Source organism: Bradyrhizobium genosp. A (assembly GCF_049949275.1).
Taxonomy (GTDB): domain Bacteria; phylum Pseudomonadota; class Alphaproteobacteria; order Rhizobiales; family Xanthobacteraceae; genus Bradyrhizobium.
The window spans coordinates 5,643,642-5,697,940 of the sequence record NZ_CP188196.1 but is presented as its reverse complement, the minus strand read 5'-3'; the positions used below and the strand labels follow the sequence as shown (position 1 = coordinate 5,697,940).

Below are 54,299 nucleotides of genomic sequence, written 5' to 3'. Positions count from 1 at the left end.
GATCGATGACTACAATTCTGCCTTGCGAGCCGCCCCGGAACTGGCGAGCGCGCTTTTTGGCCGCGGGCTTGCCAAGCTGAAGCAAGGCGATGCGATTGGCGGAAATTCTGACATTTCGACTGCAAAGACAATTCAGAGGAACATCGGCGACGAGTTCGCGCGTTATGGCGTCGGTGACGATTGAGTTCACGACTGGGTTCGGGCTCGTCCGGCCGGCGTTTTGCGCTCACCGCCGATGACGATGCCTACGACGGCGGGGTGTTAACACCTCTTTAACCACTTGTTCTCCAGATTCGGACCACGAACGCCTCAGCCCACAAGGCGTCGCGACGCCCTGCGCCGGATCAAGTCGTCAATACAGCATTAACAAGTCCTTAATTGGCAAAACCTACAGTCGACGGCATGAGCCGGCACAAGTGCCGGCAAGGACCGTCGAACCGGAAGAAGTGCCGCCAATGGCGCGAGAGGCTGCCGCTGGATTTGTATCGCGAGCCCGCGCCCTGGCGCGGGGGGTGTCGCGTCACGTCCGCAAGGCGCCTGCGCTGGCGGCTTGCCTGCTGATCGGGCTCAGCGCCGCCCGCGCGGCCGATCCTATCAGGGGCGAGGCGAGCTTCTCGGCCGGCGGCGGCTTTGCCCGTCTCGTGATCAAGCTCGGGGAGGATGTTCCCTCCGAGGTGACGACCGCCGGCTCCATCCTTATCATCCGCTTCGACCGTCCCGTCGACGTTCCCGTCGATCGCGTGCCGGAAGGCGCGCCCGATTACGTCAACTCCGCCCGCCGCGATCCCGACGGCAGCGCGATCCGGCTGTCGCTGGCGCGGCGCGTCACGGTCAACACTATGAATGCTGGCGAGCGCACCTTCGTCGACCTGTTGCCGGAGGGCTGGAAGGGACCGCCGCCGAGCCTGCCGATGGATGTGGTGAAGGAACTCGCCGAGCGCGCACGTGCCGCCGAGCGTGCGCTACGCGCCCAGCGCGCCGCGGCCGAGAGCAAGAAGCGTCCGCCGATCCGCGTGCGTGCCTCGGTGCAGCCGACCTTCGTGCGCTTCGTGTTCGAGATGCCCGACGGCGTCGGCGTCTCCTCCGTGCTCAACGAGCAGAAGCTGACGCTCGCCTTCAACGCTAATCTCAACTTCGACCTCGCGGATGCGGTCGTCGCCGCACCGCCGAACGTCGCCTCGATCAAGCAGAAGGCCGATATCGACCAGACCAGCGTCGAGATCGCGCTGATCGGCGATTCCGACGTGCACTCCTTCCGCGACGACAAGAACTACGTCGTCGACATCGCTTTCCAGCCCGACAAGGGCAAGGTGGCCGCGACGCCTGAAGCTGCGATCGCGAAGGCCGAAGCCGGCGGTCACGGACCGGCGCGGGCTGCGGAAAAGCCGGCGGCGGCGAAGCCGAAGGACGCCCATAGCGAGATGACGTCACCAACCTCGGAGACGATCGCGCGCGAAGCCAAGATCGAGGTCAAGCCCGAGGTGAAGTCGGAGGCGAAGCCGGAAGCGCCCGCCGCGATGCCAGTTGCCGAAGCGCCAAAACCGGCGCCGGCGATAGCCTCGACCGAAGCTCCGCACGTCACGGAAGCGCCCAAAGAGGTCGTGAAGGATGCCGCGAAGGAGCCGATCAAGGAAGAGCCTAAGGAAACGCTCAAGCCTCCGCCTGCCGAAGCGCAAGCAGCGCCGACGCCTGTTGCCAGCGTCGATGCACGCCGCGACAGCGATGGCCTGCGCGTGACATTCCCGATTCCCGTCGCAACGCCGGCCGCCGCGTTCCGCCGTGGCGACACGGTGTGGCTGGTGTTCGACACGCCAAAGCCGATTGACGTCGAGGCGATCCGCGCCAGGGGCGGCGCGATGATCGGCGAGGTCAGCCGCATGCCGCTCGAGAAGGGGCAGGCGGTGCGCATCCGTCTCACCCGTCCGCTGGTCTACTCGCTGACCAGCGAGGAGGTCGGCAAGGAGACCAACTGGCTGCTTACGCTCGCCGACAAGATCCAGGCAACGCCATTGCCGCTGCTGATGTCGCGCAACATCACCGACCCCGCGCTCGCCAACATCGCGATCCCCTTTGCCAATCCGGGTCTGCTGCACAAGCTCACCGACCCCGATGCCGGCGACATGCTCTATGTCGTCACCGCGCAGCGGCCGGTCCGCGGCTTCATCAAGCGGCAGGATCTCGTCGATCTCTCGCTGCTGGAATCCGCCCATGGCGTCGCGATCCGGCCGAACTCCGACGAGGTCGGCGTCGAGGTCGGATTAGACAAGGTCATCCTCGGCAAGAAGGGCGGCCTGACGCTGTCGCCGGTCGACGTTTCGGCCGAGCGGGCACCGACGGCGGTGCGGCCGGTCTTCAATCCCGAGGGCTGGCGCAAGGGCCAGGCGGAAGATTTCTGGACCCGCCAGAGCGACCTGATCACGGCGATCTCGGCCGTCGAGCCGGCGCAGCGTTCGCTGCCGCGGCTCGATCTCGCCCAGTTCTACATGTCGCGCGCGATGTATCACGAAGCCAAATCCGTGACCGAATTGATGCTGAGCGATCCTCTCAACAAGGAGGAGAGCAGCGCGCTGATCATCCACGCGATCGCGAGCATCCTGATCGGACGGCCGGCGCAGGGCCTGAAGGATCTCGCCAATCCCGTGATCGGCAACAGCCACGATTCCCAGCTGTGGAAGGCGCTCGCCTACGCCCGCCAGGGCAAATGGGCGGACGCCCGCGAAAAATTCAAGAATGTCGAATTCGCCATCGCCTCGCTGCCGCTCGACATCCAGCGCATCGTGACGATGGACGCGATGCGCGCCTCGCTCGAGGTGAAGGACTATGCCGGCGCCTCCAAGCGCCGCGGCGAGATCGAGGTGGTCGGCGTGTCGCCGGAGGCCGGGCCCGGCTTTGCCGTGCTGCGCGGCCGGCTCGCCGAGGCGCTCGGTCACGACAGGGACGCGCTCGACGACTACAAATTCGCAGTCGCCTCGAACGACCGGCCGGCCGCCGCCGAAGCCAAGCAGCTCGAGGTCGCGCTGCGGCAGAAGCGCGACGAGATCGGCAAGGAAGAGGCGCTGAATGAGCTCGAGACGCTGTCGATGACCTGGCGCGGCGACACGATCGAGGTCAAGACGCTGCAGATGCTGTCGCAGCTCTATTCCGAGAACGGGCGCTACCGCGACGCGCTCACCGCCGCGCGCACCGCGACCAGGCTGCAGCCGAACGCGGAAGCCTCGCGCCAGGCGCAGGATCTGGCGTCGGACCTGTTCACGCAGATTTTTCTTGGGCCGAAGGGCGACGAGCTGCCGCCGGTCGAGGCGCTCGGGATGTTCTACGAGTTCCGCGAGTTGACGCCGATCGGCCGACGCGGTGACGAGCTGATCCGTCGCCTGGCCGATCGTCTCGCCTCGATCGATCTGCTCGACCAGGCCGCGGAGCTCCTGCAATACCAGGTCGACCACCGCCTCGAAGGCGCGGCGCGCGCTCAGGTCGCCGCGCGCCTTGCCATGGTTTACCTCGCCAATCGCAAGCCCGACATGGCGATTACGGCGCTGCGCGCGAGCCGCATCAGCGACCTCTCCGGCGAGTTGCGGCAGCAGCGCCTGCTGCTCGAGGCGCGCGCGCAGAGCGACGTCGGCCGCCATGACCTCGCGCTCGACATCGTCTCCAACGTCAGCGGGCGTGAGGTGCTGCGGCTGCGGTCCGACATCTTCTGGGCAGGACGTCGCTGGCGCGAATCCGCCGAGCAGATCGAGCTCTATTACGGCGACCGCTTCCGCGACTTCAAACCGCTCAATGCGGTGGAGAAGAGCGACATCATCCGTGCCGCCGTCGGCTATGCGCTCGCCGACGACTCGATCGGGCTGTCGCGCTTCCGCGAGAAATATGCCCCGCTGATGAGCGAGAGCGCCGACCGGCTCGCCTTCGACATCGCCAGCAAGCCGGCCGCGGCATCGAGCGCCGAATTCGCCGAGATTGCGAAACTTGCCGCAAGCGTCGACACGCTCGACGGCTTCCTCCGCGAGATGAAGCAGCGCTTCCCAGACGCCACCGCGCGCGCACCCGCCGCCCCGCAGGCCAAGGACGAGACCGATCATACCGGCTCGCTGCCGACGATCCCGGTCGTGCGGCAGATCAAGATGACGCGATAGGAGCCCGCTGCTTCTGGCCTCTCGACCGGTGCTGGGTGATGACAGCGGAAGTCGCGGCCACTACCCCCCGTAACTCTGCACCAGACTTCCCGCCACCAGCGACCAGCCGTCGACCAGCACGAAGAAGATCAGCTTGAACGGTAGCGAGATCGTCGCGGGCGGCAGCATCATCATGCCCATCGACATCAGCACCGAGGCGACGACGAGGTCGATGATCAGGAAGGGGAGGAACAGCAGGAAGCCGATCTCGAAGGCGCGCTTCAGCTCGGAGATCATGAAGGCGGGGACGAGGATCCGTAGCGCGAGTTCGTCGGGTGTTGCCGGCGGCGGCTCGCCAGAGAGATCGAGAAACAGCTTCAGGTCCTTCTCGCGCACGTTCTTCTGCATGAAGCCGCGCAAGGGGACAGAGGCGCGCTGGAGCGCGTCCTCGACGCCGATCTGGTTGGCGACGAGCGGGCGGATGCCGTCGTCGTAGGATTTCTGCAGCACCGGTCCCATCACGAAGAAGGTGAGGAACATCGCCAGCGCCAGGATCACCGAGTTGGGCGGCGCGGTCGCCGTGCCCATGGCGGTGCGCAGCAGCGACAGCACGACCACGATGCGCGTGAACGACGTCATCATGATCAGGATCGACGGCGCGATCGACAGCACCGTGAGCAGCGCGATCAACTGGATCGCGCGCTCGGTGACGCCACCGCCGCCCTGGCCGCCGAGATTGATGCTGATGTCCTGCGCATGCGCAGGGGTGGCGAGCAAGGCCGCGGCGATCAGAACAGAAGGGACAAGAACTCTACGCGGGAAGGACGGCAGCCTCACGAAGACGGCTTCGGACGGCCGAGCAGCGAGGCCATCTCGTCTTCGAGATTTTCAAAGCTGGTCTTTTCCGGAGCCGGCTTGGGCGGCGGCGCGGGTGGGGCCTGCGGCTCGACGCGCGCGGCGCGCGGCGGAGCGGCGGGCGGCTCCGGCGCAACCGGCGGGGCGATGGTCTCGCCGGCCGGACGACGGAGCGCCGCCTCGAGGCGCTGGGCCATCTCGGCGAGATTTTGCTCGGCACTCGACGGCGCGACAGCAGCGGCCGGCGGCGGAACGGGCGGCGCCTGCGGCACGGGTGGAGGCGGAGGCGGCGGCGCGGCTGCGCGCTCGGCACGCACCGGCGGCACCTTCACCGGCTCGCGCGGCGGACGCGGCATCAGCGGCGGCTCGCTGCGCGCCACGCGCGGCGGCATCGGCTCGGGGCGGGGCTCACGCTCGGGACGCGGCGGCATCGGCTCAGGCGAAAAGCCGCCGAGCGCCGGTTCGCTGCGGCGCTCAGTCAGAGCGGGCGCGGGCCGGCGGACTTCGTCGGCGAAGGACGGACGTGCGGGCCGCGGCGGCGGCTCGGGCATCTGCGGCTCGGGATGATCGAGCACTTCGGGGCGCGGCGCTTCGTCGGCCCAGCTGCTGGCATCGGGCATCGGGGCGAGGCGCGGCGGCTCGGCTGCGCTGGGACGCTGCGGAATCTGGTCGCGGCCGGCTGCGGCGCGCACGATATTCGGTTCGACGACGATGTCGGTCGGGCCGCCGATCATCAGGAGATGTTCGACATTGTCACGCCGCACCAGCACCAGGCGCCGGCGGCCATCGACTGCGGCCGCGTCGATCACGGCGAGCCGGGGCATCCTGCCGCGCTGGGTGTTGGCGCCGAGCCGGGTGGTCGCGAATCGGCGGACCAGCCACGCCGCGACGCCGATCAACGCCAGCACGACGATGAACGCGACGATGAAAGTGATAGGGCTACCGTTCATACCTGTCCCCGGTAAATGGCGCTTCTCTCGTGCCTATGGTCGGACGCGCCGACCACCGGCGTGCGATGCCCCAAAACTGCGATCTCTTAACGTCCCGCGGCAAGTTTTGCCGTCCCCAACTCTTAATAACCTATGAATCGCCCGATCCAAAACGACTTCTTGGCCTCTGCAGGGGGCCGCCAAGCGGTTGGGTTAATGCGGCTTTTGGAATGGGTAGAATCACGGGGGCAGCATTGCGTGTCTCAATCAGAAACATGCATTCGCCGCGCCTTAACCACCTGTTAACCATACACACGGCAAATTCTGCCTAGCTTCGGACCTCCGGGTCCGCAAGAGGCGCAAGGAGCCGCAACGATGTCCATCAACGATCTTCCGGTGCTGTCGGCGCTTCGCACCAAGATGCAGTGGCACCAGGAACGTCAGCGCGTCCTGTCCGAGAACGTCTCCAATTCCGACACCCCCAATTTCCGGCCGCGCGAGCTGGTCGAACCGAAATTCGACAAGACCGGCGCCCCCGCGGGCTCGATGGGGCCGCTGGCCATGGCCGTCACCAGTGCCTCGCACATGACGCCATCAGGCGCGGCCTCGAGTTTCGACCAGAACAAGAATGCGGGCTTCGAGACCCGTCCTGCGGGCAACGCCGTCAATCTCGAAGAGGAGATGATGAAGTCCGCCAACAACCAGATGGATTATGCGGCGGTCACTTCGCTCTATTCGAAGAGCCTGCATCTTTTGAAGACCGCGATCGGCAAGGGCTAGAGCTGGAGGTAAACCATGGCGAATGACAGCAGCGACTTTGCCCGCTCGATGGCGATCGCGACCTCCGGGTTGCGGGCGCAGGCCGGGCGCATGCGGGTGATCTCGGAAAACATCGCGAATGCCGACTCGACCGCACCGACTTCAGGCGGCGATCCCTACCGGCGCAAGGTGCCGACGTTCGCCTCGGCGCTCGATCGTACGCTCGACGCGCAGGTCGTGACGCTCGGCAAGATCAAGCCCGACCAGTCCAACTTCCGCGTCAAATACGAGCCAAGCAATCCGGCGGCGGATGCCACCGGCAACGTCAAATATCCCAACGTGAATTCGATGGTCGAGATGACCGACATGCGCGATGCGCAGCGGTCCTACGAGGCCAATGTCAACATCATCAGTGCAACGCGCCGGATGATCCAGCGCACGCTCGACATCCTCAAGAGCTGAACAGGACAACTAAGCCATGGCAACACCGACAATCGCGGCCAATGCTTATGCCAATCTTGCCCGCGTGCTGGAAAACACCGGCGCCGGCAAGGGCAGCGAGGCGAGCGGGCAGTCCTTTGCCTCGCTGCTGAAAGACGCCGTCGGCAGCGTGATGGAATCCGGCCGCAAATCGGACGCGCAGACCGTGGCGATGGCCTCCGGCAAAGCCAACGTCATGGACGTAGTGACGGCGGTCGCCGACACCGACGTCGCGGTGTCCACGCTGGTCTCGGTCCGCGACCGCGTGATCGCGGCGTACGAAGACATCATGAAGATGCCGATCTGATTTTTGGCGCTCGCCCCATTGACGAGGGGATAGGTCTTCGTATCGCCGGGAATGGCGGTGGGGAGGCGAGGAAATGAATAAAGGAAGTTTTGCAATGACCGGACCCGAGACCCTCGACGTCGCCCGCGATGCGATCTGGACCATCGTGATCGTCTCCTCACCGCTGATGGTGGTCGGCCTCGTGGTCGGCGTCATCGTGTCGCTGTTCCAGGCGCTGACCCAGATCCAGGAGCAGACGCTAGTCTACGTGCCAAAGATTCTGGCCATCTTTGCCACAATGCTGCTGGCGTTGCCGTTCATGGCCGACGCCCTCCATTCCCACATGATGCGGATCTCGTCGCGAATCATCGGCGGCTGAGGCACAATGCGCCTACCATGCGCATCGACGTCTCGTTGCTGCCGGCGCTTGCCGCAGCCTTCATGCTCGCCTTCGCCCGGGTCGGCGCGATGGTGATGCTGCTGCCGGGGCTCGGCGAGACCAACATCCCGACGCGGGTGAAGCTGTCGATCGCGCTTCTTCTGACGCTGATCATCCTGCCGCTGCATCGCAACGCCTATCACGTCGACATGGGCTCGCTCGCGCCGATGCTGGTGCTGATGCTGCATGAGATCGTGATCGGCATCGTGCTGGGCGCAACCGCGCGCGTGACGCTGGCGGCGCTCCAGGTCGCAGGCGCCGTGATCGCGCAGCAGATGGGACTAGGCTTCGTCACCTCGGTCGATCCGACGCAGGGGCAGCAGGGCGTTCTGGTCGGCAATTTCCTCACCATGCTGGGTGTCACGCTGCTGTTTGCCACCGACAGCCATCATCTGGTGATCGCGGCGTTGAACGACAGCTACGCGATCTTCGCGCCGGGCGAGACCGTATCGAGCGGCGATGTCGCTTCGCTCGCCACGCGGGCCTTTTCCGCCGCGTTCCTGCTCGGCTTGCAGCTGTCGGGGCCGTTCCTGGTGTTCGGCCTCGTCTTCAATATCGGGCTCGGCGTGCTGGCGCGGCTGATGCCGCAGATGCAGGTCTATTTCGTCGGCGTGCCACTATCGATCTTCGCGGGCTTCATGGTGCTGGCGGTGGTGCTCACGGCGATGATGGGCACCTATCTCGACTACTTCATCGGTGTCATGCACCAGATGATGCCGCTCAGATAGGTGAGCTAGTGCCGCCGATTTGAAGTTCCTACAGTGCAAGCCTCACCTCCGACTAGGAACTTCAAATCGATCAGCGGCACTAGCCAAATTTAGAGTCTTGTAGCGCCCCTGTGCTTTCCGAAGTTCGTACACAGGGGCCGCAAGAGTGACGAACTTCGGAAATCGGGCGCTACATGGCGGAAGACAACGATCCAGAGAGTCAAACAGAAGACCCGACGCAAAAACGTCTCGAAGAGGCGCTTGAACGCGGCGACGTCGCCAAAAGCCAGGAGATCAACACCTGGTTCATGATCGCGGGTGGAACGCTCGTGGTCTCGACCTTCTCCGGCTCGGTCGGCAGCGGGCTGCTGACGCCGATGCGCAATCTGCTTGCCAATTCCTGGATGATCAAAACCGACCCCGGGAACCTGCTCGCGCTGGTGCAGCAGGTCGAAGTCGCGGTGCTCGCGGCGGTCGGCGTGCCCTTGCTGATGCTGGTGATCGCGGCCATTGCCGGCAACATGCTCCAGCACCGCCTGGTATGGTCGGCCGAATCCCTCACGCCCAAATTCAGCAAGCTCTCGCCGGCTGCCGGCTTCAAGCGCATTTTCGGCAAGCAGGCGGGAGCGAATTTTCTCAAGGGCATCGGCAAGCTGGTCGTGCTCGGGGTGGTCATGACCACGATCCTGTGGCCGGAGCGGCATCGCATGGAGGCGATGGTCAAGCTCGATCCGATGGCCATGCTGGGCGCCGCCACCAGCCTGACCGTCCATCTGCTCGGCGCAGTGGTCGCCGCGCTCGCGATCATCGCCATTGGCGACTATTTCTTCCAGTATCGCAGCTGGTTCCAGCGGCAGAAGATGTCGCTCCAGGAGATCAAGGAAGAGTTCAAGCAGTCCGAAGGCGACCCGCACATCAAGGGCAAGCTCAGGCAATTGCGCCAGCAACGTTCCAAGAAGCGGATGATGGCCGCGGTTCCCAAGGCCTCCGTGATCATCACCAACCCGACCCACTATTCGGTGGCGCTATCCTACGAGCGCGGCATGTCGGCGCCGATCTGCGTCGCCAAGGGCGTCGACAACCTCGCTTTCAAGATCCGGGAGATCGCGCGCGAGCACGACATTCCGATCGTCGAGAACGTGCCGCTGGCACGCGCGCTGTACGCCACCGCCGAAATCGACAAGGAAATTCCTGTCGAGCACTACCATGCGGTTGCCGAAGTCATCGGCTACGTGATCCGCCTGAAGCGCGGTTTTAGCGCCGCGCGGCAATAAAACCCCGAAAAGTACCGGAAATGGCTGTAAACTGGGAATCAGCGTACGTTTCGCCCCTGCCGCCCTTGCGTCCGCGGGTCCGATTCAGGCAGGGAGGACCCCACGTGCCCCGTGGCGCATTGATTCTCTGCCGACAGGCGATGCCAGCGTGAAATGACCGCCGAGACCGACCACGACCTGTCACGCGAGCCCGTTGCGGCGCATGAGCCGTCGCCGCGCTCGGGCAGCATTGCGCTGGTGCTCCTGGTGGCCACCGGCCTCGTCGCGGTCGCCGTCGGGCTGATGACGCTGGGGCGCGCGCAGGCGCAGCCCTATATCCTCGGCATCCTCGCCGTACTGGCGATGATCGGCCTGTTCAATCTGTTCGCCTTTGCCGCCGGCATCATCCGCTTCGTCGACCGCAATCTCGACGATCCCGTGATGGGGCGTATCGCCGATCACGCCTTCGACGGCCTCGCGGTGACCGATCCGCGCGGCCATGTGGTCTATTCCAACGCGGCCTATCTGACGCTGACCGGTGCCTCCGGCCCGCAGGATGTGCGCCCCGTGGAGCGCGTCTTCATCGGCAACCCGGACGTTTCCGAAGCCGTGTTCCGCCTGCTGAAAGCCGCGCGCGAAGGAAAGCGGCAGCAGGAAGAGGTGCGCATCTCCGGCCAGGACGGTAGCCACGGGCGCTGGCTGCGCATGCGCGTGCGCCCGCTCGGCACCGGAAAGCGCGAAGCCAAATATGCGGTCTGGTCGATCGCCGACATCACCCGCGACCGCGAGCGCCAGGAGGACGTGTTCCAGGAGCTCCAGCACGCGATCGAATATCTCGATCATGCGCCGTGTGGCTTCTTCTCGGTCAATCCCGCCGGCGAGCTCGCTTACGTCAACGCGACGCTGGCGAACTGGCTCGACTATGATCTTGCCGAGATCGGCTCCGGCGGGCTGAAGCTTGCCGACATCGTTTCCGGCGACGGCGCTTCGCTGCTGAGCTCGATCGTGGCGGTGCCGGGCGAGGTGAAGACCGAAGTCTTCGACATCGATTTGCGCATGCGCACCGGCAAGACCATGCCAGTCCGGCTCTATCACAAGCTCGCGTTCGGCGCCGATGGCGCGCCGGGGCCGTCGCGCACGCTCGTCATCAGCCGGGCCCGCGACGAGCGCAGCGATCCCGACCGCGCCGCCGAAGTGCGCTTCATGCGCTTCTTCGACCACACGCCGATGGCGATCGCCACGGTCGATCGCGCCGGCAACGTGGTGCGGGCGAACGCGCGCTACGCCAAGCTCGCGCAGGGCCTCGGGCTCGACAGCGCCAGCAAGTCGATCTTCCGCGCGGTCAATGCGCGCGATCGTCATCTGCTGATCGCGGCCATCAACCAGGCCGCCGAAAACCAGGCCGACATCGCACCGGTCGAGGTTGCGCTGGAGGGCACCAAGGACCGCTGGGGTCAGTTCTTCGTCACGCCGGTCGATGCGGCCGAGAACGACGCCGAAGCTGCGATCGTGCACATGCTCGAGACCACCGAGCGGCGCGCGCTGGAAAACCAGATCAACCAGTCGCAGAAGATGGAGACGGTTGGCCAGCTCGCCGGCGGCATCGCTCACGACTTCAACAACGTGCTCTCCGCCATCATGATGGCGAACGACTTCCTGCTGAACGCGCACAAGCCGACCGATCCGTCGTTCCAGGACATCATGCAGATCAAGCAGAACGCCACGCGTGCTGCGACGCTGGTGCGGCAGCTGCTCGCTTTCTCGCGGCGGCAGACGCTGCGGCCGCAGGTGCTCGATCTCGGCGACGCGTTGTCCGATCTCACCATGCTGTTGCGCCGGCTGATCGGCGAGAAGGTCAAGCTTGACCTGATCCACGGCCGCGATCTCTGGCCGGTCAAGGTCGACGTCTCGCAGTTCGAGCAGGTCATCGTCAATCTCGCGGTGAACGCGCGCGATGCCATGCCCGACGGCGGCAAGCTGATCATCCGCACCGCCAATGTCGCGACCGACCAGGCGGGCAAGCTCGCTTACAAGGGCATGCCGGCGGCGGACTACGTGCGGATCGAGGTCGCCGACACCGGCACCGGCATCCCTGCCGACATCCGCGACAAGATTTTTGAGCCATTCTTCTCGACCAAGGAAGTTGGCAAGGGCACCGGCCTCGGGCTGTCCACCGTCTACGGTATCGTCAAGCAGACCGGCGGCTTCATCTACGTCGATTCCGAACCGGGGCAGGGCACTTCCTTCCACATCTTCCTGCCGCGCCATCACGCCGAGCCCGAGGTGCAGGTCGAGCAGCCGGCCACAGCAAGCGCGACGAATGGGGCTGTAAAGGACGCTACGCCCGCAGCGGTGGAGGCGAAGCCCCGCACCGATCTCACGGGGCAGGGCACCATCCTGCTGGTCGAGGACGAAGAGGGGCTGCGCGCCCTGAATGCCCGCGGCCTGCGCTCGCGCGGCTATACCGTGGTCGAGGCCGAGAACGGCGTCGAGGCGATGGAGGTGCTGGAAGAGCAGAGCGGCGGAATCGATCTCGTCGTCTCCGACGTCGTGATGCCGGAGATGGACGGCCCGACGCTGCTCAAGGCGATGCGGCAGAAGAACCCCGACATCCGCTTCATCTTCGTCTCCGGCTATGCCGAGGATGCTTTCGAGAAGAGCCTGCCCGAGGGCCAGCAGTTCGACTTCCTGCCAAAGCCGTTCACGCTCAGCCAGCTCGTGGCGGCGGTGAAGGAGACGATGGCGAAGCAGGGGTGAGGGCGCGCGCTCCCGTCATTGCGAGGAGCGAAGCGACGAAGCAATCCAGAGTCTTTCCGCGGAAACAGTCTGGATTGCTTCGCTTCGCTCGCAATGACGGAGAAAAAGGGCGGAATCTACGTCGTTAAACCACCGGTAACCGGCGACCACAGTCCCGGCCGCACCCGGCCAAACCCCCGGCAAATATGGGCTTTTGCCGCATCCCCGCGACTGAGAGCCGCAGGCGGGGGTTCCGAAACCGGCTTCCCTTTTGGTGAAGGCTGCCCATCTTACTGGCACGTCCCCATGCCGGGGATTTGGGAAACGAACATGAATTTCTCGCAATGGTCCCGCACTCTCGTGAAGACGATTGCCGTCGTCCTGGCGCTCGCGCTGCCGACGGCGCTTGCGATCTCGTCGGCTGACGCCCGCGTCGGCGGCGGCATCTCGTCGGGGTCGCGCGGTTCGCGGACCTTCTCGGCCCCGCCGTCGACCACGACCGCGCCGGGCTCGACTTCGCAGTTCAACCGCACCTATAGCCAGCCGGGCGCCGGCATGAACACCGCTGCGCCCGCGCGCGGCGGCCTGTTCGGCCGCGGCGGCGGCTTCCTAGGTGGTCTTGCGGCCGGCTTCCTCGGTGCTGGCCTTCTGGGCATGCTGTTCGGCGGTGGCCTGTTCGGCGGCCTCGGTGGGCTCTCGTCGATCCTGGGTCTGATCATCCAGATCGTGCTCGTCGTGTTCGTGGTGCGGCTGGCGATGTCCTGGTGGCAGCGCCGCAACGCGCCGCAGGCGGCCTATGCCGGTGCTGACGCCGGTCCGGGCCCGCAGACCAGCTATCGCAGTGGTCTCGGCAGTGGTCTTGGCGGCGGCTTCGGCTTCGGCGCCAACAATGCGCCGCTCGAGATCAAGCCTGATGACTACGAAGCATTCGAGCGTCTGCTCGGCGACATCCAGGCCGCCTGGACGAATGAGGATGTTGCAAAACTGCACACGCTCGCGACGCCGGAAATGGTCTCTTATTTCGAGAAGGATCTCGCGGGGAACCGCGCGCGCAATGCCGTCAACAAGGTGACCAACGTCAAGCTGTTGCAGGGCGACCTCGCCGAAGCCTGGCGCGAAGGCGAGACCGACTACGCGACGGTGGCGATGCGTTTCGCGCTCACCGACAAGACGGTCGACCGCAACACCGGCGCGCTCGTCGCCGGCAGCGAACAGCCGGGCGAAGTCACCGAAGTCTGGACGTTTGCCCGCCGCCCGGGCAGCCCCTGGGAATTGTCGGCGATTCAGCAGACCAACTGATCGCGCGCTGAGCAAAAAACGAGGGCGTCGTGCTTCGGCACGGCGCCTTTTTTCTTTTGGGACCCGGCTCTCTCCACCCCTGGCGCGGCCGCTCCGTCCCGAGCTGACGGAACCTTCGGCTGCATGTTACATTGGTTCCGTCGCTTCCCCGTCCACGGACCTCTCCCATGAAATACGAGCTCTACTACTGGCCCGAGATCCAGGGCCGCGGCGAATATGTGCGGCTGGCGTTGGAGGAGGCGGGGGCAGCTTACGACGATGTCGCACGCGGCCCGCGTGGCTCGGGCGCGATGATGAAGATGATGGAGGCCCACAAGGGCACGCCGCCCTTTGCGCCGCCATTCCTGAAGGCCGGCAAGCTCGTCATCGGCCAGACCGCCAACATCCTGCTTTACCTCGGCGCCCGTCACGCCCTTGCGCCGAAGACGGAAGCCGGAAAACGCTGGGTGCACGAGCTTCAGCTGACCATCACCGACCTCGTGGTCGAGATCCATGATACCCATCATCCGCTCGGGCCTTCGATGTACTACGAAGACCAGAAGGCGCCGGCGAAGAAGCGGACCGCCGATTTCTGGGACGAGCGCGTGCCGAAATATCTCGGCTATTTCGAGCAGCTGCTCGACGACAATGGTGGCGCCTATGTCACCGGCCGTCGCCTGACCTACGTCGATCTCTCGCTGTTCCAGATCGTCGACGGGCTGCGCTACGCCTTCCCCAAGCGCATGAAGGCGTTCGAGAAAAACATCCCCGGTCTCATCGACCTGCACGACCGCATCGCGGCGCGGCCGAACATCAAGGCCTATCTCGCAAGCGAGCGCCGCATTCCCTTCAACGAGCAGGGCATCTTCCGGCGATACAGGGAGCTCGACGTGTGAATCACCACAGCCCGGGCAGCAGGCGGTAGCGCACCCGCGCCGCATAGTCGGCATAGCCGGGCAGGCCCGCAATCAGCGTGCGCTCCTCGATGCGGATGCGGACCGCAAGCAGCGCCAGGAAGAGCGGCGCAATCGCTAATCCCCACCACGAGCCGAGGATCAGCGGCACGCTGGCGAAGAACAGGATCATGCCACTGTACATGGGATGGCGGACATGGGCGTAGGGCCCGGTCGAGATCACGCGCTGCGCGCGCTCGGTCTGTAACTTCACCACGGGCGCGGCGAACGAATTCTCGCGAAAGACCCAGAGGATGAACAGCGTCGACAGCACGAAAAGGGCGAGGCCGAGCACCTGTAACGACGCCGGCATGTCGGAGAATAGATGACGCCGGTCGAGCCCCATCGCGACGAGCCAGCCCAGCATCGCCACGACGAACACCACCATGAAGACCTTGTCCGCGGCCGGCTGATCTCTCTGCAGAATGGGACGCAGTCGTTCGGCGAGAAGCGCCGGGTCGATCCGGTAGAGCCACCAGCCGCAGAGCGGGCCAAGCAGGACGAAGGTGACGAGAAACACCCACGCGCCGGGCCAATGCAGCGTGCCGGCGGCGGCAAACAGCAGCGCGCCCATCCCGACGGTGGTGATCGTGTTCTGCAACAGCAGTTTTGCGATCATGCACAGCTCCCTGAGCAGCCGCGCACGATACTGGTCCCGCTATCCGGCGAAGATGCGGCCGGAGGCGCGAAAGGCCCGGTCAACCGGACCGGGCGATCCATCGCAGCAAAGCCGGATCAGGCGAGCTGATCGATCCGCGTGCCTTGGCCTGGCGGCAGCGGCGCAGGCGGCGTCGGCTGATAGGTCGGGTCGGTGTCCTTGGTCTTGGTCTGGTCGTCCGGCTGCTTGGTCGTGTCGTAGCTCGGGACCACGACCGTCACTGGCGGCGGCGCAACGCTGGAAACGCTCATCCACAAATCCTCACAGATGGAAACAATTGATCCTGCCCCGGAGCGGACGAAAGCTCTGTCAAGCCAATCGTTAAATTGCGAGCGATCTGACCTCTTCCTCGTGGGTGGCCTACTCGTCCTTCGGGCGCGTGATTGCGATCGACGCGTCGGTCTTAGTGCGCGTGCATTCCATGTTGAGGCGCTTGTAGCGCATCGTCACCTTGTCGCCGCGCAGCAAGCCCATGCGCTTGAGGCAGCGTGTCGCGCCGGTCGTGGTGTCGTCCTTGGTCACCGTGAAAGTGATCGCGGCCGCGGAGGCGACCAGATCATAGAACTGCGGCGTCGGCTTGCGGTCGCCCTTGGCATAGAGCTCGTTGGAATAGTTTTGCCCCTGCGCGCGGCAGCCGAGCGACAGCTCCTTCGCCGCCGGGTGGGTCAGGTAGATGATGTTGGCGGCCTTGAAGTTGACCTTCAGCCCGTCGATGCCGCCGGCGAGCTGTTTTGCGATGTCGTCGCACTGGTCCGCGCGCGCAGGCACAGCGACGGTCACAAGGCCGATGATTGCGGCGGCGACAGCACTCGCGCCGCGGACGTGCAGTTTGAAAATCATGATGAAAAGCCCCTTGAGCGCGCGCATTCAACCGTCGCCGCGCGCGAAGCGCAAGGGGTGCAACCCGGCTTGATAGGGTACAACCACGACCATCCGCTGGTCGAAGGAGGGGACTAAAAAATGGCCGCCATGGCACCGAATCGGGATGCCCCGGCCGCGCCAGAACGCCTTCCCTTTGCGGCAAAAAAGCTTAGAACGCTTCTATGCTTAGAGGCCCGCGAGGGCTCCAACACCCGAGATCCCCCATGAACGCTCCCACCGCCTTCCCCGACGCCTCAAAACCCGTTCCACCCTATAAGCACACCCCGCTGTTCCCGCTGGGCAAGGACGAGACGCCCTACAAGAAGATCACGGCCGAGGGCGTCCGGGTCGAGAAGGTCCTGGGGAAGGACATGCTGGTGGTGTCGCGCGAGGCGCTGCGGGCGCTGTCGGAGGCGGCTTTCGGCGACATCAACCATTATCTGCGCCCCGGACATCTGAAGCAGCTTCGCGCGATCCTGGAGGACGGCGAGGCGAGCCCGAACGACAAGTTCGTCGCGCTCGACTTCCTCAAGAACGCCAACATCGCGGCCGGCGGCGTGCTGCCGATGTGCCAGGACACCGGCACCGCCATCATCATGGGCAAGAAGGGCTGCAACGTCATCACCGACGGTGACGACGAGGCGGCGCTGTCGGAAGGCGCGCGCGACGCGTATCTGCGCCGCAATCTGCGCTACTCGCAGGTCGCGCCACTGTCGATGTACGAGGAGAAGAACACCGCCAACAACATGCCGGCGCAGTGCGAGATCTACGCCGAAGGCGATGACGCCTACAAGTTCATGTTCATGGCGAAGGGCGGCGGCTCCGCCAACAAGAGTTTTCTGTTTCAAGCCACACCTTCAGTGCTCACCAAGGACCGGCTGCTCGCCTTCCTGAAGGAGAAGATCCTGACGCTGGGCACCGCGGCGTGCCCGCCCTATCACCTTGCAATCGTGATCGGCGGCACCTCGGCCGAGCTCTGCATGAAGACGGTGAAGCTGGCATCGGCGCGCTATCTCGATGCGCTGCCGACCCATGGCTCGCCCGACGGCAACGCCTTCCGCGACGTCGAGATGGAGAAGGAAATCCACAAGATGACGCAGTCGCTCGGTGTCGGCGCGCAGTTCGGCGGCAAATATTTCTGCCACGACGTGCGCGTGATCCGCATGCCGCGCCATGGTGCCTCGCTGCCGATCGGGCTTGGCGTGTCCTGCTCGGCCGACCGCCAGGTGCTCGGCAAGATCACCAAGGACGGCGTCTATCTCGAGGAGCTCGAGCACAATCCGGCGCAATATCTACCGCAGGTGGAGGAGTCGCTCGGCGGCGAGGTCGTCAAGATCGATCTCAACCAGCCGATGAAGGATATCCTTGCGACGTTCTCGAAGAACCCGATCAAGACGCGGGTCTCGATGACCGGCACTATGATCGTCGCGCGCGATAGTGCGCATGCCAAGCTGCGCGAGCGGCTGGAGAAGGGCGAGCCGCTGCCGGATTATTTCAAGGACCATCCGGTCTATTACGCCGGCCCGGCCAAGACACCCGAGGGCTACGCCTCCGGTGCGTTCGGCCCGACCACGGCGGGCCGCATGGACTCCTTCGTCGACCAGTTCCAGGCCGCCGGCGGCTCGATGGTGATGGTGGCGAAGGGCAACCGCGCGCCTGCGGTGCGCGAGGCCTGCAAGAAATATGGCGGCTTCTATCTCGGCTCGATCGGCGGTGCTGCGGCAAACCTCGCCGAGCACTGCATCAAAAAGGTCGAGGTGCTCGAATATCCCGAGCTCGGCATGGAAGCGATCTGGCGCATCGAAGTCGTCGACTTCCCGGCCTTCATCATCATCGATGACAAGGGGAATGACTTCTTCAAGGAGTTGAATCTGGGCTGAGGCTACTTTCCCCGGACGCTGCGCAGCATGAAATGCTGCGCTGCTGATCCGGGGTCCATTGTGGCGGCATGGGTCCCGGCTCTGCGGAGCAGCGTTACACGCTGCACCGCGTCCGGGACACGAGAGACGCGCCTCTACGCCCTTGCCCCAGTGAACGGGAAGCTGCCCATCGGGCCGATACCCATCTCGCCGCTCATGCTGTCGCCGGAAACCGTTCCGATGAACTCGAGCGTCAACGGCATCGGATTGGTGATGGAAACCTTCCAGTTGACGGCGTCGCCGCTGACGGTGCCGTCGAAAATTTCGGCGGTATTGCCTTCCGCACCCTGCGTGCCCGTCAGCGTGCCGCCCGCTTCCTTCAGGCTCAGCGTCGCCTGGCGCTCGCCCATCGGGGTCGTCATGGTCAGATTCCAGTTGCCGTCCACGGCCATTCGCGTCTCCCGAACAATATCCCGGCGGGCTGCGATGATCCGCAACCCATCCTGGGCCGAGCCTATAGCGCAACTTGAAGCCGCTGCCTAACGTGCCCTCGGCGGTGTTCAGGCGCGGGCGGCGGCGCGCCGGCGGCTGGTGACGACGAGCCTGAACACCACGTATTGCACGGCAAAGGCGAGGGCCTTGGCGCCGCCCGCGACCGCCGAGATGTAGAAAGCCCACAGCTTCAGATCGCCGGTGGCGGCGACCCCGATGGTGCCGGCGCCGAGGACGAACATCAGCGCGGCCCAGGCATAGCCCGCAGCAGTGACATATTCCGGCGCGGTCTCGACCACGATCGGTGGCATGTAGCGCAGCATCCAGCCGCGCTTGAGCATGATCGCGCCGATCGCGAAATGCGCGACCGCAGGCTTGGCCAGCATGAAGCGGGGATCATTGGTCAGCAGCGTGACAGTGCCAAGCACGATGACGAGTGCGACGCTGGCATAGGTCATGTAGCCGAGCTCGCGTCCCTTGACGCGCGCGTAGATCACCTGCGCGATCGCGCCGGCAATCGCCACCGATGTCGCCAGGATGACGTTGTCGGTGACGAGATAGATCACCAGGAAGACGATGGCAGACAGGAAGTCGGAGGCGAGGCGGGCGAATACGTCCTTCATTGTCGGTCCTGTCTCACTGGGCTTCGGGCAGCGCGCCGGCCGGCGCACCATACTTGATCTGGCGATATTCAGGATACCACTTGGTGAAATAGATCGCGCTGTTGCGGGCGGCGAAGGCAACCGCAAGGCCCAGCCAGACCGGCAGGCCCGGGAAGTAGAGCAGCACGATGTTGGCGGCCATCATCAACAGGGCGGCGACGGTCCACGCGCCGGTGATGATGTAATTGGCGGTGAGAAAGCCGGGCATCGCCGCGGTCTCGGCCGGCATGGATTCAACCGCGTATTGCAGCGTGAAGGGCCGGCGCGCCAGCATCGAGCCGAGCGAGATGACGAAGATGCCGATATCGACCGCGAGCTTGACGCCGAGGCTGCCGAGCTTCGGACCGAACAGCACGAGGGTGAGCCCGATGCCTGCGAATAGGAGCGCCGAGCCCGCGGCGAGGATCTTCACCGAGCGGCCGCGCGCCACGTCGATCGCGATGGTGGCGAGGCAGATTACGGACCCCGCGAACACGCTGATCGTGGCCGAGGTCACCAGCATCAGGAAGGTGTAGACGCCATAGGGGGCAAGGATCAGGAAGATCGTCATGGTCGCCTCGCTCGAACCAATCTTTACGATGTCAAGATTGATAGTTCAGGGCCGGCGCGGGGTCAAGTGAAATCTTTACAGTGTCAAAATGACGTGAATGACCTGTAAAAACTCAATTGTCGCAATGGCTTGATCGGATAATTCGTCGGCGAATGCGGCCCAGGGCAGGCGCGACAGGATGGTCAGTGCGCAAGAGATCAGCAGGCCGATGGTCAGGAAGATGCTGCCGCCGCGGCAGATCATGAATTTGAGCGAGCCCGGCGTCGCGTACATGCCGAGCGGATGCAACAGCCGGGACAGCAGAAGCGCGCCCATCAGCAGGTGAATGCGCAACGGCGACGCGCCGGACATTTCGAGCAGCGCGACCATCAGAGTGATGATCGGAACGTATTCCATGAAATTGCCATGGGCGCGGATCGCGCTGCGCAGGCCTTCACTGCCGCCATCGTTGAAAGGGGCGTTGCTGTTCCGTCGCAGCCGGACGACTTGCAGCGCAAGCGCGGCGTAGATCAGCGCGAGGATCGCGAGATAGTTCGCGGTGATGGTGGGGACGTGCATGCAAAGTCTCGCTGGTGACACGCTGTCATTCCGGGCTCACGCTTCGCGTGCCCCGGAATGACAAGGGGGAAGAGCTACTGCGCTCCCACCCAATTGCCGTGAAAGCCGTCGGGCACGCGATGGCCGAGCTGCACCAGCGCGGCGGGACCGGCCTCGATGTCGGTGGCATTGAACACGGCGAGGTCGCTGCGGTTCTCCCGCGCGCGCCAGACCACCGCCAGCAGCCAGCCGTCGCCTTCCGCCGCATCCTTCGATCGCTCGACGAAGACAGGCTCGGAGATGGTGTCGCCGGCCGGCAGCAGATATTGGCCAAGACGCTTGCCAGTGCCGTCGACATGGACGATGCCGGACAGCGCGCCCAACATCGGCAGCCGCGGATTGGCGCAGGCGTACCAGCCGTGACGGCTCTTCAAGCCAGCGCGGCGATCGTCGATGCGCGGGAATTCGCCGGTGAGATCGTCGAGATAAGTCTGTTGGAAGCGATCGGTATTGCCGGAGAGATCGAAGGACCAGCGGCAGTGGCGGGCGCGCGATTTCTCCGGGTCCGTCGGCCGGCCGTCGGGATGCGGAAACAGCGGCGCTTCCTCGAACTGCATGACGTCGGCGACGATGCGGTTGCCATCCTCCCACGCATTCATGACGTGGAAGACGTAGCAGGCTTCGGAACGGAACCAGACGATGTCCTTTGCCGTGCCGTTACGCTTCATCACGCCGACATAAGAGCCTTTCTCCGGCTCCCAGGCATAAGGCGGCTTGCCGCTCGTCGCGCGCTCCATGCTGCCGGTGAGGGGAAGGATCGGAAACAGCACGTGGTTTTCGGTGACGATGAAGTCGTGCACCATGCTGGCATAGGGCGTCTCGAAACGTTCGAAGCGCGTCACCTTGCCGCTCGCATCGATCGATCCGTAGGAGAGGGCGGGCGTCAGCGGTCCCGCCGCATTGTAGCCGAAGAACACCAGCTCGCCCGTGACCGGATCGACCTTCGGATGCGCAGTGAAGGGGCCGGCGATGCGGTTTTCGTAGTTGCAATAGCCGCGGGTTGCGAGCGTGCCCGGCTCGATCTCGGTCGGCAGATGTCCCTCCTCGAGGGCGAGCAGCTTGCCGGCATGGAAGACGATGTTGGTGTTGGCGGCGCCGCCGTCGGTGAGATGGGTGGGCGCATCCGGCAGCATGCGCCCGAAGCCGCCGAATTGCGCACGGCCGGCATCGTGCTCGGCAAGCCATTTCGGCGTGCGGACCCAGCGGTTGCGGTAGGAAGCGCGCCCCTCTTCGAGATGAAAGGCGTGCAGCATGCCGTCGCCGACGAACCAGTGCGCGCCCGGCACGTCGAACTGCGGATTGGGGCCGTTGCGATAGAGCGTGCCGTTCAGCTCCCGCGGCAATTCGCCGACGATCTTGAGAAAAGGCGCGTCTGCCTCGAACGGAATCGGTGCGATATTGTTGCGGCGCTCGGTGATGGCGTCCTGTTGCACGGCGTATCCCTCCCTATCTTTACATCGTAAAGATGGAATAGAGCCAAGCGTGGCTTCCGTCAAGTGAAATCTTTACACTGTCAATATTGCGTCATATAGCTTGTAAATGGCCAAGAGCAACACCCCTGCCGACACCAATAGCGAAACGGCGCGCCCCGCACGTGCTCCCAGAAAAACATCGATCGCATCTCGACCGGTGCGCCGCGCGGCGAGCGCGAAGACCGAGACGCCCTATCACCACGGCGCCTTGCGCGAGGCGCTGCTGCAGGCGGCCGAACGGGTGCTGGAGCGCGACGGGCTCGGCGGCCTGACGCTGCGTGCGGTGGCGCGCGAAGCTGGCGTCTCGCATGCCGCGCCGACCCATCATTTCGGCGATCTCACCGGACTCGTCAGCGAACTCGCCGCGATCGGCTTCCGCCAGTTCAATGCGGCGATGGCGTCTGCTTGCGACGCGGCCACTTCGCCGCTGGAACGGGCGCTGGCGCGGCCCAAAGCCTATGTCGCCTATGCCCAGGCCCATCCCGGCATGTACGGTCTGATGTTCCGCACCGAGCGGCTCGACTATTCCAGGCCCTCGCTGCACGAGGCCGCGGAATCCTCGTTTGCCGGCCTTGCCAATGCCATTGGCGCAATGCGGCAGGAGCCGATCAGCGGCGACAAGCTGACCATCGAGCAGGGCGCTGCGATCGCACGGGCCTGGTCGATGGTGCACGGCTTCACCATGCTGCTGCTCGACGGACGACTCGAGGATATTCTGGAACGGCTGCCGGCGGGCACCACGGCCGAGCAGCTGCTGGAAGCGATCCTGAAGACGACCGTTGCGGCGAAATTCCCGACCTGATTTGCCAGGCAAGCCAATGTGACAGGTGCCATGGCGGCGCCCGCATCTTGCGGAACTCCATCAATCGAGATCTTGACTGTGGGCAAGCATCAAACGCAGTTCGGATAGACCTGACAGCGGCGCGGAATCGTTCTAGAAGAGCGGCTTCGCTTGGGCTCATGCAGCCTGGTTCGCGTCCTCGTTACACTTGATCATGCCAGTCATCGCTTCCAGCAAATCCTATCGCGTCGGCCGCTCCAAGACCGGACTTGGCCTCTTCGCCACCATGCCGATCAAGAAGGGCACCCGGATCATCCGTTATTTCGGACCGATCCTCGACTGCCGCATTCCCGAGCAGGACGACATCGAGAACAAATATCTGTTCGAGCTCAACGGCCGCTGGACCATCGACGGCTCGGTGCGCAAGAACGTCGCCCGCTACATCAACCATTCCTGCCGGCCCAACGCCGAGTCGGACGTGCGTCCGCGCGAGCGCAAGGTCTTCATCCGCGCCATCAAGAACATCGAGCCGGGCGAAGAGATCAACTACGATTACGGCACCGACTACTTCAAAGCCTATCTGAAGCCGATCGGCTGCAAGTGCCCCTCCTGCGAGAACAAGCGCAAGAAGCAGCGCGCCGAGGCGCGTGCGGAACGCGCCAAGGTGAAGGCACGCGCGGAGCGTAAGGCGCAGAAGGCCGGCGCGAAAACCACCGCGGCGAAAAAGAAGAAGCTGAACGGCAAGCATTTTTCCGGCAAGGTCGGCCGCGTGAAGGCTTAGGGTCAGGTTCGACTGCCGCCGGCCTCTCCATCAGTCCTTGGAAAAGACCGCACACTCCGTCATTGCGAGCGCAGCGAAGCAATCCAGCGTCCCTCCGCGGAAAGATTCTGGATTGCTTCGCTGCGCTCGCAATGACGACGTGGAGAGAGCGAGCGCCACACTTCGGTCTCGTGGCCCGGACGCAGCGCAGCGCCTCTTTGGCGGTGCGCTGCTGAGCCGGGGCCCATATGTCCGAGAGCAGTCCGCGCAGCGCGGGTCCCGGCTCTGCGCAGCAACGCCATAGCGCGTCGAAGACGCGCGTGAACACGCTTATGAGCGTTGCAGCGCGTCCGGGACACGAGAGCATCACGCTGCGATCACAGCCCCGCTCTTGCGCAGCCCCACATATTGCAACTCCGCGAACACGCCTGTGGCAATCGCCTGTGCCACGACCATCAGCTCGCCGGCGAGGTTCGGCGACACCGCGCCAGAGAACAACAGCGCGATGCTACCCACCGTCCAGGCCGCGTTGCCGACCACGACCAGGAGCACGAGTGGCTTCGGCACCGCTGTGCGCGAGGCGAGCCAGCCGACCAGTGCGGTGTAGGCGATCAGGAACAGGCCGGTCTCGCGCAACAGCGCTTCAGGCAGGTTGAAGAGCGTCGCAAACGCGCCGGCGCCGAAGGTGAAGCCGAGTGCGGCGACACCGCTGAACACGGCGTCGGCGAGCAGGGCGCGCCGCAAGAAGGTGGATGCGTCGATCATCAGAGGTCTCCATGGTTGGGTTGGCTTGGGGTGAACTCAACACAGTCCGCGCCACCAGGCGCGGAGCAGGCGGGCGAGGCGAAACGGGCAGAGGCTCCTGCCGACGCTGTGCTCGAAGGCCGTGACCTGCGCGACGACATAGTCGCCGGTCGAATGCACCAGCGGCTCGGGCATGTTGAGGCTACGCGCCAGCATCCGGGTCGCGAACGTCACGGCCCAAGGTAGAACTAGGGGGATGAGGTGGTCGGCGAGAGAGCGGTAGAGCAGCAGCGCGATCATGGTCATTCTCCTGTGCTCAGGAAGATGCGCCGGTCGGGGGCCCAATTCGATTACCTCGGTGGTAATGGATGAGCCGAAATGCACGTGGTAGGTTTTCGACCATGAACGCACATGCATCCACGGCACGCGCCGAACCCAGCCAGCCGGTCCATATCGGCGATCATCTGCGCGAATGGCGGCAGCGCCGCCGCATGAGTCAGCTCGATCTCGCGGGCGAGGCGGAGATTTCCGCGCGCCATCTCAGCTTCGTCGAGACTGGCCGCGCCGCGCCTTCGCGCGAGATGGTGCTGAGGCTCGCCGAGCGCCTCGACGTGCCCTTGCGCGAACGCAACGTGCTGCTGGTCGCGGCCGGCTACGCGCCGGCCTTTCCGCAACGCCCTCTGGAGGATCCCGCCTTGACATCAGCCCGTCAGGCGATCGATCTCGTGCTGAGGGCCCACGAGCCCAATCCGGCGCTGGCCTATGACCGGCACTGGAATCTGGTGACGGCCAATCGGATGGTGGCGCCGCTGCTCGCCGGCATTCCGGAACGGTTGCTCGGCCAGCCCTTCAACGTGCTGCGGCTCGCCTTTCATCCCGAGGGGCTGGCGCCGCGTACGGTCAATCTCGGAGAATGGTGTGCGCATCTGCTCGAGCGTTTGCACCGGCAATGCGAGGCGACGGCCGATCCGGAGCTGATCAAGCTCTATCGCGACCTCAAGAGCTACCCCATTCCGGCGCGCTCAGGGCCTCTGTCGAGCGACAATGTCGCGATCCCGTTCAAGCTTCGGCATGACGGGGGGATACTCAGTTTCTTCTCCACCACCATGGTATTCGGAACGCCGGTCGACATCACCCTGTCGGAGCTGGCGCTGGAGACGTTCTTTCCGGCGGACGAACGCACCGCCGCATGGCTGAAGCAGACGGTCGCAAATCTGGGCTAGCGCCCTTGCCTCGGGCGGTGTTCGGCTTATCTTCCGACAAAATCGCACCGCCCGAAGGAGGCGCCCATGAGCACCCTCAAACCGCTCCAGATCGATGTCGTCTCTGACGTGGTGTGCCCGTGGTGCTATATCGGCAAGCACCGGATCGAGAGCGCGCTCGCGCTGGTGCCCGACGTTCCGGTCAAGCTGAATTTCCGTCCCTTTTTCCTCAATCCCTGGGTGCCGCGCGAAGGCATCAGCCGTGAGAATTATCTCACCACCAAGTTCGGCTCGGTCGAGGCCTACAAGGGCATTGCCGGCCGTGTGGTTGCGGCCGCCAGCGAAGAGGGCCTCGTCTACAAGCCCGAGCTGGTCGCGCGCCAGCCCAACACCACCGACTGCCATCGCCTGATCCTGTGGGCTGAGGCGATCGGCAAGGCGCCCGAGATGAAGCAGCGCCTGATGGAGCTGTATTTCCGCGACGGCGGCGATCTCACCGACCTCAACGTGCTAGTGCAGGCCGCGGCCGATGTCGGCCTCGATGCCGAGGACGTGCGCCGGCGCCTTGCCACCGACGAGGACGTCGCGCGCGTGTCGGCCGATGCGCAGGAGGCTGCCGAGAAGGGAATCTCCGGCGTGCCGACCTATGTGTTCGCGCAGAAATACGCCGTCTCCGGCGCGCAGGACCCGAACCTGCTCGCCCGCGCCATCCGCCAGGTCTCGGCCGAGATCAACGCGCAAGCGGCGGAATAGCGCACGTCTATTTGCGGAGTAGGTGAATCGCCCGGCGCGCTGTCTCGCGTGCGAAGCCACGCGCGACCAGCGCCGCGTGAATCAACGCCACCATCGGATCGTTCCGCCGCAGCGGGATCAGCACATCGCCGATCGCAAGGCGGCCGCGCCAGATCGGGTTGATCATGGGATGATCGGCGCTTGCAGTGGAGTCCGCACTTGCGATGGCAGGATCGGCGCAGAGATGGCGCGTCAGATCGAGCGTGAGCTGCACGCCCGGCGAATATTTGGCAAAACGCTTGTCGATGCCGAGCTTGAAGAAGAAGGCGCGGTCCTGGTGGCGCAGCACGATGCCGGCGGCCACCGGCGTCACGCCTGCGCGCAGCGTGACGATCTCGCATTGCGCGGTCTCGGCGAGTGCGGGGACGGCGCGGCGGATGAAGGTCGCATCGCCTGCATCCTGAATCAGTGCGGTGCCGCGCTCACCCTTCCAGCCGCTGGTTTCGAGCTGCAGGAAGGTCTCGAGCGCGGGCTTGATCTCGTCGGGCTTGCGCGCGACGTCAAAGCTGATCGCACCGTGCTCCTCCAGGCGATGGCGCTGCCGGCGCAGCTCCTTGAGTTTTTTGGGACCGAGAGCGTCGTGCAGCAGCTTGTCGCCGTCCTGTGTCGCATCGAGGCTGGCGCGGACGTAGGAACCGAGCACACGCGGTGTCAGGCCGGCCTGGCCGAGCGCTTCCCGGAGCGATGCCATCGCGGCGCCGCCCAGCGCAACGTCGCGCAGGATCAGCGCATGCGCGCCGGCCTCGCGCGCGCGCTGCAACAGGCGCGTCGCCGCGTCGACCGAGGCGTCGCGGTCGATCAGCGGGCTGCACAGCGTGCCATAGGGATGCGCACTCACCAGCGCGGGCAGGGGGATCTTCCAGACCCGCCAGAGCGACACCACCGGCATCAAGCCGATCAGCCGGGTCGAGGAGGCGCCGCATACGGACAGGGCCGAGGCACCGACACGGTCCCGCGCGGTTGCGCTGACGGCGAGCTCCCAGGCAGGCAAATAATAGCCGTTCGGCTCGACCGCCCGCTGCGCCAGCGCGCGCCACTGGCCGGGCTCGATCGCCGTCAGCGGGACGAGCGCGGGCGTTGCATCCTTCGCCGATGCCGGATTGATCGCAGCCTGATGCGCGATGTCGACCACGTCCCGTCATCCCCGTTCACGCCAGGCAGTCGCCGGCGCTACACGGGTCATGCTTAGCGCAAAGATTGGAAAATCCCGTTGGGGCGCCGCTTCAATTCGGGTGGTATTGTTAACGTCTCATTGAGCATGCGGCCGGCAAGCCGGCGAGTGCTATGATGGAAGCTCTCGATCCGGAGGATCACATGGTCGCCACGTCTTTCACGCCGATTGCCTCGCTCCTCGGGGGCGCGCTCATCGGCCTGTCCGCCGTGCTCCTGATGTGGGCGACGGGACGGATCGCCGGCGTCAGCGGCATCGCGGCGCGGTTGTTTCCGCCTTACGAGGATCGCGAATTTGCCGGCCGGCTCGCCTTCGTCGCCGGCCTCATTGCCGCACCCGCGCTGGTGCGGCTCGTGACCGGAAGCCTGCCCACGCAGACGATCGCGGCGGGAACGCCGGTGCTGATTGTCGCAGGGCTGCTCACCGGCTTCGGCGCCGTGTGGGGCAGCGGCTGTACCTCAGGCCATGGCGTCTGCGGTCTGTCGCGATTGTCGGTGCGCTCGCTGGTCGCGACCATCACCTTCATGGCGACGGGCGTCGCGACCGTCTTCGTGATCCGGCACTGGAGCTGACGGCAATGACCATTCTCGTTCAATTCGCAATCGGCTTGCTGTTCGGCCTCGGGCTCATCGTCTCCGGCATGTCGAATCCGGCAAAGGTGCTGAACTTCCTCGACCTCGGCGGCATCCCGGCGGGGACATGGGACGCGAGCCTCGCTTTCGTGATGGCCGGCGCGGTCGCCGTGACCTTCGTCGGCTTCAGGCATGTCTTGAAGCTTGCACGCCCCTTCTTCGCCGAACGCTTCTACGTGCCGACACGCAGCGACATCGATCCAAGAATCATCGTTGGTCCCGCGATCTTCGGCATCGGCTGGGGACTGGCCGGCTTCTGCCCAGGGCCGGCCCTGACCGCGCTCGGCTTCGGCTCGACCTCAGCCGTCATCTTCGTCGCCGCGATGTTCGCCGGCATGGTGCTTGCCCGCTTCATCGCGCAGCTGCCGTCGTCAACGCGCGTCGCTGCGCCGGTTCATCCGCTCGAGTCTTGACGCAGACAGGACCGAACGAGCTGTCTCGTCCGGTCCTCTCCGTCATGCCGTGTTGCTTACCAGCGGTCGCCGACACCGACGCCCACGCTGACGCCGGGCGCGCGAATGCCGACGCCGGCGCGCGGACCATCGTCCCAGTCGCGATAGGTGCGGCGCTCGTAATAGCGCTCGCGCGGCATGGCGTCATAGGAGTCGCGCACGATCACGCGTGCACCGCCGCGGGTGCGATAGCAATTGCCTGCGTCGTCGCAGACGAGCCGGACCTGCTGAACGAGATCGGGGTTGGTGTATTCGCTGGTCGTGTACAGATCCGCAGCCTTCGCGCCGCTCGCCGCAGCGAGAGCCCCGACACCGGCCAGCAATGCAATCGTGAACGTCCTCATCCTGTCCTCCTCCGAAACTGCCCTCGGCGGTAACAAGAATGGGAGGCGACGATCGTTCCGGCAAAATTATAGGTTTTTCCCGGAACCGTATGGTCGTGTGGCGCAATTCATTGCTAGATCGGCTCGTAGGCTTCCGACCCGCAGATGTCATCGGCCTCCGCGCGCCGCCGGTCGACTACCTTTCCGCCGTTGATCGTCACGATGTAGGTCTGGGTGCCCAGCGCCGAGCCGGTGGCCGAGGTGAGTTGCGCGCGGACACAGGCCGTCCAGCCCGGTCCGCGGACCTCGTGATGGGGCAGGGCGACCTGCACCTCGCGCGGATAGGAGGTGTTGAGGAAGACCACTTCGATCTGCTCGCGGACCACGCGCTTGATGTCAGGCGGCGGTTCGGGCGGCGGCTGGTCGGCTTCCTTGAGGCGCATGAAGTCGGGCACGGGCGCGCGGCTGTCGGCAAAGCCGCACGCGCCGAGCGCAAGCGCGCCGGCGAGCAGCGTCACATGAGCAACAATCCGCAACATCCGTGAAGGTCCCCTGCGGGCCAACAGATAGACGCGAATTCGACGGGACGAAGTCCCGGCCGATCAACATTTGCTGAAGGGTTGGAACCCGCCGCCTTTGCTATTACGGGATTGCAGGCTATTTTGTACCCTGGATGAGGGGGATTGCAGCGATGAGAATTCTGGTCATAGCGGCTGCGGTGCTGGCGCTGACAGTTGCTTCCGCGCAGGCGCAAATGGGCGGCGGCCGGCGCCATCAGCAGGATAGCGGCCAGAAGGCGGACAACAAGCCCAAGGTCGACGAGAAGGCCTACAAGGCCGCGCTCGAGCGCATTCCGGAGTCCAAGGAAAAGTATGACCCGTGGGGCGGGGCGCGTCCGAGCGAGCCCGCCAAGAAGCCGAAATAGCGCGAGGCGCGTGGTGGCGGGCCGGCTGCGATATCTGGTTGGCCTTGTCGTTCTGCTTGTAGCGCGGCCGTGCGTCGCCTGGGAGAGCTGGGGTGGCGATCCCGGCGGTTCGCGCTTCTCGCCATTGCGCGAGATCACATCCGACAATGTCGGCCAACTCATCCGCGCTTTCGAATTTCACACTGGCGATATTACGGCGCGTCCGCCCGAGGTGATGCGGCGAACCAAGTTCGAGGCGACACCGCTGTTGGTCGAGGACAGCCTGATCTTCTGCTCGCCCTTCAACGAGGTGATCGCACTCGATCCGGGCACGGGAGCGCAAAAGTGGCGCTACGATCCGAAGATCGCCATCAACCAGCGCCCGGCCAATCGCTATGTCTGCCGTGGCGTCACCTATTGGATTGACGACACCGTGCCTCGAGGCGCCGCCTGCCGATCGCGCATCTTCATGGGGACGAACGATGTTCGCCTGATCGCACTCGATGCCATGACAGGTCTTCCCTGCGCGGATTTCGGCATGGGCGGCGAGATCAAGCTCGATATCGGCATGCCGCTGGAATGGCCCGGCGAATTCCAGATCACGTCGCCACCGGCGGTCGGCCGCGGTGTTATCGTGGTCGGCTCCGCGATCGGCGACAACCGCCGCGTCGATGCGCCGAGCGGCGTGGTGCGCGCGTTCGACGCCCGCAGTGGTGAGCCGCGCTGGACCTTCGAGCCGCTCAAGCGCGACGGCATCGAGGCCGGCCATGCCAATGTCTGGGCGGCAATGTCGGTCGATGCATCGCGTGGGCTCGTATTCCTGCCGACGTCTTCGCCGTCGCCGGATTTTTGGGGCGGCAAGCGGCCCGGCAATAACGAGCACGCCAATTCGGTCGTCGCGCTGCGCATCGAGACCGGCGAACTCGTATGGGCGTTTCAAACCGTGCATCACGACGTCTGGGATTACGATCTGCCGGCGCAGCCGACGCTCGCGCGCATCGACACGGGCGAGGGCTCGCGCGATGTCGTGATCCAGCCGACCAAGCAAGGTTTTGTGTTCGTGCTCGACCGCGACACCGGCAAGCCGGTGTGGCCGGTCGAGGAGCGCGCGGTGCCGCAAGGCGGTGCGGAGGGTGAACGACTTTCGCCGACGCAGCCGTTCCCGACACATGTGCCGGCGCTGACATCGCAGACGATCTCGACCGACGATGCACTCTCGCTGTTGCCCGGCCTGCGCCGCTCGTCCTGTGAACAGAAGTTCGCGGACGCGCGCAACGAAGGCCTGTTCACGCCACCTTCGACGCAAGGCACGCTGGAGTTTCCATTCACCGGCGGCGGGGTGAACTGGGGCAGCGCGGCGTTCGATCCGGTCAACCAGATCCTCTACGCCAACACCAGCCGTGCCGTTCATCTCATCAAGCTGATCCCGCGAGCGGATGCCGCCGGGTTCAATCCGCCGCCCGGTCATGATTTCGGCCAGCAAAAAGGCGCGCCCTATGCGATGTCGCGTTCGGTGATGATGTCGCCGCTCGGGCTGCTCTGCAACAAGCCGCCCTGGGGCGAAATGGTCGCGGTCGATCTCAAGGCCGGCAAGATCCTCTGGCGTTCGACCGTCGGCACTACCGAGGATCTGGCGCCGCTCGGCGTGCCGTTGCCCTTTGGCGCGCCGCTGGTGAACGGGCTCGCGGTGACCGCAGGTGGTGTCGTCTTCACTGGCGCGATGGATGCTTACTTGCGTGCCTTCGATGCGCGAAGCGGACGAGAGCTGTGGCAGGGGCGGCTGCCGGTGCCCGGCGTTGCCAATCCCATGACCTATGTCTGGAAGGGCGAGCAATATGTCGCGATCGGCGCCGGCGGTCATTCCGAAGCCGGCACCTCGATTGGCGACAGCCTCGTCGCGTTTCGCCTGGCGCGCCCGGGCGAGGCGCCGTCATTGTGGTCGCGCACGATCGATCGTCCCGGCGGACGATTTTTTTCGGCTTCGCCGGCGATCGCGCTTGCGATTGTCGCGCTGGTGATCGCGGGGCGGCGCTGGCGTCGCCGCCGTCATATCGCGCGCGCATAACGCTGCATCGCGCGCGCGATGCGAACGGACATTCACACGATATGTACTACCTGTACGAATGCGAGGCCGACGCGTTTGTCGTTGCGCCACACCGGGCGGCAATTCTGTACGAAATTGTCGCGCGCGATCGACAATGTGAACGATTGCGGCAATATGACAGGGTTTTCGAGATCAATCGCGGCGCCGCTGTCCGACACGTTGCGCACCGTGCACGCGATACCGCCATTTTCAAAGGTGATCGTGCCGCCCTTGAAAACACGGTAACGTCGCGATGCACGCTTCTCGACCATTCGCATTAATCCATAACGATGATTGTAAAGTAGTGCATAGAAATTACGTTGAACTAAACTCAATACTGGCGCTACTTGCACAGCGCTTCAGACTTCGTTTACGACGTTGCAGCGGCGAGTCACCTCCCGCCGAGTTTTATCCCGCAGGCCTTCCGCAGCGCTCTCGTTGTCGTCCATGCTCTCTCTTCCTTTCGCTGATGCTCAGCCCGGCAGCATCGCGAACGCGCTCGACACCATCGCCACCTGCTTGTTGTCGGTGGCGGAGAGCAGGGTGACGCGGCCAAAGCTCATGGTGCGCCCGAGCCGCACCACGCGCGCATCCGCCAGCACGTCGGACGAGGAGACCGCGCGCATGAAATGCGTGGTCTGGTCCACCGTGGTCATCGGACGATAGCCGCGATTGGCGGCGAGGTTCGCGATCACCATCGCGGTGTCGGCAAGCGCCATCAGCGCCTGGCCGCAGACCACCCCGCCATTGCGGCACAGCCGTTCCGAGAACGGCATGCGGAGCAGCGCGCCCGGCTGCCAGTCCGGCACATCGGCAGGCGGGGTGTGCTCGATGCGCTCGACGGAGAGGTTGAGATCCTGGACCCAGGGCGCAAAGACCTCGCCGAGGATGCGTCTGGCCTCGGCGATGCCGAACTCGTCGTCTGGCTGCGGTGGCATGGCTGTCGTTCCCTCCTGTGTTGCCGGATGTTTCGCTCATTCTGCCCGCTTGGGCGCGGCAAAGTCACCCGCGATCCGTCGGCTTGAAAATGCCCGACTTCGCCCGATATGATGCCAGGCTTGGGAGCGGGTGGACGATGTTGCGTCGATGTGTCCTTGTCATTTGCCTGGCCGCGCTTGGTCTGGCGCTGAACGGTTGCACCAGGTGCGGCCCGATCTGGGACGACTGGCTCCACGGGCCGAAATCGTGCAGATCGGATCGACTTTAGCGGATTGAAGCGGCGCTCGGAGCCGTGAAGAAGTCAGGGTGCGGCGTCCGCCCCCTCTATCGATGATCAAGGAGTGACTGATGAAGCTTTTCCGTATGGCGGCGGTGCTGGCGCTGGTGGCTGGACCGGCCTTCGCGCAGGATTCGCCCCATATCAATCTGATGGCGGACGGCCCGTCCAAGACCGAGGACGAGAAGGCCGCGGATGCCGCGCGCGACAAGGCCTACAAGGACACGTTGAAGAAGATTCCGGACGCCAAGGCGTCCAGCGATCCCTGGGGCGGAATGCGCGCCGACCCGCCGAAGCAGCCCGCGGCGAAGGCCTCGGCGGCCACCAGTGCGCCCAAGAAGACCAAGGCCGGTACGGCCGCCAATTGACCGGGCGGCCCCGGAGGCGGACGACGCCTCGTTTCGGGACTCCCCTTCGATCGGCCCTGATCCTACATTTCCTCGCAGTGTTGCGTTGAGGAGGCAGGATATGGCCGATCGCCCGCGGGACCTCGCCGAGCGGATGGCGCGCCGGCGCAAGCCGGCGACTGGGGCGGGCGGCAATGCCGGCGACGGCTATCTGCGCGAGAGCTTCACCCTGCCGCGCGCCGCGGCACGGGCAAGGGCGCAGGCCTTCTTCGCGCGCTATCCCAAGGCCGGCTATATGAGCGAAGTCGAGACTTGGCGCGAACTGCCCGGCGGCGAGATCGAATTCACCATGCGGCGGCTGCCCAGCGCCGATTAGCCCTGGTCCGGCCTCTCGACCTGCCGATTCAGGCCGTCTTGCGGCCGATGGCCTTCAGCTCCCGATCGATGCGCAGCTGCACGCGACGGATCGCCAGCAGGTCGATCTTTGTCTCGGTCTTGCCTGTCTTGGTCTCGTCGCCGATCCGGAACTGCCACTGCCAGACGCCCGGGGTCGCCGTCTTTGCAACCGTGAACTCAACGCCCCTGTGATTCATGGTCACCTCCACGATTCACCTTGCCATGTCGGGTAACATGTTGGCCGGCGCAATATTCCATCGACAAGCAAAATTTGCCGTTAAGTCACGGATAGCTCACCGGAATTCAGCAAGCGCGCGCAGCTCGAAACAAGCGAAATCGGATTCCGAAAGATGGATGCGTTTTCTACCTGCGTTGAACCGCCCATCACCGCTGGCTACAGGCGCCCTACGCAAGCTTGTGCGAGGCTTGCGGCCACGTTGAGAACCGCTCTCGCGTCCCAATTCAGACATCGCCCCGCACAACTTCAGACACATCCGTTGGCGACACTTTGCGGGCACGGCGAAGCCATGGGGGAAACGTGGCGCGCTGCTAGCGGGGTGGCATCATGGATAAGGTCGAGCGGTCATTCGCCGCCGCGACGGCGGCTGGCTTCGTGGTCTTGGTTATCGGCATCGTGCTGCTGGCGCTGATGTAAGGCAGCTCTAGCGGCACGTGCCGCCCAAGCTTGCGAAAACAAGCCCATGCACAGTAGGCAACAGCCTGTTTCGCCTGGCGTTTCCTAGTGCACCTTGATCTCGTCCAGCGGCAGGCGGAGATCGGCGGCACGCTCCGCGCGGTCCTTTTTGCGGAACTCGCTCTCCCTGCGTTCGAACTTGTGCATCTCCTCAAGCGCCATCTCGCGCTGCGAATTGCGCCTGCCGGCATCGTGCTGCGTGTTGTCCGTCATGATCCAATCCCCCATTGTGGCAGCCCCCGTTTCAAGTCGGCAGCCGCGGAAAGGTTTCGGTGCCACAAGATTGCGGAATGATGACGGCGCGTCTTTGATGCGCGTCATTTTCGAACGAGAAGCGTGGCCTCACATTTTGCGGAGGGCAGTGGCGCCGGTTGCTGCATCTTCCTGCGGAGCTTCTTGATGATTCTCGCGCTGGTCGTCGGCGTACTCTCGGGCGGCTTGCCTCGTGTCCTCCGTCCGTTCTGGATCAGGAGGCGGGGTCGGCTTGAGGGCGGTTCCTTGTCGGCCGTGTTGCGAACGTTAGGTGGGCGGCATCAATCCGGGAGATCGCAGCCACTCGCTCATGTGCGAGCCTGTTTCAGCTTGCCTGGCTTTACGGAGGAGGGCTTCGCGCTCAGAGCCGGGCGGGAGCCTCTCGGCTCTCTCTCAGGCGTTCGGCTTCCTGGGCGAGGCGTTCTTCAAGGGATAGGGTTTGCTTGAACCGGCGGCGATGCCGCATGACAGGCCTCGTGCATACGGGTCCTAACCGTAGGATTTGCAGACAAAATGTTAGTACGTGCCATCCGGTTCCGTCATTAACAAATGCTGAAATTCAGATCAGGGCCACTGCCGTTTTCAAGCCAGGCCACCGAGGTCGGAGGTAGCCCAGCAGTCGGAAGCAGGCCAGCCCCCCAAATCCGGCTGCTGTCCAAATTAGGACAGTTGCAGTCTTGAAATAGGACACTGGAACGAAGTCGCACTCTACGAGTTGTCGGCCCGGTCTACAAAGACCAGTAGCGCTGAAGCCCAAAGGCCCCAGTCGGTCCAGCCCCGGACTGGGGCCTTTTTGTTTGGTTGTTTCACAAACAAAAACGCCGCCCGCTTAAATGTAGCGCAGGCGGCGACTTCCAGCCCCGGGAGGGATGACGCAAAATCCCGATAAGCATTGGTCTGCACACCCCATGCCAAGGTTCAATGCCCCGTAGCGAGACAATCGGCGCTCGCAACTGCGAAAGCAGATTTCAATTTAATACAAGCCCTGATTGAGAGGGAATTAGGCGCCGTCGTGGTGCTGGCCCGGAAGCTTTGGCTCGATACGGCGGCTAGTATTTTCAAGATGATCTACAAAGACGAAGGATCATCTGCCCGTAAGGGCGGGCTCCTTAGCCGATCGGCGCAGGATGAAGAATGAAAGAGGCCGCCAACTGAGGCGGCCTCTAGTTGACTTATCGTGGCCAACTATCGGGCTTTTCCAAGAAGCCCCATATCTCCATCGCCGCGTGAGCAGCGGCCTTAGCTTCGTCGCCGGGTGGCGCTGATATTCTCCCAGCTGCAATCAAGACTGCTGCCGCATTGATGCAAGCTGCTTTCACAATCGCTTCCGCGTGAATTCTTGAGTCGTCTGATCCTCTGGGCATCCGTTCCCTCCTAAGTTAGCGGTGTCAAAGAATCTCAACCTAATGCAGAATCGAATTAGGACACCCCCCAGAACAAACTAGGACACTAGGGATCAAATACGGACAGCACCAGCACCCGGGTACTGGCCGAAATAGGCCACTTGCAGATGCGAAACAGGCCACTCTAAGGATCGTCGCCGAAGTCGAACTCTGCCGTTTCATGTAGCTTAGGGGCTCCGCGTTGAAGGTGTCGATAGAAGGCGTCCCACTTCGTGTTGCCCTTCATCATGAAGGTGACATTCGTAATGTGTTCCCTGAGCTTTGGGTGGCGGCGATGACGGGTTAGGCGAACTTGGGCTTGATCCCTTGCTGATCGCGCTCTTGAAAAAGATTCCAACTTCTGGAGAGTGGCCCGCGGCTCAACGCGTGCGCTGGTTCCGGACGTTCGCAATGAACGTCTCGCAGATTTACGACGTGGATAGCGATCCCGTCGAAATGAAGATTGAACTAGAGGCCGCCCACTGAGGCGGCCCAATGGTAGAAAAGATGACCCAATTTATGGGCTTGGTGATTGCGGCGATGGAAGCGGGTGGTTTCAGTAGTCTCGCAGTCAATGAACAGATAGCGGCCCTTGAAGGCATCGCGCGCGGTCGGCCCGATTTGGTCGAGCGATACAACAAGGCCGTCGCGATGCGCGACGGTGCGGAAGTCGAGCGCATCTGGTTCCAGTGTTGCATTTCTGATCGGAATATTCATCAGAGTTTGCGGATTAAAAGCGTCACGGGGCGAATTCATTTTGGTGATGGCGGTCGATCGTTTTCGCTGTTCCCGCCGCCAAATTAGGCCACTCCTAAAATCAAACTAGGCCACTGCGCTCGGAAACAGGCCAGTACCAGGACCCGGGTGCTGTCCTAATTAGGACACCCGCTAATCCGAATTAGGACACTTTGTTTTATGACAGTGAGATGGTAATGAGTCGCGCAGCGTAGAGTACGCGCCGCTCGCAAAGGTCCTCAGCCGGTCAGCCCCGGGCTGGGGACCTTTTCGTTCTTGGAAGCAAAAACGCCGCCCGCTTAAATGATCGCGGGCGGCGGCTTTCCAGCCCCGAGGGGGATGATGCAAAACCCCGGTACGCAACAGACTGCACAAGTTGTGCCAAGATTTTATGTCGCGTAGCGAGACAGTCGCGGAGGGGAATTAGGACACTTACATCCAGCCATCGCGATACTGTTCGAATTGATCGGACATCATGTCGCGAACCATAGGAACCGGAATACGCAGCGCGGCTGCGACCACTTCGAAGCTAATGGTCTCAGCTTGAAGTGCGGCCTTGTATTCAAGGCGTTTTTTATCCGTGCAAAGGACTGCCAGAGACCGCCAGTATGCCTTAGCTTCCGCGCGGAATTGCGACGTCACAGGAGCCGCCGGGTTCCCAAACTTGTGGACCTGGGCATCAAATTGATCGCGAGTGTGGGTCTTTTCATCTTCCTCGTCAAAGACATGCATGAGTTCTTTGGCAAGGACAGCCCTCCTCCAATGGTCGCCCTGAACTCCGTCGCACATGGCGCGGGCCAAAACGATTAGGGCTTGGCTTTCTTCCAATGTGACAGGGGGCCCCTTAGGGCCCTCAATGTAAAAGCCCCTGACCACGTTCGCATCGATTACGCCAGACCATTGCTCTTTGATTTTCGCAATATGCGAAAATTCCATAGCCCTCGACCTCAGCCACTTCGTGCTGATTCTATCACCTTGGGTCTGAACTGCTTGATAAAGCTGCGCAAAAGGCATCAAAAAAGGCGCCACATGACTATGAGGCGCCTTGTATGACGTTTAGATAATTGCCCGTCAAGGTTTAGTCCGTGACGGTCTCGGTGGCTTCATCTGAATCGGCGAAAAACTTGTTGATCTCGCGCGCCATGTCCTCCGGGGACACGTCAGCATTGTGGCCCGGGTAGAACTTGATGTTTCGAATCTTATTTTCGTCGAACAGATGCTTTTTTAGGGCTTCCATTTCAACTTGCATGTTCCTACCTCCGGCTACCTGCTTCCTAATGATTGACCCTAGGCGTGGCGGGTAGTTTTGTGCTCGCAACTCAGATAATGTTCCTCCGTGGCGCGACTATGGAGTTACCGAATTAACTTTTGGTAAGTATCCATTGACAATTGTCGATTCTTGATGCAGTCGCGCTCGGAATCCCTTGCTTCGTTACTTGTCTCTTAAAAGGCCCCGCCAAGTCAATGGCCTTGGGGTCATGTCAAGCCCATTTGTTCCACATAAGTTCGCAAAAGGACCCTTTTTCCTTCGGCTGTTGCTTAACCGACTCTCTGTTTGGTTGTTCCCAGCCTCTGTACGGTTCAATCTGTACGAGAGCTTTGACCTCCCTCAATTACCCTGAAATTCCGCTTCACCCGTACGGGCCGGTTCGGCTCCAGCGGCAGCACGGCGTCGATCAGGTCCCCCAGCGTCCAGACCCGATCCGCAATGCCAATGGCAACCGCTGGAGTGGTCTTGAGGGATTCGTGGACCCGACAGAGGTTGTAGTGAGCAACGTACAGGCTGACCGCCGCAGCGTGGTTGGTGAGCTTCTTTGAAAATCCATTCGTGAGACGCGCGAACCGCTTCTGCGTCATGCGCAGCGTGAGGTTCTGGCGCTCAACGTAGCTAGTCGAGATTTTGACCGGGAAGCCGCTTACTACCTCCCGCTCTACTGCAATTACCTCAGCCGGGCTGTAGCGGCGCGCGGCGTCCTTTACGGCCAGGTTCGTTACGGAGTAGGTCTTTACGATCACGCCATGGTGCGCATTGCCACGGAAGGCATCGCGGATGGCGTTCTGGTAGGGCAGGAAACCATCGGTGCTGATCTCCGGCTCGCCGATCACGCGCTCACGCAAGTCCTGCGTAAACAGGTCCGTATTCTCGCTGTCGCGTTTGCCAGTGCGGTAGCTGATGATGGCGCGGCTCGCGGAGCCCAGCGCAATGAACGAATACTGGTCGCCCTTATGGCCGATCTCGTTCCGCTCGACGCGCTTCTGCTTTTTGCCGACGTATCCCCAAATCTCGTCAAGCTCGATGCGGCCGACGCGGACGCCAACCATCATCCGGTCGTGCAGCTCGGCACAGCCCCGGCCGATGCGCTCGCCAAGGCGCATGATCGTATCGCGATGGATGCCGGTAAGGCGCTCAGTAGCGCGGATGCTCTGACCTTCGGTCAGGCATGAGATCACAAGGATTTTCTGTTCGCGGGAAAGTTCATTCATGAGGGCGCAATCCTCTGTGTGAGGAATTGGCCCGTCAGCGACTCTTTAAAAAACGCCCGCCAAGGCGTATATTCTTAGAGGTTATTCGCTTCGGGGCGCAATCCCGGGGTGGGTGACTAGGGATCGGCAGCGCGCCAACGCCGTCGGTCCCGCTAATTCGATGATGGTTCAGGGAGCCGGATTCGGACCGACATTTCCCAGCTTGTAGGGGCAGGTGTCCTACCGTTAGACGATCCCTGAGACGAAGCCGATTGCAGGGCCGTTGCGTTCCTCCCCCGAGGTTTGGCGCAGCGGCCCTTCCTTTTTCCCGGCCCCTTGGCGCTCGGCTAGCGCCCCAAGGGGCTCAAACCCTCCTGAACATCTGCGATCTCCTGTAATCGCAATCTGCCATTTCTTCGGACAAGGCGCAAGCCCATCTAGAGATTAATCTGGATTTTATCTATTGATTTATCTCTGGCGTTTTGTGATAAGGGGGCTCAGACGGCCATAGGAGGGCCGGAAGGATGGCAAAGGTTCGCAGCCCCAACTACCCCATGCTCGATCTTGGTGCGGCTTTGCAGGCCGCTCGCAAGGCCTATGCAAATGATCATCGCAATAAGATGTCCCGCATTGTGCTGGCAAAGCATCTTGGCCACGACAGCTTAAGCGGTCCCGCGCTTGGCAAAATAGGCGCGTTACGTGCCTACGGTCTGATCGACGGCAATGCTGACGAGATTCGCATCACTAACGAGGCTGTGCACGCCCTAGAGGCTCCAGAGGGCTCTGCTGAGCGAGCAGCGGCCATTTCACAATTGGCTCTACGCCCCAAGCTTTTCCAAGACATCCGGAAGGATTTCCCGGGCGCCGTGAGCCCAGATAACCTTCGCTTTTGGCTTATTAAACGGGACTTTGTACCGGAGGCCGCAGAGAAAGCCGCTAAGACTTATCTAGCCACTATGCGGCTTGTGGATGGTGGTACTCAGGCGTATAATTCTGTGGAAGAACCTGAAAAACAGGAGCCTCCGCTTATGAATCCGGCCGCTCAGACTCCCCGGAAAGATATTTTGGACCTTCCAGCATCGTTGTTCAAAGCACCTCCAATGTTGCAGGAGGTGTTTAATCTGGAAGAGGGACCGGTGACTCTTACGGTCCCGGGCGTGTTGTCGCCGGAAAGCTATCAAGACATGGCAGACCGGATCGAAATATTCCTGCGCGGGCTAAAGCGACGTTCAGACGCGGAGGCCGCTCGCCGTCGTGCTGACCGCGAAGATGCTCCGGAATGAAAGAGGCCGCCAACTGAGGCGGCCTTACTTTTTGAAGTCGCCAAAGATTGCCGGAGTGTTTGGGTAGCTGATGCTTCCGACACTCTTGAGTTGGTAGATATGAACTTTGGCGCCCACATTCATCCGGGCAGTCAAATCGGCTTGGGCCGATGCGCTCTCCAAGGACTGATGTATCTGCGGGGCAGGTTCTCCCGGCACCCAGACGAACCATACGAGACTGCTTTGGTCGGTCATGCAGTATGCTCCAGAAGCGAATTAGGACACTGCAATCTGGAACTTAGGACACTAAGGGTCAAATACGGACAGTACCAGGACCCGCAAAAGAACATATTGCGAACCTGGAACAAATGGTGTACATTGGTTTTATCGACGACCCGCCGCGCCAATCGTTTGTCCCGCACCCGAATCCTCGCCATAAGGAGCACGACCCGATGTCCACCACTGCCCTGCGTATCGTCGAAGGATCTTCCATGGACAAGAGTAAAGCTCTGGCCGCCGCGCTTTCCCAGATCGAGCGGCAGTTCGGCAAGGGCTCGGTGATGAAGCTCGGCAAGAACGACCGTTCGATGGATGTCGAGGCGGTCTCCTCGGGCTCGCTGGGGCTTGATATCGCGCTCGGCATCGGCGGCCTGCCGAAGGGACGTGTCGTCGAAATCTACGGGCCGGAATCCTCAGGGAAAACCACGCTGGCGCTGCATACGGTAGCGGAAGGGCAGAAGAAGGGCGGCATCTGCGCCTTTATCGACGCCGAACACGCGCTCGACCCGGTCTATGCGCGCAAGCTGGGCGTCAATATCGACGAGCTCCTGATCTCTCAGCCCGACACCGGCGAGCAGGCGCTGGAAATCTGCGACACGCTGGTGCGCTCGGGCGCCGTGGACGTGCTGGTGATCGATTCGGTTGCGGCGCTGGTGCCGAAGGCCGAGCTCGAGGGCGAGATGGGCGATGCGCTGCCGGGTCTCCAGGCCCGTCTGATGAGCCAGGCGCTGCGCAAGCTCACGGCGTCCATCAACAAGTCCAACACCATGGTGATCTTCATCAACCAGATCCGCATGAAGATCGGTGTGATGTACGGCTCGCCGGAAACCACCACCGGCGGCAACGCGCTGAAGTTCTATGCCTCCGTCCGCCTCGACATCCGCCGTATCGGTGCGATCAAGGAGCGCGACGAAGTGGTCGGCAACACCACGCGCGTCAAGGTCGTCAAGAACAAGCTGGCGCCGCCGTTCAAGCAGGTCGAATTCGACATCATGTACGGCGAGGGCGTCTCCAAGATGGGCGAGATCCTCGATCTCGGCGTCAAGGCCGGCATCGTCGAAAAATCCGGCGCCTGGTTCTCCTATGACAGCCAGCGCCTCGGCCAGGGCCGCGAGAATTCGAAAGCGTTCCTGAAGGCCAACCCCGACATCACCGCCAAGATCGAGACCTCGATCCGCCAAAACTCCGGCCTGATCGCCGAGCAGATTCTCGCCGGCAGCCCCGAGCGCGACGCCGACGGCGAGGAGCCGGCGGACGAGTAAACCTACCAGTAGAGTTTCGCGAGGAGCGGGCGCTGAGGACGTTGAGTTGCCGACGTCGTCAGTGCCCGTTTCGTTTTGCGTTGTCGTGATCGGGTGGTGTGATGAAGCGTCTGATCTTGACCAGTTCGTCGGGCTCCGGTCTAGCCAAGTCGAATCTGGCTGAGATTGTCGTTTTTTTCTTTTTCCGTTTCGCGTGGGGTCCGCTGCCTTCACCTGAATATTTCGCAGCCTATTTCGGGGCGCGCTCCGAGACGCTTAAGCTGGGCGACCACTGGTCGGATTGGGGTGTCATCTGGCCTCGCGCTTTCAAGGAACGCAGGAACCTGCCTCTTGCCGATTTTTGCGAGCGCTATGACGAAATTGAAATTTGGTTCGATCCAGGCCCCGAAGATCAACTGCAGCTGATTTGGCTGCTCGACTATCTCGGTTCATGCCCTAACTTGTTGGCAAGGCTCCGGCTGCGTTTGCTGGTGTCCGATCTGTTCAAGCTAAGAGGCGAAGAAGTCGGAAAGTCTGCTTCGTATATTCCCGTCGTGGATGTCACGGGCAGCGAACTCAAGACTGCCAGGATGGCATGGCAGGCCTATTGCGCGCCGACACCCGAGGCCTTTGCTGATCTCGATCACAGCGATCTTAGTGCATTGCCGATGTTGAGGCCGGTCGTGCTCGATCTCCTGGCAGAACTGCCGTCAGCTTCGACGGGACTTGGAGCGACGGAGATGAGATTTCTCGAGCTCATTGCGAGGGGGTTTACACGCGCGGATGCTCGGTTTCACTCGCGCAGGCTTCGGGGCACACGGGTCTTCGGAGAACTTGAGTCGGAATGGTTGCTCCAAGAGTTGGCCCACGGCCCGAGACCCGCTGTGGCCGGACTGGACGATGAACTGCGCACGATCGACCGCGAAGATGCCAGGGCTAGGCACGAGGCTTTCCTAGGCAGCCGTTTGTCACTGACTGAGTTTGGCAAGGCCGTCCTGGCCCATCAGGAAGATTTCAGTCGCCACAATCCGATCGATCGCTGGTGGGGCGGCACGCATCTGACCAATGATCGGCTGTGGCGCTATGGCTCCGTTTTGACGAAACCTTGAGGCCGGAACATGACGCGGCTCATTGTCACGACAGACTCGTCCATCGCCGGCGCCATTCAACAGGCGGGCCTTGCCGATCTTGTGATTGCGATCGAGCGGCGATTGGTTTGGGGACAATTGCCATCCGAGGCGGAGCTCGAAGCGTTCGTTGCGCCACGCACAACGCGGCCACATGGCCTTCATTGGCTGGACGATACGCCGTCCTGGTGCCTCGACCTGGAGATGCATAACGATTCAAACCGCTTGCAGCGGTACAAGCAATCCCGATTGTCGCTCACCGAGTTCGGCAAAGCGGTGCTGGGGGGCGATGAGAATTTTCGCCGCCACAACCGGATCGATCGCTGGTGGGGCGGCACCCGTACCCTACGTACGTATTCGCTCAGAGTGTTCCTGTACTGCGTATAATTTTGAGAGGCAATCGTGTCCCATTTGATCTTAGCCACGAATGATCTTGCGGAAGACGTGCTTCGGCAGGCGAGTGTCGCGAACGTCGCGCTCGGGTTCTATCTACGTTTCATCTCGAGGAAATTGCCTTCCGAAGAACAGCTTTTGATAGGGTTGGAGCGGCGATCGGCAAAGCACTGCAAACCTGGCGATCATTGGCTCGACGACGTTTGTCGTGGCTCGCTGGAAGACTTCGGCACGCGCGACACCGGTTTCTTTGAGCTGTGTGCAAAGTTCGGCTCAATTGAAATCTGGGTCGATCCTCGGCCCAATGATCAGCTTGTGCTCGTCTGGTTGCTGGACCTGCTGCGCCCCTACAAGGAGATCACAACAAAGCTGAGCCTGGTGCACACGGACGACGTTGTTGCAAGCTATGCGCCGGAGTCTGTCGCGAAATGGAAGCTGCCGGCCTTCAAGGTGACCGACAACCATTTGGTGGCGGCAAGCCGCGCCTGGCGAGCCTACCGGGCTGAAACGCCAGAGTCCTGTTTCGATCTGCTGATGACGGATCTAATGATTCGGCCGAGACTTCGATCGGCGTTGATTGCGATGCTTGAAGAGCTTCCGGACAGTGTGACGGGACTCGGTGCCAGCGAAATGGACCTCCTCGACTTTGTGAACGACGGGCAAACCGACCCAAGGCGCGTTTGCGAGGCGAGGTGGCTTCGCGATGTGTTCGACGAGGGCGACGCGCAAGCTGTCTTGATCGAACTGGGGGAACATTCGGTGCCGCCGGTCCTGTTGGGCGATCCGTCGTTCGACAATGAGGCCCGCTACTTCGGCAAGAGCGAGTGGAAGGTCACGCTGACTGAACTCGGGCGTTCACTTCTCGCTCGCGAAGACGATTTGTGGCGTCACAACCCAATCAAGCGCTGGTGGGGCGGTACTGAATTGACCAACGGACGGCTGTGGCGGTGGGATCGCGAAAGCCGATTGTTGGTTTAGCCCTAGAGGCGCGTTCGGTGCCGTAGGGTGGGCAAAGGCGCGCAAGCGCCGTGCCCACCATATTCGAAGCGCACAACGGTGGTGGGCACGCTCCGCTTTGCCCACCCTACGAAGCCGTTACTCCGCCGCTTCCGCGTAATCGCTCACCGGCGGGCACGAGCACACCAGGTTGCGGTCGCCATAGACGTTGTCGACGCGGCCGACCGGGCTCCAATATTTATCGGTGCGCGAGGTGCCGGCGGGGAAGCAGCCTTCAGTGCGGCTGTAGGCGCGCTTCCAGTCGTCATCGGCGATGTCGTGCACGGTGTGCGGGGCGTGGCGCAAGGGCGAGGCCTCGATCTTGAAGCGGCCGGCCTCGACCTCGGCGATCTCCTCGCGGATCGCGATCATGGCGTCGCAAAACCGGTCCAGCTCCGCCTTCGATTCCGACTCGGTCGGCTCGATCATCAGCGTGCCCGGCACCGGGAAGCTCATGGTGGGCGCGTGGAAGCCGTAGTCGATCAGGCGCTTTGCGATGTCGTCGACGGTGACGCCGGAGGTCGTCTTCAGCGGCCGCGGGTCGACGATGCACTCATGTGCGACGCGACCCCTGGCGTTCTTGTAGAGCACCGGGAAGTGCGCATCGAGCCGTGCCGCGATGTAATTGGCGTTGAGGATCGCGATCTCGGTGGCGCGCTTCAGGCCTTCGCCGCCCATCATCAAAATGTAGATGTAGGAGATGGTGAGGATCGAGGCCGAACCGAACGGCGCGGCCGAGACCGGGCCGACCGGCGCTTCTGCCTGGGCCGCTGGGTGACCCGGCAGGAACGGCGCGAGATGCGCCTTGACGCCGATCGGGCCCATGCCGGGGCCGCCCCCGCCATGCGGGATGCAAAACGTCTTGTGCAGATTGAGATGGCTGACATCGGCGCCGTAATCGCCGGGTCGGGACAGGCCGACCTGCGCGTTGAGGTTGGCGCCGTCCAGATACACCTGGCCGCCATGGCCATGCACGATGTCGCAGATCTCGCTTATGTGCTCCTCGAACACGCCATGCGTCGAGGGATAGGTGATCATGACAGCGGCGAGATTGGCCGAGTGCTTCTCCGCCTTGGCGCGGAGATCATTGACATCGACGTCGCCGTTGGCCTCGCACGCGACCACCACCACGTCCATGCCGACCATCGCGGCCGAAGCCGGGTTGGTGCCGTGGGCGGAGGAGGGGATCAGGCAGATTTTTCGGCGCGTTTCGCCGCGCGCGGCGTGATAGCCGCGGATGGCCAAAAGCCCGGCATATTCTCCTTGAGCGCCTGAATTCGGCTGCAGCGAGATCGCGTCATAGCCGGTGATGTCGCACAGCCATTTTTCCAGCCGCGCGAACAGCGCATGATAGCCCTTGGCCTGCTCGCGCGGAGCGAAGGGGTGCAAGGAGGCGAATTCCGGCCAGGTCAGCGGCATCATCTCGGTGGTCGCGTTCAGCTTCATGGTGCAGGATCCGAGCGGGATCATGGCGCGGTCGAGCGCGAGGTCGCGATCGCTGAGCTTGCGCATGTAGCGCAGCATCTCGGTCTCCGAGCGATGCGCGTGGAACACCGGATGGGTGAGAAAGGCGGTACCGCGTGTCAGCGCCTCCGGCAGCGCCTCGCGCGTGGTCGCGTCGATCTCGGCGTAGGAAAGCTGGCCGCCGAACGCGCGCCAGACCGCTTCCACAGTTGCGGGCGTCGTGGTCTCGTCGAGCGCAATGCGGAGCGCCGCTTCACCAACGCCGAGATTGATTGTCTCGGCGGCTGCGCGCGCAACGATCTCGGCGCGCTTGGCACCGGCATCGACGCTGAGCGTGTCGAAGAAGGCTTCGCTCGTCAGCGCGAAGCCGAGCTTGCGCAGGCCGCTAGCGAGCACGGCGGCGCGGCGATGCACATTGCGCGCGATCTGCGCAAGCCCCTCGGGGCCGTGATAGACCGCATACATCGCGGCGATCACGGCCAGCAGTACCTGCGCGGTACAGATGTTGGACGTCGCCTTCTCGCGGCGGATGTGCTGCTCGCGGGTCTGCAGCGCGAGGCGATAGGCAGGCATCCCGCGGGAATCGACGGAGAGGCCGACGATGCGGCCGGGCAGCGAGCGCTTCAGCGCATCGCGCACCGCCATATAGGCCGCGTGCGGGCCACCATAGCCCATCGGCACGCCAAAGCGCTGCGCCGTGCCGATCGCGATGTCGGCACCGAGCTCGCCGGGCGAGGCGAGCAATGTCAGCGCCAGCAGATCGGCGGCAACGATTGCGAGTGCACCCTTGGCCTTCAGCGCTGCGATCGCGGGCCTGAGGTCGCGCACCGCGCCCGAGGTTCCAGGATATTGCAGCAGCGCACCGAGCACGTCGGCCTTGTCGAGATCGGTGAGGGGATCGCCGACGACCAGCGACCAGCCGAGCGGCTCGGCGCGGGTGCGCATCACAGCTAACGTCTGCGGATGCACGTCCTTGTCGACGAAGAAGGCTTTCGCCTCGACCCGCGAGTGCCGCTCCGCGAGTGCCATCGCTTCGGCCGCCGCAGTCGCCTCGTCGAGCAGCGAGGCGTTGGCGACGTCGAGCCCGGTGAGGTCGCAGATCATGGTCTGGAAGTTGAACAGCGCCTCCAGCCGGCCCTGGCTGATCTCGGGCTGATAGGGCGTATACGCCGTGTACCAGGCGGGGTTTTCGAGGATGTTGCGCTGGATCACCGCGGGCAGGGTCGTGCCGGAATAGCCCTGGCCGATCAGCGAGGTGAAGACCTGGTTCTGCCGCGCGAGCTCGCTCATATGCGCGATCGCCTCGGTCTCGCTCAGCGGCTTGCCGAGATCGAGCGGGGCTGCCTGCCGGATCGAGGCTGGCAGCGTTTCCGCCATCAGCGCGTCGACGCTTCTAGCGCCGACCGCCTCTAACATTGCGGTGACATCGCGCGCCGACGGGCCGATGTGGCGGCGAGCGAAATTGGCGGCGGTGTCGCCGCTGGATTTACGGTGCGCGGTCATCGCTTGCTCCATCGTCCTCAAGCCGTGTGGGCCTTGTAGGCGGTTTCATCCATGAGGCCGCCGAGTTCGCTCTTGTCGGCAATCTTGATCTTGAAGAACCAGGCCTTGCTTTGCGCGTCCGAGTTCACCAGCGCCGGTTCGGCGGCGAGCGCGTCGTTGGTCTCGAGCACTTCGCCGGTCACAGGCGCGTAGACGTCGGAGGCGGCCTTCACCGATTCCACGACAGCGGCGGCTTCGGCCTTCTTCAGAGCGCGGCCGACCTTGGGCAATTCGACGAACACGACGTCGCCGAGCTGCGACTGCGCGTAATCGGTGATGCCGACCGTGGCGACATCGCCGTCGATCGCGAGCCATTCGTGGTCGGAGGTGTACAGCGTCGTGGTCATTTTCTTAGGTCCTCAGCGTTTGTAGGTGTTTTTCACGAAGGGCATGGCGGCGACGGTGAGGGCGAGGCGTTGCCCGCGCACCTCGGCGAAGAGTTTTGTGTCGAGCGCGCTTAAGCTCGTGGGCACGTAGCCCATGGCGACCGGCGCATTCAGGCTCGGGCCGAAGCCGCCCGAGGTGACCTTTCCGATCGGCTCGCCGCCTACGCTATCGGCAAACAGCAGCGCGCCTTCGCGCACCGGTGCGCGACCTTGGGCGAGCAGGCCGACGCGGCGGCGGGGCGCACCATGATCGAAATGCGCGAGGATTTTCTCTGCGCCGGGGAAACCACCCGCGCGGGCGCCACCGGTGCGGCGGCTCTTCTGCACCGACCATTCCAGCGCGGCCTCGACCGGCGTGGTCGCGGTGTCGATGTCGTGGCCATAGAGGCAGAGCCCGGCTTCCAGCCGCAGGCTGTCGCGGGCACCGAGACCGATCGGCATCACGTCGGGATTTTCCAGCAGCGTTTTGGCCAGGCGCTCGGCATCCGCAGCAGGCCACGAAATCTCAAAACCGTCCTCGCCGGTATAGCCCGAACGCGAGACGAAGCAGGCGAGGCCGGCGACCTCATGCGGGCCGGCGTCCATGAACTTCATGGAGGGCGCCTCTGCACACAATTTCGCCAGTGCGGCTTCGGCCTTCGGGCCCTGCAGGGCGATCAGTGCGCGATCGGCGAGAGAATCGATGTTGCAGGCGTCCGAGAGGTTCGCGCGCAGATGCGCCTCGTCCTCGGCCTTGCAGGCGGCGTTGACGACCAGGAACAGATGATCGCCGAAATTGGCGACCATCAGATCGTCGAGAATGCCGCCATCTTCATTGGTGAACTGGGCGTAGCGCTGTCGTCCCGGCGCAACCGCGACGATATCCTGTGGCACCAGCCGCTCCAGCGCGCGGGCGGCATCTTCCACCTTGCCGGACTTGGGCCGGAGTGCGATCTGGCCCATGTGCGAGACGTCGAACAGCCCGGCGGAGGTGCGGGTCTGGAGGTGCTCTTTCAGCACCCCGGCCGGATATTGGACCGGCATGTCATAGCCCGCGAACGGCACCATCTTGCCGCCGAGCGACACATGCAGGTCGTAAAGGGGTGTGCGTCGGAGGGAATCTTTGTCGTCACGCGCAAGCATCACAGGGGCCCTCGGCGGTTCCCCGGGGATGATTCCCCGAGACAAACCAGTCGAAGCCCCATCTGTCGCTGTGCCTGAGAGTATTATCCCGTCGGCGGACGCAGTCCGGGCCTTAAGCCCGTCGGCGCCTCTTTCCAGATGTCGTCAAAGCCACGCGGTCCGTTTGCCTGAGAGTTTCCGGGGCGGTTGCTCCTTCGGCGCCGGCAATGAAGCCGGTCTCTCCCGACGTGGCCGTACGATACAGATGGGTAAAGACCACAGCCCGGCCAAGCCTGTCAACGCGCCCTTTGCGGCTTTCAACGGGATTGCAACGTGGATTACGCGACTGCGGCAACCCTCTGATCTCTCTGCACAGTTTCTGGACAGCGAAGCTGGCCTTGTCTAAAAGCGCTTTGGCCCGCAGATATCAGCCCGAATCCCAGGTTTGGACGGCGAGGAAGCGGGTCCAAGCACACTCGATTGGATGAACATGAGCGGCGTCAACGAGATCAGGTCGACCTTTCTGAACTTCTTTGCCGAGAACGGCCACGAGATCGTGACGTCCTCGCCATTGGTGCCGCGCAATGATCCGACGTTGATGTTCACCAATGCCGGCATGGTGCAGTTCAAGAACGTTTTTACCGGCGTCGAGAAGCGGCCCTATCAGCGCGCCACCACCTCGCAGAAATGCGTGCGCGCCGGCGGCAAGCACAATGACCTCGACAATGTCGGCTACACCGCGCGCCATCTCACCTTCTTCGAGATGCTCGGCAACTTCTCGTTCGGCGACTATTTCAAGGAGCGCGCGATCGAGCTGGCGTGGAAGCTCATCACGAAAGACTTCGGGCTGAACAAGGACAAGCTGCTCGTCACCGTCTACCACACCGACGACGAGGCGCACGGGCTCTGGAAGAAAATCGCCGGCTTCTCCGACGACCGCATCATCCGCATCCCGACCTCGGACAATTTCTGGGCGATGGGCGACACCGGCCCGTGCGGCCCGTGCTCGGAGATCTTCATCGATCGCGGTGACCACATCTGGGGCGGCCCTCCGGGTTCACCGGAAGAGGACGGCGACCGCTTCCTCGAATTCTGGAATCTCGTCTTCATGCAATACGAGCAGGTGACGAAAGAGGAGCGCGTGGATCTGCCGCGTCCCTCGATCGACACCGGCATGGGGCTGGAGCGCATGGCCAGCATCATGCAGGGCGTCGACAGCATCTTCGAGACCGATCTGTTCCGTCATCTGATCGATGCGACGTCGTCGGCGCTCGGCAGCGGGCCGAACGAGCAGACCGTGGCCTCGTTCCGCGTCATCGCCGACCATTTGCGTTCGTCGGCCTTCCTCGTTGCGGATGGTGTGCTGCCCTCGAACGAAGGCCGCGGCTATGTGCTGCGCCGGATCATGCGCCGCGCGATGCGCCATGCGCAGCTGCTCGGCGCGAAAGAGCCGCTGATGCATCGCCTGGTCTGGGCGCTGGTCCGCGAGATGGGCCAGGCCTATCCCGACCTGATGCGTGCGGAGAATCTGATCGAGGAAACGCTGCGGCTGGAAGAGACCCGCTTCCGCAAGACGCTGGTGCGCGGCCTCGCCATCCTCGACGAGAAGAGCGCGTCCTTAAAGAAGGGCGACATGTTCGACGGCGACGTCGCCTTCACGCTGTACGACACCTATGGCTTCCCGCTCGACCTGACGCAGGACGCGCTGAAGTCGCGCGGCATCGGCGTCGACCAGTCCGCCTTCACCGACGCGATGGAGCGCCAGAAGGCCAAGGCGCGTGAGTCCTGGAAGGGGTCCGGCGAAGCGGCCTCCGAGGCGATCTGGTTCCCGCTGCGCGAGAAGCTCGGGGCCACCGAATTTCTGGGCTACGAGACCGAGAGCGCCGAAGGCGTGGTGTCCGCGCTGGTGAAGGACGGCCGGGAAGTTGCGAGCCTCAAAGCCGGCGACACCGGCGCGCTTCTGCTCAACCAGACGCCGTTCTATGCGGAGTCCGGCGGCCAGGTCGGCGACACGGGCGTGCTGACGGGTGAGGGCGGCATCAAGTTCCGCGTCACCGACACCCAGAAGAAGCTCGGCGATTTCTTCGTTCACGTCGGCACGCTGGAGAGCGGCGAGCTGAAGGTCGGCACCGCGTTGCAGCTCGAGGTCGATCATTCGCGCCGCTCGTCCATCCGCGCGCATCACTCGGCCACGCATCTCATTCACGAGGCGCTGCGCCAGGTGCTCGGCGACCATATCGCCCAGCGCGGCTCGATGGTCGCGCCCGACCGCCTGCGTTTCGACTTCGTGCATCCGAAGCCGATCACGGCGGAGGAGCTTGCCCGCGTCGAGGACATCGCCAACGACGTGGTGCTGGAGAACGACGAGGTCACCACCCGCGTCATGGGCGTCGACGAGGCCCGCGAGGCCGGGGCGCGCGCGCTGTTCGGCGAGAAGTATGGCGACGAGGTTCGCGTCGTCTCGATGGGCAGAACCGCGCGCGAGCGCGGCGTCAACGCGCTTGGCTGGTCGGTCGAGCTCTGCGGCGGCACGCATGTGCGGCGCACCGGCGACATCGGCCTGATCACGCTGACCGGCGAGAGCGCGGTCGCCTCCGGCGTGCGCCGCATCGAGGCGTTGACCGGAAATTACGCGCGCAAGCACGCCAACGAGACCATGGCGCTGGCGAAGACCGCGGCCCACGAGCTGCGCACCTCCATCGACGACGTTCCGGCGCGCATCACCGCGCTGATGGAGGAGCGCAAGAAGCTCGAGCGCGAACTCTCCGACGCCCGCAAGAAGCTCGCGATGGGCGGCGGTGCGTCAGCCGGCAGCAATGGCGCAGCCAGCGGCGTGCGCGAGGTTGGCAACGTCAAGCTGATGGCGCGTGCGGTCGAGGGCATCGAGATGAAGGATCTCAAGAGCCTTGCGGACGACGGCAAGAAGCAGATCGGCTCCGGCGTGGTCGCCATCATCGGCGTCACCGAGGACGGCAAGGCCGGAATCGTGGTCGGCGTCACCGCCGATCTCACCTCGCGCTTCAACGCCGTGAACCTGGTGCGCGTCGCCTCCGAGGCGCTGGGCGGCAAGGGCGGCGGCGGCCGGCCCGACATGGCGCAGGCCGGCGGACCGGATGGGGCCAAGGCGACCGAGGCACTTGCCGCGATCGAAAAAGCCATCCTGGATCAAAAATCGGCCGGCGCGTAGAGCACCATGGGCCTCGTTCCGCGAGGAATTGGGCTTCGCGATCCCAACTTAAGGGATCGCCTCTACGAATTGCTGGAGCACGATCCCTTGGCCTATTCGGCGGGATCGCGCTTTATCCAGATCATCATTGGCGTCATCGTGCTCGACGTCGCGGCGATGATCCTCGCCTCGGTGCCGGAGCTGGACACGCGGTTCGGCGTGCTGTTCTCGGCCGTCGCCATCTTCTGCGTCATCGTGTTCGCGCTGGAATACGCCGCGCGGCTCTGGACGGTGGCAGGCCACACGCCGCGCAAGGGCTCCGCGCTCGCCGACCGGCTCGGCTATGCCTTGTCGGCGCTCGGCATCATCGACCTCTTGGCGTTCCTGCCTGCCGCAATCGTGCTGGTCACGGGCCGGCATGCGACGCTCGCCGCGCTCGGCGTGCTGCCGTTCTTCAAGCTGATACGATATTCGCCGGCGATGCGCTCGCTGCTCGCCGCCGTGCATGCCGAGCGGCGCGCGCTGATCGGCTGCCTCGTCATCCTCGCCGGCGCGGTCCTGACGTTCGCCTCGCTGCTCTACGCCATCGAGCACGAGGTGCAGCCGGACAAGCTCGGCACCATTCCGGACGCGATGTGGTGGGCGATCGTGACGCTCGGCACCGTCGGCTATGGCGACGTCGTGCCGGTGACGGCGCTCGGAAAGATCATCTCGGTGTTCACGATTATCTCAGGCTTCGCCATGATCGCGCTGCCGGTCGCGATCATTTCGACCGCCTTTGCCGAAGAGGTGAAGCGGCGCGACTTCGTCGTCACCTGGGGCATGCTGGCCCGCGTGCCGCTGTTCTCGCATTTGTCGGCCTCGGAGATCGCCGACATCATGCGGCTGCTCCGCGCCCGCACCATCGAGCAGGGCGAGGTCCTGGTGCGGCGAGGGGATGCCGCCTCGTCGATGTATTTCATCACCGCCGGCGAAGTCGAGATCGCGCTGCCGAGCCAGCATGTGCGGCTCGGCGACGGCACCTTCTTCGGCGAGATCGCGCTGCTGCATAAAACCAAACGCAGCGGCACGGTGACGGCGACGCGCAAGACGCGGCTCCTGCTGCTCGACGCCCAGGACTTTCATGCCCTGATCGCGCGCATGCCGACGCTCGCCGCCCATGTCCATGAGACTGCGAGAGCGCGGCTGGAGGAGACCGGCGATCTCGCGGCAGCCGAGCTGGCGCAGGCGGAGCGCGAGGGTACCGACCGCTGAGCGGTCAGCCCTTCTTCAGGAAAACATACTCGGCCGAGTAGGGCGCGCTCCTGAACTCGCCGGCCTTCTCGCATGCGCCGTCAAGCTTGCCGCCATGGGTGTTGATGCGCTGGACGGTCGTGACCGGGGTCAGCAAGCCGCTGCCGCGGTGGGTGGTGACCTCCAGCTTCAGCCAGGGGATATCGGGAGCCGTTGCGCCCGGTGCGTTGCCGATGGCCTTGCCGACGACGGCGCTGCTGTCGGCAAGCTCCCAGTTCGGGCCGGCATAGTGGCGACCGATGGTCTTGCCCTCGGAGAGCAGCGTCGCGATCGGCTCGCGAAAAGCCCAGGCGAGCTTGCCGTCGGTGCCGGCCTTGCACTCATAGACCTGCGCGCCCTCGGCGTGGACGCTGAGCACGACGCTCTCGCCGGGGGCTGCGATGGCATCGGGAAGCGTCTCCGCGGCCCCGGCTGGCCCGATCATGGCCGCGAGCAACAGCAGGCAGGGGGCAGCAAACTTGGTCGACATGGTCGCATCTCCGCGGAGGGTCTCATAAAACGAACGGGCCGCGCTTGAGACGCGGCCCGTGATGATGTCCGACCCAGTCGGGCGAAATTGCGGACGGCTCAGGCCGCCAACGCCTTCGTGAGATTCTCCGCAACCTTGTCGAGGAAGCCGGTGGTCGAGAGCCAGCGCTGGTCGGCGCCGACCAGGAGCGCGAGGTCCTTGGTCATGTAGCCTTCTTCGACCGTGTCGACGCACACCTTCTCCAGCGTGTTCGCGAACTTCGCCAGTTCCGGATTGTTGTCGAGCTTGGCGCGGTGCGACAGGCCACGAGTCC

Annotated in this window: 59 protein-coding genes, 1 pseudogene and 1 riboswitch (2 of these 61 cut by a window edge); of the genes and pseudogenes, 31 read left to right on the top strand and 29 right to left on the bottom strand. The window is 63.7% G+C overall.

The genetic code is table 11. The features are described 5' to 3' along the window. Both ACP2YP_RS26755 and ACP2YP_RS26750 read left to right on the top strand, forming a co-directional pair. Positions 1-184, top strand: partial view of a tetratricopeptide repeat protein gene (locus tag ACP2YP_RS26755; protein WP_426419255.1) — the final stretch only. 668 nt of this gene lie to the left of the window's left edge; 184 of the gene's 852 nt are visible here — the last part of the coding sequence; the start codon falls outside the window, past its left edge; the stop codon is at positions 182-184. A 271-nt stretch (positions 185-455) separates the two neighbouring features. Beyond that, positions 456-4,133, top strand: a complete 3,678-nt coding sequence (locus ACP2YP_RS26750) for a tetratricopeptide repeat protein (protein ID WP_426419254.1) — start codon at positions 456-458, stop codon at positions 4,131-4,133. A 60-nt stretch (positions 4,134-4,193) separates the two neighbouring features. Here the strand turns inward: ACP2YP_RS26750 and fliP are convergent, their stop codons facing one another. Together fliP and ACP2YP_RS26740 are read right to left on the bottom strand one after the other, a co-directional pair. After that, positions 4,194-4,949, bottom strand: coding sequence for a flagellar type III secretion system pore protein FliP (fliP, locus tag ACP2YP_RS26745; protein ID WP_354033231.1), 756 nt, complete (start codon positions 4,947-4,949; stop codon positions 4,194-4,196). Further along, entirely contained in the window at positions 4,946-5,917 is a 972-nt protein-coding gene (locus ACP2YP_RS26740) for a flagellar biosynthetic protein FliO (protein ID WP_426419253.1), read from the bottom strand. The genes fliP and ACP2YP_RS26740 overlap by 4 nt, the downstream gene beginning before the upstream one ends. Positions 5,918-6,271: 354 nt before the next feature. Here ACP2YP_RS26740 and flgB point away from each other — a divergent pair, with 354 nt between their 5' ends. The 9 genes from flgB (at position 6,272) to ACP2YP_RS26695 (ending at position 14,730) form a co-directional block, all read left to right on the top strand. Continuing rightward, positions 6,272-6,676, top strand: a complete 405-nt coding sequence (gene flgB, locus ACP2YP_RS26735; RefSeq protein WP_254132569.1) for a flagellar basal body rod protein FlgB — start codon at positions 6,272-6,274, stop codon at positions 6,674-6,676. Between the two features lie 15 nt (positions 6,677-6,691). Continuing rightward, positions 6,692-7,117 carry a flagellar basal body rod protein FlgC gene (gene flgC / locus ACP2YP_RS26730; protein ID WP_426419252.1) on the top strand — a complete coding sequence of 142 codons (426 nt, stop codon included), beginning with the start codon at positions 6,692-6,694 and terminating at the stop codon, positions 7,115-7,117. A gap of 16 nt (positions 7,118-7,133) precedes the next feature. After that, positions 7,134-7,442: a flagellar hook-basal body complex protein FliE gene (gene fliE, locus ACP2YP_RS26725; RefSeq protein ID WP_200473261.1), complete on the top strand. Its 309-nt coding sequence runs from the start codon at positions 7,134-7,136 to the stop codon at positions 7,440-7,442. A 94-nt stretch (positions 7,443-7,536) separates the two neighbouring features. Further along, on the top strand, positions 7,537-7,800 hold the full coding sequence (gene fliQ / locus ACP2YP_RS26720) for a flagellar biosynthesis protein FliQ (protein ID WP_212241024.1): 264 nt from the start codon (positions 7,537-7,539) through the stop codon (positions 7,798-7,800). Between the two features lie 17 nt (positions 7,801-7,817). Then, positions 7,818-8,588 carry a flagellar biosynthetic protein FliR gene (gene fliR, locus ACP2YP_RS26715; protein WP_426419251.1) on the top strand — a complete coding sequence of 257 codons (771 nt, stop codon included), beginning with the start codon at positions 7,818-7,820 and terminating at the stop codon, positions 8,586-8,588. A 173-nt stretch (positions 8,589-8,761) separates the two neighbouring features. Then, on the top strand, positions 8,762-9,841 hold the full coding sequence (gene flhB, locus ACP2YP_RS26710; RefSeq protein ID WP_426419250.1) for a flagellar biosynthesis protein FlhB: 1,080 nt from the start codon (positions 8,762-8,764) through the stop codon (positions 9,839-9,841). 153 nt (positions 9,842-9,994) lie between these two features. After that, positions 9,995-12,577 carry a cell cycle histidine kinase CckA gene (cckA, locus tag ACP2YP_RS26705; RefSeq protein ID WP_426419249.1) on the top strand — a complete coding sequence of 861 codons (2,583 nt, stop codon included), beginning with the start codon at positions 9,995-9,997 and terminating at the stop codon, positions 12,575-12,577. Between the two features lie 285 nt (positions 12,578-12,862). After that, the gene (locus ACP2YP_RS26700) at positions 12,863-13,855 is read left to right on the top strand and encodes a Tim44 domain-containing protein (protein WP_426419248.1); all 993 of its coding nucleotides are present in this window, start codon (positions 12,863-12,865) and stop codon (positions 13,853-13,855) included. A 167-nt stretch (positions 13,856-14,022) separates the two neighbouring features. Continuing rightward, a complete protein-coding gene (locus tag ACP2YP_RS26695; RefSeq protein ID WP_426419247.1) occupies positions 14,023-14,730 on the top strand; it encodes a glutathione S-transferase in 708 nt (235 codons plus the stop codon). Position 14,731: 1 nt separating this feature from the next. On the opposite strand, the gene ACP2YP_RS26690 is transcribed toward ACP2YP_RS26695, so the two are convergent. The 3 genes from ACP2YP_RS26690 to ACP2YP_RS26680 form a co-directional block, all read right to left on the bottom strand. Continuing rightward, entirely contained in the window at positions 14,732-15,406 is a 675-nt protein-coding gene (locus ACP2YP_RS26690; protein WP_426419246.1) for a methyltransferase family protein, read from the bottom strand. 116 nt (positions 15,407-15,522) lie between these two features. Then, positions 15,523-15,696: a hypothetical protein gene (locus ACP2YP_RS26685; protein WP_426419245.1), complete on the bottom strand. Its 174-nt coding sequence runs from the start codon at positions 15,694-15,696 to the stop codon at positions 15,523-15,525. Positions 15,697-15,805: 109 nt separating this feature from the next. Continuing rightward, entirely contained in the window at positions 15,806-16,285 is a 480-nt protein-coding gene (locus tag ACP2YP_RS26680; protein ID WP_426419244.1) for a hypothetical protein, read from the bottom strand. 245 nt (positions 16,286-16,530) lie between these two features. Between ACP2YP_RS26680 and ACP2YP_RS26675 the strand changes: the two genes are divergently transcribed. Then, positions 16,531-18,186: a fumarate hydratase gene (locus ACP2YP_RS26675; RefSeq protein ID WP_426419243.1), complete on the top strand. Its 1,656-nt coding sequence runs from the start codon at positions 16,531-16,533 to the stop codon at positions 18,184-18,186. 134 nt (positions 18,187-18,320) lie between these two features. Here the strand turns inward: ACP2YP_RS26675 and ACP2YP_RS26670 are convergent, their stop codons facing one another. The 5 genes from ACP2YP_RS26670 to ACP2YP_RS26650 all read right to left on the bottom strand — a co-directional run bounded on the left by ACP2YP_RS26670 (position 18,321) and on the right by ACP2YP_RS26650 (position 21,899). Further along, positions 18,321-18,617 (bottom strand): hypothetical protein, encoded by a 297-nt coding sequence (locus tag ACP2YP_RS26670; protein ID WP_426419242.1) that lies wholly within the window; start codon positions 18,615-18,617, stop codon positions 18,321-18,323. Between the two features lie 108 nt (positions 18,618-18,725). Next, positions 18,726-19,280, bottom strand: a complete 555-nt coding sequence (locus ACP2YP_RS26665) for an inner membrane-spanning protein YciB (RefSeq protein ID WP_426419241.1) — start codon at positions 19,278-19,280, stop codon at positions 18,726-18,728. A 13-nt stretch (positions 19,281-19,293) separates the two neighbouring features. Continuing rightward, positions 19,294-19,869, bottom strand: coding sequence for a hypothetical protein (locus tag ACP2YP_RS26660; RefSeq protein ID WP_426419240.1), 576 nt, complete (start codon positions 19,867-19,869; stop codon positions 19,294-19,296). A gap of 75 nt (positions 19,870-19,944) precedes the next feature. Continuing rightward, positions 19,945-20,427 (bottom strand): MAPEG family protein, encoded by a 483-nt coding sequence (locus ACP2YP_RS26655; RefSeq protein WP_426419239.1) that lies wholly within the window; start codon positions 20,425-20,427, stop codon positions 19,945-19,947. A 74-nt stretch (positions 20,428-20,501) separates the two neighbouring features. Continuing rightward, a complete protein-coding gene (locus ACP2YP_RS26650; RefSeq protein ID WP_426419238.1) occupies positions 20,502-21,899 on the bottom strand; it encodes a carotenoid oxygenase family protein in 1,398 nt (465 codons plus the stop codon). A gap of 106 nt (positions 21,900-22,005) precedes the next feature. Here ACP2YP_RS26650 and ACP2YP_RS26645 point away from each other — a divergent pair, with 106 nt between their 5' ends. Further along, complete coding sequence (locus ACP2YP_RS26645) at positions 22,006-22,740, top strand: TetR/AcrR family transcriptional regulator (RefSeq protein ID WP_426419237.1); 735 nt, start codon at positions 22,006-22,008, stop codon at positions 22,738-22,740. A 193-nt stretch (positions 22,741-22,933) separates the two neighbouring features. Next, positions 22,934-23,500, top strand: a complete 567-nt coding sequence (locus tag ACP2YP_RS26640; RefSeq protein ID WP_426419236.1) for an SET domain-containing protein — start codon at positions 22,934-22,936, stop codon at positions 23,498-23,500. A 345-nt stretch (positions 23,501-23,845) separates the two neighbouring features. Here ACP2YP_RS26640 and ACP2YP_RS26635 read toward each other — a convergent pair whose 3' ends face one another. After that, entirely contained in the window at positions 23,846-24,244 is a 399-nt protein-coding gene (locus ACP2YP_RS26635; RefSeq protein ID WP_426419235.1) for a hypothetical protein, read from the bottom strand. Between the two features lie 36 nt (positions 24,245-24,280). Then, a complete protein-coding gene (locus ACP2YP_RS26630; RefSeq protein WP_426419234.1) occupies positions 24,281-24,523 on the bottom strand; it encodes a hypothetical protein in 243 nt (80 codons plus the stop codon). 101 nt (positions 24,524-24,624) lie between these two features. On the opposite strand from ACP2YP_RS26630, the gene ACP2YP_RS26625 reads away from it, so the two are divergent. Further along, positions 24,625-25,446 (top strand): helix-turn-helix domain-containing protein, encoded by an 822-nt coding sequence (locus ACP2YP_RS26625; protein WP_426419233.1) that lies wholly within the window; start codon positions 24,625-24,627, stop codon positions 25,444-25,446. A gap of 66 nt (positions 25,447-25,512) precedes the next feature. After that, positions 25,513-26,178 (top strand): DsbA family oxidoreductase, encoded by a 666-nt coding sequence (locus tag ACP2YP_RS26620; protein ID WP_426419232.1) that lies wholly within the window; start codon positions 25,513-25,515, stop codon positions 26,176-26,178. Positions 26,179-26,185: 7 nt separating this feature from the next. Here the strand turns inward: ACP2YP_RS26620 and ACP2YP_RS26615 are convergent, their stop codons facing one another. Beyond that, positions 26,186-27,349: a GNAT family N-acetyltransferase gene (locus tag ACP2YP_RS26615; RefSeq protein WP_426419231.1), complete on the bottom strand. Its 1,164-nt coding sequence runs from the start codon at positions 27,347-27,349 to the stop codon at positions 26,186-26,188. A gap of 182 nt (positions 27,350-27,531) precedes the next feature. On the opposite strand from ACP2YP_RS26615, the gene ACP2YP_RS26610 reads away from it, so the two are divergent. Both ACP2YP_RS26610 and ACP2YP_RS26605 read left to right on the top strand, forming a co-directional pair. Beyond that, positions 27,532-27,960 carry a YeeE/YedE family protein gene (locus ACP2YP_RS26610; RefSeq protein ID WP_426426277.1) on the top strand — a complete coding sequence of 143 codons (429 nt, stop codon included), beginning with the start codon at positions 27,532-27,534 and terminating at the stop codon, positions 27,958-27,960. Positions 27,961-27,965: 5 nt separating this feature from the next. Next, entirely contained in the window at positions 27,966-28,433 is a 468-nt protein-coding gene (locus tag ACP2YP_RS26605) for a DUF6691 family protein (protein WP_426419230.1), read from the top strand. 56 nt (positions 28,434-28,489) lie between these two features. Here ACP2YP_RS26605 and ACP2YP_RS26600 read toward each other — a convergent pair whose 3' ends face one another. Both ACP2YP_RS26600 and ACP2YP_RS26595 read right to left on the bottom strand, forming a co-directional pair. Beyond that, on the bottom strand, positions 28,490-28,816 hold the full coding sequence (locus ACP2YP_RS26600; RefSeq protein ID WP_426419229.1) for a hypothetical protein: 327 nt from the start codon (positions 28,814-28,816) through the stop codon (positions 28,490-28,492). 113 nt (positions 28,817-28,929) lie between these two features. Beyond that, entirely contained in the window at positions 28,930-29,334 is a 405-nt protein-coding gene (locus ACP2YP_RS26595; RefSeq protein ID WP_426419228.1) for a hypothetical protein, read from the bottom strand. Positions 29,335-29,486: 152 nt separating this feature from the next. Between ACP2YP_RS26595 and ACP2YP_RS26590 the strand changes: the two genes are divergently transcribed. Next, complete coding sequence (locus tag ACP2YP_RS26590) at positions 29,487-29,720, top strand: hypothetical protein (protein ID WP_426419227.1); 234 nt, start codon at positions 29,487-29,489, stop codon at positions 29,718-29,720. Beyond that, entirely contained in the window at positions 29,668-31,764 is a 2,097-nt protein-coding gene (locus ACP2YP_RS26585) for a pyrroloquinoline quinone-dependent dehydrogenase (RefSeq protein WP_426419226.1), read from the top strand. The genes ACP2YP_RS26590 and ACP2YP_RS26585 overlap by 53 nt, the downstream gene beginning before the upstream one ends. 32 nt (positions 31,765-31,796) lie before the next feature. Here ACP2YP_RS26585 and ACP2YP_RS26580 read toward each other — a convergent pair whose 3' ends face one another. Further along, positions 31,797-32,054 (bottom strand): PilZ domain-containing protein, encoded by a 258-nt coding sequence (locus ACP2YP_RS26580; RefSeq protein WP_426419225.1) that lies wholly within the window; start codon positions 32,052-32,054, stop codon positions 31,797-31,799. Between the two features lie 201 nt (positions 32,055-32,255). Further along, positions 32,256-32,720, bottom strand: a complete 465-nt coding sequence (locus ACP2YP_RS26575; protein ID WP_426419224.1) for a PaaI family thioesterase — start codon at positions 32,718-32,720, stop codon at positions 32,256-32,258. Between the two features lie 349 nt (positions 32,721-33,069). On the opposite strand from ACP2YP_RS26575, the gene ACP2YP_RS26570 reads away from it, so the two are divergent. Together ACP2YP_RS26570 and ACP2YP_RS26565 are read left to right on the top strand one after the other, a co-directional pair. Then, complete coding sequence (locus tag ACP2YP_RS26570; protein ID WP_426419223.1) at positions 33,070-33,366, top strand: hypothetical protein; 297 nt, start codon at positions 33,070-33,072, stop codon at positions 33,364-33,366. 100 nt (positions 33,367-33,466) lie between these two features. Beyond that, entirely contained in the window at positions 33,467-33,721 is a 255-nt protein-coding gene (locus ACP2YP_RS26565) for a hypothetical protein (RefSeq protein ID WP_426419222.1), read from the top strand. Between the two features lie 28 nt (positions 33,722-33,749). On the opposite strand, the gene ACP2YP_RS26560 is transcribed toward ACP2YP_RS26565, so the two are convergent. The 3 genes and pseudogenes from ACP2YP_RS26560 to ACP2YP_RS26550 all read right to left on the bottom strand — a co-directional run bounded on the left by ACP2YP_RS26560 (position 33,750) and on the right by ACP2YP_RS26550 (position 35,153). Next, on the bottom strand, positions 33,750-33,938 hold the full coding sequence (locus ACP2YP_RS26560) for a hypothetical protein (protein ID WP_426419221.1): 189 nt from the start codon (positions 33,936-33,938) through the stop codon (positions 33,750-33,752). Positions 33,939-34,480: 542 nt separating this feature from the next. Next, complete coding sequence (locus ACP2YP_RS26555) at positions 34,481-34,648, bottom strand: hypothetical protein (protein ID WP_426419220.1); 168 nt, start codon at positions 34,646-34,648, stop codon at positions 34,481-34,483. Between the two features lie 306 nt (positions 34,649-34,954). Beyond that, positions 34,955-35,153: pseudogene (locus ACP2YP_RS26550) on the bottom strand (hypothetical protein). A 1,243-nt stretch (positions 35,154-36,396) separates the two neighbouring features. Between ACP2YP_RS26550 and ACP2YP_RS26545 the strand changes: the two are divergent. Both ACP2YP_RS26545 and ACP2YP_RS26540 read left to right on the top strand, forming a co-directional pair. Beyond that, entirely contained in the window at positions 36,397-36,555 is a 159-nt protein-coding gene (locus ACP2YP_RS26545; RefSeq protein ID WP_426419219.1) for a hypothetical protein, read from the top strand. 9 nt (positions 36,556-36,564) lie between these two features. After that, the gene (locus tag ACP2YP_RS26540; protein WP_426419218.1) at positions 36,565-36,873 is read left to right on the top strand and encodes a hypothetical protein; all 309 of its coding nucleotides are present in this window, start codon (positions 36,565-36,567) and stop codon (positions 36,871-36,873) included. 363 nt (positions 36,874-37,236) lie between these two features. On the opposite strand, the gene ACP2YP_RS26535 is transcribed toward ACP2YP_RS26540, so the two are convergent. The 3 genes from ACP2YP_RS26535 to ACP2YP_RS26525 form a co-directional block, all read right to left on the bottom strand. After that, on the bottom strand, positions 37,237-37,740 hold the full coding sequence (locus ACP2YP_RS26535) for a hypothetical protein (RefSeq protein WP_426419217.1): 504 nt from the start codon (positions 37,738-37,740) through the stop codon (positions 37,237-37,239). A gap of 142 nt (positions 37,741-37,882) precedes the next feature. Continuing rightward, a complete protein-coding gene (locus ACP2YP_RS26530) occupies positions 37,883-38,053 on the bottom strand; it encodes a hypothetical protein (protein ID WP_426419216.1) in 171 nt (56 codons plus the stop codon). A 332-nt stretch (positions 38,054-38,385) separates the two neighbouring features. Beyond that, on the bottom strand, positions 38,386-39,288 hold the full coding sequence (locus ACP2YP_RS26525) for a transposase (protein ID WP_426419215.1): 903 nt from the start codon (positions 39,286-39,288) through the stop codon (positions 38,386-38,388). A 503-nt stretch (positions 39,289-39,791) separates the two neighbouring features. Between ACP2YP_RS26525 and ACP2YP_RS26520 the strand changes: the two genes are divergently transcribed. Next, the gene (locus tag ACP2YP_RS26520) at positions 39,792-40,550 is read left to right on the top strand and encodes a hypothetical protein (protein ID WP_426419214.1); all 759 of its coding nucleotides are present in this window, start codon (positions 39,792-39,794) and stop codon (positions 40,548-40,550) included. A 24-nt stretch (positions 40,551-40,574) separates the two neighbouring features. On the opposite strand, the gene ACP2YP_RS26515 is transcribed toward ACP2YP_RS26520, so the two are convergent. Continuing rightward, positions 40,575-40,784, bottom strand: a complete 210-nt coding sequence (locus ACP2YP_RS26515) for a hypothetical protein (RefSeq protein WP_426419213.1) — start codon at positions 40,782-40,784, stop codon at positions 40,575-40,577. Between the two features lie 197 nt (positions 40,785-40,981). Here ACP2YP_RS26515 and recA point away from each other — a divergent pair, with 197 nt between their 5' ends. The 4 genes from recA (at position 40,982) to ACP2YP_RS26495 (ending at position 44,547) form a co-directional block, all read left to right on the top strand. Continuing rightward, a complete protein-coding gene (gene recA, locus ACP2YP_RS26510; RefSeq protein WP_026233157.1) occupies positions 40,982-42,070 on the top strand; it encodes a recombinase RecA in 1,089 nt (362 codons plus the stop codon). 101 nt (positions 42,071-42,171) lie between these two features. Beyond that, positions 42,172-43,158, top strand: a complete 987-nt coding sequence (locus tag ACP2YP_RS26505; protein ID WP_426419212.1) for a hypothetical protein — start codon at positions 42,172-42,174, stop codon at positions 43,156-43,158. 9 nt (positions 43,159-43,167) lie between these two features. Next, complete coding sequence (locus ACP2YP_RS26500; protein ID WP_426419211.1) at positions 43,168-43,563, top strand: hypothetical protein; 396 nt, start codon at positions 43,168-43,170, stop codon at positions 43,561-43,563. Positions 43,564-43,578: 15 nt separating this feature from the next. Then, positions 43,579-44,547, top strand: coding sequence for a hypothetical protein (locus ACP2YP_RS26495; RefSeq protein WP_426419210.1), 969 nt, complete (start codon positions 43,579-43,581; stop codon positions 44,545-44,547). Positions 44,548-44,664: 117 nt separating this feature from the next. Here ACP2YP_RS26495 and gcvP read toward each other — a convergent pair whose 3' ends face one another. Genes gcvP through gcvT form a run of 3 tightly spaced genes read right to left on the bottom strand, consistent with a single transcriptional unit; the run spans position 44,665 to position 49,079 of the window. Next, positions 44,665-47,532: an aminomethyl-transferring glycine dehydrogenase gene (gene gcvP, locus ACP2YP_RS26490; RefSeq protein ID WP_426419209.1), complete on the bottom strand. Its 2,868-nt coding sequence runs from the start codon at positions 47,530-47,532 to the stop codon at positions 44,665-44,667. Positions 47,533-47,549: 17 nt separating this feature from the next. Beyond that, entirely contained in the window at positions 47,550-47,918 is a 369-nt protein-coding gene (gene gcvH / locus ACP2YP_RS26485; protein WP_426419208.1) for a glycine cleavage system protein GcvH, read from the bottom strand. 12 nt (positions 47,919-47,930) lie between these two features. Further along, entirely contained in the window at positions 47,931-49,079 is a 1,149-nt protein-coding gene (gene gcvT, locus ACP2YP_RS26480) for a glycine cleavage system aminomethyltransferase GcvT (RefSeq protein WP_426419207.1), read from the bottom strand. Between the two features lie 146 nt (positions 49,080-49,225). Continuing rightward, a riboswitch (glycine riboswitch) is annotated at positions 49,226-49,314 on the bottom strand. Positions 49,315-49,548: 234 nt separating this feature from the next. Here gcvT and alaS point away from each other — a divergent pair. Both alaS and ACP2YP_RS26470 read left to right on the top strand, forming a co-directional pair. After that, positions 49,549-52,245 (top strand): alanine--tRNA ligase, encoded by a 2,697-nt coding sequence (gene alaS / locus ACP2YP_RS26475; protein WP_426419206.1) that lies wholly within the window; start codon positions 49,549-49,551, stop codon positions 52,243-52,245. A gap of 6 nt (positions 52,246-52,251) precedes the next feature. Further along, positions 52,252-53,478 (top strand): cyclic nucleotide-gated ion channel, encoded by a 1,227-nt coding sequence (locus ACP2YP_RS26470; RefSeq protein WP_426419205.1) that lies wholly within the window; start codon positions 52,252-52,254, stop codon positions 53,476-53,478. A gap of 4 nt (positions 53,479-53,482) precedes the next feature. Here the strand turns inward: ACP2YP_RS26470 and ACP2YP_RS26465 are convergent, their stop codons facing one another. Together ACP2YP_RS26465 and ACP2YP_RS26460 are read right to left on the bottom strand one after the other, a co-directional pair. Further along, a complete protein-coding gene (locus ACP2YP_RS26465) occupies positions 53,483-53,986 on the bottom strand; it encodes a DUF3455 domain-containing protein (RefSeq protein ID WP_426419204.1) in 504 nt (167 codons plus the stop codon). 98 nt (positions 53,987-54,084) lie between these two features. Beyond that, a protein-coding gene (locus ACP2YP_RS26460; protein WP_426419203.1) for an NADP-dependent isocitrate dehydrogenase crosses the window boundary here: on the bottom strand, positions 54,085-54,299 show its end. It continues 1,000 nt past the right edge of the window; the window shows 215 of its 1,215 coding nt (coding positions 1,001-1,215); the start codon falls outside the window, past its right edge — the gene reads right to left on this strand; it ends in the stop codon at positions 54,085-54,087.

Bases quoted from the DNA above. Each gene is read 5' to 3' on its own strand.
- gcvT (WP_426419207.1), bottom strand. From the start codon at position 49,079: ATGCTTGCGCGTGACGACAAAGATTCCCTCCGACGCACACCCCTTTAC.
- recA (WP_026233157.1), top strand. From the start codon at position 40,982: ATGTCCACCACTGCCCTGCGTATCGTCGAAGGATCTTCCATGGACAAG.
- ACP2YP_RS26680 (WP_426419244.1), bottom strand. From the start codon at position 16,285: ATGATTTTCAAACTGCACGTCCGCGGCGCGAGTGCTGTCGCCGCCGCA.
- flgB (WP_254132569.1), top strand. From the start codon at position 6,272: ATGTCCATCAACGATCTTCCGGTGCTGTCGGCGCTTCGCACCAAGATG.
- fliR (WP_426419251.1), top strand. From the start codon at position 7,818: ATGCGCATCGACGTCTCGTTGCTGCCGGCGCTTGCCGCAGCCTTCATG.
- flgC (WP_426419252.1), top strand. From the start codon at position 6,692: ATGGCGAATGACAGCAGCGACTTTGCCCGCTCGATGGCGATCGCGACC.
- ACP2YP_RS26590 (WP_426419227.1), top strand. From the start codon at position 29,487: ATGAGAATTCTGGTCATAGCGGCTGCGGTGCTGGCGCTGACAGTTGCT.
- alaS (WP_426419206.1), top strand. From the start codon at position 49,549: ATGAGCGGCGTCAACGAGATCAGGTCGACCTTTCTGAACTTCTTTGCC.
- ACP2YP_RS26750 (WP_426419254.1), top strand. From the start codon at position 456: ATGGCGCGAGAGGCTGCCGCTGGATTTGTATCGCGAGCCCGCGCCCTG.
- ACP2YP_RS26675 (WP_426419243.1), top strand. From the start codon at position 16,531: ATGAACGCTCCCACCGCCTTCCCCGACGCCTCAAAACCCGTTCCACCC.
- ACP2YP_RS26500 (WP_426419211.1), top strand. From the start codon at position 43,168: ATGACGCGGCTCATTGTCACGACAGACTCGTCCATCGCCGGCGCCATT.
- fliE (WP_200473261.1), top strand. From the start codon at position 7,134: ATGGCAACACCGACAATCGCGGCCAATGCTTATGCCAATCTTGCCCGC.
- ACP2YP_RS26570 (WP_426419223.1), top strand. From the start codon at position 33,070: ATGAAGCTTTTCCGTATGGCGGCGGTGCTGGCGCTGGTGGCTGGACCG.
- cckA (WP_426419249.1), top strand. From the start codon at position 9,995: ATGACCGCCGAGACCGACCACGACCTGTCACGCGAGCCCGTTGCGGCG.
- ACP2YP_RS26610 (WP_426426277.1), top strand. From the start codon at position 27,532: ATGGTCGCCACGTCTTTCACGCCGATTGCCTCGCTCCTCGGGGGCGCG.
- ACP2YP_RS26625 (WP_426419233.1), top strand. From the start codon at position 24,625: ATGAACGCACATGCATCCACGGCACGCGCCGAACCCAGCCAGCCGGTC.
- ACP2YP_RS26640 (WP_426419236.1), top strand. From the start codon at position 22,934: ATGCCAGTCATCGCTTCCAGCAAATCCTATCGCGTCGGCCGCTCCAAG.
- ACP2YP_RS26655 (WP_426419239.1), bottom strand. From the start codon at position 20,427: ATGCACGTCCCCACCATCACCGCGAACTATCTCGCGATCCTCGCGCTG.
- ACP2YP_RS26560 (WP_426419221.1), bottom strand. From the start codon at position 33,938: ATGAATCACAGGGGCGTTGAGTTCACGGTTGCAAAGACGGCGACCCCG.
- ACP2YP_RS26665 (WP_426419241.1), bottom strand. From the start codon at position 19,280: ATGAAGGACGTATTCGCCCGCCTCGCCTCCGACTTCCTGTCTGCCATC.
- ACP2YP_RS26470 (WP_426419205.1), top strand. From the start codon at position 52,252: ATGGGCCTCGTTCCGCGAGGAATTGGGCTTCGCGATCCCAACTTAAGG.
- ACP2YP_RS26535 (WP_426419217.1), bottom strand. From the start codon at position 37,740: ATGGAATTTTCGCATATTGCGAAAATCAAAGAGCAATGGTCTGGCGTA.
- ACP2YP_RS26530 (WP_426419216.1), bottom strand. From the start codon at position 38,053: ATGCAAGTTGAAATGGAAGCCCTAAAAAAGCATCTGTTCGACGAAAAT.
- gcvH (WP_426419208.1), bottom strand. From the start codon at position 47,918: ATGACCACGACGCTGTACACCTCCGACCACGAATGGCTCGCGATCGAC.
- ACP2YP_RS26585 (WP_426419226.1), top strand. From the start codon at position 29,668: ATGACCCGTGGGGCGGGGCGCGTCCGAGCGAGCCCGCCAAGAAGCCGA.
- ACP2YP_RS26525 (WP_426419215.1), bottom strand. From the start codon at position 39,288: ATGAATGAACTTTCCCGCGAACAGAAAATCCTTGTGATCTCATGCCTG.
- fliQ (WP_212241024.1), top strand. From the start codon at position 7,537: ATGACCGGACCCGAGACCCTCGACGTCGCCCGCGATGCGATCTGGACC.
- ACP2YP_RS26555 (WP_426419220.1), bottom strand. From the start codon at position 34,648: ATGACGGACAACACGCAGCACGATGCCGGCAGGCGCAATTCGCAGCGC.
- ACP2YP_RS26690 (WP_426419246.1), bottom strand. From the start codon at position 15,406: ATGATCGCAAAACTGCTGTTGCAGAACACGATCACCACCGTCGGGATG.
- ACP2YP_RS26505 (WP_426419212.1), top strand. From the start codon at position 42,172: ATGAAGCGTCTGATCTTGACCAGTTCGTCGGGCTCCGGTCTAGCCAAG.
- ACP2YP_RS26605 (WP_426419230.1), top strand. From the start codon at position 27,966: ATGACCATTCTCGTTCAATTCGCAATCGGCTTGCTGTTCGGCCTCGGG.
- ACP2YP_RS26600 (WP_426419229.1), bottom strand. From the start codon at position 28,816: ATGAGGACGTTCACGATTGCATTGCTGGCCGGTGTCGGGGCTCTCGCT.
- ACP2YP_RS26685 (WP_426419245.1), bottom strand. From the start codon at position 15,696: ATGAGCGTTTCCAGCGTTGCGCCGCCGCCAGTGACGGTCGTGGTCCCG.
- ACP2YP_RS26595 (WP_426419228.1), bottom strand. From the start codon at position 29,334: ATGTTGCGGATTGTTGCTCATGTGACGCTGCTCGCCGGCGCGCTTGCG.
- ACP2YP_RS26740 (WP_426419253.1), bottom strand. From the start codon at position 5,917: ATGAACGGTAGCCCTATCACTTTCATCGTCGCGTTCATCGTCGTGCTG.
- ACP2YP_RS26630 (WP_426419234.1), bottom strand. From the start codon at position 24,523: ATGATCGCGCTGCTGCTCTACCGCTCTCTCGCCGACCACCTCATCCCC.
- ACP2YP_RS26580 (WP_426419225.1), bottom strand. From the start codon at position 32,054: ATGGTCGAGAAGCGTGCATCGCGACGTTACCGTGTTTTCAAGGGCGGC.
- gcvP (WP_426419209.1), bottom strand. From the start codon at position 47,532: ATGACCGCGCACCGTAAATCCAGCGGCGACACCGCCGCCAATTTCGCT.
- ACP2YP_RS26565 (WP_426419222.1), top strand. From the start codon at position 33,467: ATGGCCGATCGCCCGCGGGACCTCGCCGAGCGGATGGCGCGCCGGCGC.
- ACP2YP_RS26465 (WP_426419204.1), bottom strand. From the start codon at position 53,986: ATGTCGACCAAGTTTGCTGCCCCCTGCCTGCTGTTGCTCGCGGCCATG.
- ACP2YP_RS26660 (WP_426419240.1), bottom strand. From the start codon at position 19,869: ATGACGATCTTCCTGATCCTTGCCCCCTATGGCGTCTACACCTTCCTG.
- ACP2YP_RS26670 (WP_426419242.1), bottom strand. From the start codon at position 18,617: ATGGCCGTGGACGGCAACTGGAATCTGACCATGACGACCCCGATGGGC.
- ACP2YP_RS26620 (WP_426419232.1), top strand. From the start codon at position 25,513: ATGAGCACCCTCAAACCGCTCCAGATCGATGTCGTCTCTGACGTGGTG.
- ACP2YP_RS26645 (WP_426419237.1), top strand. From the start codon at position 22,006: ATGGCCAAGAGCAACACCCCTGCCGACACCAATAGCGAAACGGCGCGC.
- flhB (WP_426419250.1), top strand. From the start codon at position 8,762: ATGGCGGAAGACAACGATCCAGAGAGTCAAACAGAAGACCCGACGCAA.
- ACP2YP_RS26635 (WP_426419235.1), bottom strand. From the start codon at position 24,244: ATGATCGACGCATCCACCTTCTTGCGGCGCGCCCTGCTCGCCGACGCC.
- ACP2YP_RS26520 (WP_426419214.1), top strand. From the start codon at position 39,792: ATGGCAAAGGTTCGCAGCCCCAACTACCCCATGCTCGATCTTGGTGCG.
- ACP2YP_RS26515 (WP_426419213.1), bottom strand. From the start codon at position 40,784: ATGACCGACCAAAGCAGTCTCGTATGGTTCGTCTGGGTGCCGGGAGAA.
- ACP2YP_RS26695 (WP_426419247.1), top strand. From the start codon at position 14,023: ATGAAATACGAGCTCTACTACTGGCCCGAGATCCAGGGCCGCGGCGAA.
- ACP2YP_RS26575 (WP_426419224.1), bottom strand. From the start codon at position 32,720: ATGCCACCGCAGCCAGACGACGAGTTCGGCATCGCCGAGGCCAGACGC.
- ACP2YP_RS26700 (WP_426419248.1), top strand. From the start codon at position 12,863: ATGCCGGGGATTTGGGAAACGAACATGAATTTCTCGCAATGGTCCCGC.
- ACP2YP_RS26540 (WP_426419218.1), top strand. From the start codon at position 36,565: ATGGTAGAAAAGATGACCCAATTTATGGGCTTGGTGATTGCGGCGATG.